A 57,671-nucleotide genomic window follows, 5' to 3' on the forward strand; every position below is an offset into this window, starting at 1 on the left:
GTTGTAAGTGACTTTAATGATCATGGTACCTTCACCATCAAGTGTTACCGAATCAGGTAAACTACTTGGGTTGCTTTCTTCAAGTGAAGATGTCCAGTTGTCGGTTTTTAAATGTTTAATATTTACAGCGCTGATATTAGCGGTATCGATACCAAAGGCGTTTAAGTTAACGTCAGCTTCATCAAACTCTAAGTTGTTTAAAATTATATAAGCATCATCACCGTCAACATAAGCATCGACTTGAATATCTAAATCAGAAGACCAAGTATCAACTCGAGTACCATTAACTTCTGCCCATAGGTTATAAAATAATTCTATATCAGAATAAACCCATTCAGTTTCAGTAGTAACGCCAGTACGTTCAAACTTTTGTACCATTAAACGAGGACCGTAAGGAATTGAAACACCATTTTGTGTTGTTCTACCCCATTCAGCTTTTACCACAATAAATGGAATAGTTTTCGCTATCACATCAGGGCGTTCTAAAAAGCTCATTAGCATTTTATTGGTGGCACGCATAACTAAGGTGTCTTTTTTCGGCGTCCAACCAAGGCTTCTTTCACAATGACTTGCTGCGCCATATTCTGAAATAACATAAGGTTTCATTTCACCAATGGCAATATGGCTATAGTTTTCCATCATATCCATAGTCGCTTCCATATTACTGCCAGAGCGATATTTTTCGGTATTGCCCAGACAAGGGAAGTCATATAAATGGATTGAATAAAAGTCCATTTCAGCGCCAGAGGTGTCGATGAATAATTTATCTCGGTCTTCCCAACGTTGGAAGTTGTCTTTATCAAAATCAGGGAAAGCGACTGTGTAACCACCTACTTGAATGTCATCATTTTCAGCAACTTTACGAACTTCAGCTTTGATGGTGTTATGAAATTTAAATGCTTCTAATGGTGTTACATAATTAGCATCACTTGGGTTGCGAACGGTTGTTAAGTCATAAAGTGGCTCATTCATAACCTCAAAATATTTAGGTTTGGTTTCCCAAGCATCAGTATCATTATTTTTGAAAAATTTTGATAAATATTGAGATATAAAGTGGCCTGTTGCTGTACCTAATGGCTCTGCTTCAGTATTTGTTTGAGAAAACGACCATGTGTTACCACTTAATGCATTAATTATAGTGCCTTCTGGCCAGTAAGGGTGTTGTTGAGCACCTTGGATCATATCAAGCGCACGTGCTTTAATTTGTGGAAGTCGTGCATCAGCATGTTTTTTAGCTGTAGAGTTGGCATAAGTCCAACGAAAGTTTCCGCCGGCTGTCGTTGCGCTTGCCTCATCAACAAATCCTGTTTTTGCAGGGTCTTCTTCAACATTACGTAATGCCCAGCTGATAGAGCCTGTTACACGCCCAAAATAAACATCATTATTGGTAACAAAGTTAACCATTAAATCGGGGTCTTCATTAGGTGCATTTCTTGTTTGTCCATCGTTTTCTCCCCAATCGTTTTCTGAGGGGGATGAATGTATGGTTATAAATTTTTGACGGTCAAAAGTTTCGATTCCACCCACGCTGTGCTTAGTGTCAAAATTAATATCAACTTGAATACCTGATGGAGGGATAACAACTACGGCTTCTGCAGTGGTTATAGAGAAAGTGTCAGACACGCCGCCAATCGTTAATACGGCATCTACTGTGGTAGCAGAGGTTGCTGAACTTAATGCCTTAACTTTTACTTTTTGGTTGTTACTAACTGTACCAGCAGCAGATGTATATGCTCCACCATTAATAGAATATTCACCGCCAGTAATAGAAATGGCAGTGTTGCTGTTAATACCAGAAACAGTTATTTCGTTTGAAATAACTTCAATGCTGTTTGCAAGGTTGGTTTGGTCGACAAAGCTATAATTGTTTGGCGTTGTATCTACTGCCGGAGGTGTTTCAACAGGTGGCTTTGTAGTTGTATCACCACTACCACCACCACAACTGGCTAGAGCCATTGTAAATAAAGCTGCTTGGGTACAATGTACCAGATGTTTTTTCTTTATGTTTAAAATCATAGTATCTTCTTACAGTTAGTTGTTCTTATTTTTAATACGTTATGTGGCGTAATTATTTTTAATTTAATTAATTTGAATATTGTTAACTATTTATTGTTTACGTTGTTTGCCTGCTTTAGATTAGCATAATTGTGTATTAAAGGTAGGTTAGAAGGGCAGAGAGAGCTGTAAATATTTATAATGTTTTGTTTTTCAATATAATTAAATGTTGACTACTTGGTATGCTTCTATAGTTTTGTTAGGTGTCGGTTAAATTAATATATTTTTCATACTAAGAAACCAATAGAAACAAGGATTTATCTTTGTTAAATAAAGGTGCTAAGTTGATTTAATTATGTGTAATGCTTGTTGTTCGCAAAAACATTTTTATTGATTAATGGCTGGATATTCGCTGTAAAAATACGTTTTTTTATTTCCGATAAAAACCAAGTGCATGCATCCATGCAGGCAACGAGGTTAGGTGATTAAATAGCAATATTAGGCATAATTGCTTATCCAGAATTCGGGTTAACCTACTAAAGGCTATGTTTAATAAGGTGATATTTCAGAGAGCTTTAAAGCCTGCTGGGTAAAAATATCTCCTTTAACATCTTTTAAACTGAGCGTGATAGTAGGATCTGTTTGTTGCCAATTAATGAGTAATTCGCCGTAATTGACTTTATGAGTGGAGTTTCCTACGCGATGTTTATTAGGGGCTACTTCTTTCCATTCTTCAGTTAAGCCTGAGCTTGTTACTTCCCATAGAGGATAATCAAGTTCATTTGTTACTTTTGAAACTTCTCCCCAATGTGTATCGCCACTGATAATAATAACGCCATTAATTTTGTGCTTTTTAATTAACGACATTAATCGATTACGATCATGAGGAAAGTTTGCCCACGATTCCCAACCAGTAAATTCAGGTAATAGCTGTAAGCTTGAAGCGATAACTTTAATTTTTGCAGGTTTTTGTAACTCTGCTTCTAACCATTGCCACTGTGTTTCTCCTAGCATTGAAGCCGTTGGATTTTCAGAAGGGGAATAAGGACCCATATTTTTAGGTTTGCGCTCAGTAAAGTATTTTTCTTTACCTACTGAATTCAGTTTATCTCTATTCCAGCGTAGGTCGGGCATGATGACTTGAACTTTTTGATCATTTTCACCATACATATACGAGGTATAAATACCGTCTTTACGTGTGTAACGGTCTGAATTTTTTGGTTCGTTCCAAAAGTCTAACATGAGTTTTCTTGAGGCTTCTTTTTGTGGATATTCCGCGCCAGCGTCGTTCTCACCATAATCATGATCGTCCCAAATAGCGATAGCGGGTGTGTTTTTTAATAGTGTCTTTATGCCGGCGTTATTACCTAATAAAGTATATTTATTGGCGAGATGTGACATATTTTCAGTGTCGCCATAAACGTTATCCCCTAAAAAAATAAATAGATCGGCTTGTTCTTTGTTGATGGCATTTAAAATAGGCATAGCCTTATCTTGATGGCTACATGAACCAAATAGAATTTTTTGTGTTGCTAGCGGTTGAGGAGGGGATGATTCTGCAAAGGCTTGTGAAGTTATTATTACAGCAGTGAATATGGAGGAATATATAAATTTGAACATGTGCTACTCGTGGATTTAATAGTAAATAACCTGAGTTCGGCTTAATAAATGTTCTTCTAGCAGCTATTTTTACTAACTTCTGCGTTAAATTCACTTGCAATAGGCCAGCTATTGACGCGTAAATTTGCCTTGAATTAAGTAAAACTATCAAGCTAGAAGCTAACCGAGTTTTTAGTTATTACTTTTCAAGGAGTTAACAATATCTTAAACCGAACTCAGGTTAAATAGGTTATTAGAAACAAAAATGTTACTAGGCAACGTCTTGCCTAGTAACATTTAAAGTCGTATTACTGTTGAATTAATCGTGTTGAACCTTATCGATTAAAAGCTAGTAGTAAACGTAATAGTTGCAGTACGTGGTGCACCTATAAAGAAGGTTGTACCATTGCCAGTACCTGTAGAAAGGTAATCTTCATCTGTTACGTTACTAACTACAAAAGCAATATCGATTGTTTTAAATGGGCTGTTTTGTATTTTTGCGCTGTAGCCTGCATTTAAATCGAATATAGTGTACGAGTCAGCTGCACCGCGGTCGCCAGTATATTTTACGGACGCACCCGCGTATAAATCGCCTTGTGTGTAGTCTGCAGCAACTACAAACATATCGTCTACAGAATCAACAACTTTTTGACCCGATTCAAACCCAACAGCATTACCTACATAAGTAGAATCGTTATTGGTGTAAGAAGAATACACAGATAAGTTATCGTTAATTCGATAGTTTAGACTTAATTCAAAACCGTTAGACTCAATACCACCTACGTTTAAGTATGAACCGTTTGTACCTATGGTGTAGTCAATACCACCCGTATCGCTACCCGGTGCAATAAAGGTAATTCTGTTTTCAAAGTCAATTTGGTAATACGTTGCTGAAAACTGAATGTCTTGTGTGTTGTAGCGTAAACCTAATTCCATATTTTCAGCAGTTTCAGGCTCAATTTGAGTAAGAGAAGATGCATCTCTTTCTAACACACCGTCTTTAATTGCTGAGAAGTTTTCGCTAAAACCAGCAAATAATTCAATCTCGTCATTAACTTGGTAAATACCACCAATGCTGAATAAAACATCTGAATCACTGTCTACTTTACCGGTAACTTGATTGGCAAATTTATCAAACTTCTCTACGTCAACCATGTACTTTTGAGCGCCAATGTTTAAAGTAAAATCATCAAACGATATAGTATCTTCAACATATAGTTTTAATGTGTCAGTAGTAAATTCGTTATCGTATTGGATCCAGTAAGGTGAACTATCAAAATGATGGTAAACGCGAGCGTCTATAACTTTATGCCAATCACGAGATTCGTCACGATCGCTCGTTTCCATCCATAAACCCATTGAAATATCATTATTAGCGATTGTTAGGTCGAAGTTGGCCGTTAAACCTGTACGGTTCTTTTCATAATGAGTGTGACGGTAAGACATAACCGGTACTGCATTTCGATCGTAACATGCTTCGTGTAAACCTGTGCCAGAATCCCAAGGCCATGAGTAGTTTTCAGTACAATCTGCTGCTGGTGTTAATGGGTTGCCTGCTTGATCAGTAAAACCGTATGAACCAGCGTTAGTACCTCCTTGATTGGTTGGATTGCCATTAGCGTCAACAGGTGAAGCTAAATAAGGTGGGATCCAATCGCCACGACCTTTATTTTTATGAAAATAAGGGGTTATTTGAAACGCCATTGTTGAATCAATATCATATTCAAATCTAAGGTAACCTAAAGTGTTTTCACGTAAAGTTGACCAGCCTTCAGCAAACATTTGGTCAAAGTGAGGAATACCTGTCCAGTTCCATGTTAGTTGGTCCCAATCAGGGGTAGCATCAAATTGTTCACGGGTTACTGAGTTGTAGTTGTCTTCGTCTGCATCGTCGTAAGATAAGCGACCTGTAATGTTTAGTTGCCCTAAATCGGTTACAAACTTAACTTCAGCATGCTGTCTTTCTGCACCACCGTTAGAGCCTTCGCCAACCCAGCGACTTGTTGATGTTTGTGAGTAACTTGCGTAAGCCGTAGTGTTACCAAAAATTTCACCTGTATCGTGTCTTACAAAGTAGCGAGATGCATTATGATCGCCTTGTGTGTAAGCTATTTTAGTTTCTTGAGACATTAATGGCTGTGAACTTACAAAGTTGAATGTTCCACCTAATGCTTCTAACGAAGCTGAAGAAATGTCTGAAGTCCCTTGAGAAACTTCTACGGTTTCCATGTTTTCAGTATCTAAATAACGGTTTGCTTTTGCACCACCACCGTAATTTGAACCACCATTTGGGATGCCGTCTATCGTCATACCTAGTTGTTGTTGGTTACCGTCAATACTAAAACCACGCATAGTAATTGAAGTAGACCAATCGTCACCACCAAAAGCATCACCTTCATTGATACTAATGCCTGGTAATTTGTTCATTACACCAATAACACTGGTAATGTTTGGCACTTGTTTGGTCATTGAACTATCAATTACATGATTAGCACGGGTTAATTTTTTTACCACAACAGACACTTCTTCCATTGATGAGTCGGTTTCGGCGGCTGCATTTACAGATAACGTAGATAAAACTGCAAGTGCGATAGCACTTTTTATTGGTTTAAGATTCATGACTTGCCCTTAGATAAAAAATTATAGTTTTTAATGCGGGCATTATGATGAGGATTTATGACAGTTCTGGTGAGAAAGTATGACTGTTTGGTTATAGTAAAGTTTCAGAATTATGAAAGATATATGGCTGTAGTACTTTGAGATGTAAATAAAAAAATGAGCCATAGAGGCTCATTTTTATTGGCTGTAATTTTTATTTAAAAACTAAATTGTTTTATTCGTAAATATTCTTATGAGTAAGGTTGTGGCTAAAATCGCGCTATATATGCCGAAAACAATGATCATCATTTGTGGCATAGTAAAGTTTAAAAACTGCCAATTAATGTCACCACAATCGCCATTAGCTTCAAACAACAAAGGTAGCCATTCGTGTAATGGAGCCCATTGTGGAAAATTAGGGACAATTTCACAAACATACATAAATGAAAATTCTGAGGTTTGTATATCAACATGTTCAATGGCAATCAGTAATCCCCAAACTGAACTGGTTCCCCAAAGTATGTAAGATAATAATCGGAGAATGGTTGATTTATTACCTAACATTCCAACGATACCAGCGGCAAATATTCCCCAAAGTGCTGTTCTTTGATAGATACACATAATACAAGGAGCTAAGCCGAGTACGTATTGAAAATACAATGCTGCAATCTCTAGTCCTAATGCACTTATTGTTAATAACAACCAAGCACGAGAATTGGTGACTAAATTACTTATAAATTCCACAGTAAAACCTTATAAATAGTGATAATGCTACATTATCTTAACTAAATAAAAAGCGCCATAATTGGCGCTTTGAAATGTGTAACATAATTTTATTATATCTTAATGTGCGGCAGGCACACTATGAGTTGATGTTGCAGAATGATGTTGAATTGTTCCTGCTTCATACATTTCAGCTGTTCTATCAGCTAAATAACCTGACGAAATAGCGATTAAACCTACCAGTGTTAATACGATGGTATAAGGTAGCGCCATAAGAACCATTCTACCGTAAGACAAGCGCACTAAAGGAGCAATTGCTGAGGTTAGTAGAAATAAGAAGGCTGCTTGACCATTAGGTGTCGCTACACTAGGTAAATTAGTACCTGTGTTAATAGCTACCGCTAATAAGTCAAATTGGTCACGAGTAATTTGTCCTGAGGCTAATGCTTTTTGAATTTCAGTAATGTAAACCGTACCAACAAACACATTGTCGCTTACCATTGAAAGTAAACCATTCGCTAGGTAGAACATAACAAGTTGCATGTTACCTTCGTATGTAAGTACCCAATTAATAACAGGGGTAAATAACTGTTGGTCAATAATTACGGCGACTACGGAAAAAAACACAGCAAGTAATGCGGTAAATGGCAATGCTTCTTCAAAAGCGTGACCAATTTGGTGTTCTTCAGTGATGCCGGTAAAGGTGGTTGCTAAAATAATTACCGTAAGACCAATTAAACCAACAGGTGCTAAATGAAGAGCTAAACCAATAATTAACCAAATGGCAATCACACCTTGCATAATAAGCTTTATTTTATCACTTTTAGTGCGTTTTTGGCTTTCAGCAACATCAAAATCATTTAAAATTGTACGTACGGTAACAGGTAGTTTTACACCATAACCAAACAATTTAAACTTCTCTAAAGAAATACAAGTTAACATTCCTGCAATGAAAACAGGGATTGTTACTGGAGACATACGAATAGCAAATTCTACAAATTCCCAGCCAGCTTGTTGCCCTATAATTAAGTTTTGTGGTTCACCAACAATAGTACAAACACCACCTAAAGCAGTACCAACACCAGCGTGCATTAGTAAGTTACGTAAGTATCCACGAAATTGTTCTAGGTCGCTTCTGCTAGGATCTGGCAGTTGATTATCTTCGTTATGGTCATGAGATTGACTTGAGTCTTTACCAGAAGCGACTTTGTGATAAACAGAATAGAAGCCAATGGCAACACTGATGATAACAGCAATCACGGTTAGAGCGTCTAAGAATGCTGATAAAAAAGCACCTGAAAAACAGAATAAAAAAGATACCATAATTTTTGAGGTAACTTTTGTGACTATTTTTGTGAATAAAAATAGTAATAAATTCTTCATAAAGTAGATGCCAGCTACCATGAAAATAAGTAAGAGAATAACCTCAAAGTTTACAATCATTTCATGCATTACCTGATTAGGTGATGTCATGCCAATAGCTACAGCTTCAATTGCTAGTAAGCCACCAGGTTGTAACGGATAACATTTTAATGCCATAGCTAGAGTAAATATAAACTCTACAACTAATGCCCAACCTGCAGTATATGGGTCGACAAGGAAAAATATAATAGGATTAATCACTAAAAAAGAAATTATCGCGAGCTTGTACCACTCGGGAGAGTTTCCTAAAAAGTTTTTATAAAATGCAGCCATAGATGATTGTTGCATAGTTGACCTTTTGAAGTTAAGTTAAGTTGATGTTTATTGATTTTCGATAATTGTAATTTTTTATATGTTATTGAGATAAATATTAATATTCGAAGTAGTTTAAGCGGTATAAGGGCGCTTGTAAATAATCAGTAAAGCGGTTTTATATCAGCTTGTACCTATACTTGTTCTGGTACAATCAGTACAATAAATAATAAAAATATAAGCTATTGGTGATTTATGGTTATTAAAGCACATAGTCCAGCAGGTTTTGCTGAGCAGTATATTGTTGAGTCGATATGGAATGGCGGTTTTCCTCCGGGGTCTATTTTACCTGCTGAGCGTGAACTATCTGAATTAATTGGGGTTACTCGAACTACGTTACGTGAGGTTCTACAACGCTTAGCGCGAGATGGTTGGTTAACTATCCAACATGGTAAACCCACTAAAGTTAATAATTTTTGGGAAACCTCTAGTTTAAATATTCTTGAAACATTAGCACAATTAGACCAAGAGGGGATTCCTGATTTAGTTGATAATTTATTATCGGCTAGAACGAATATCAGTGCGATATATATTCGTGGAGCTTTAAAAAATAGTCCGTCGCAAGTTATTGAAATATTAAGTGGTTATAAAAATATTGCTGATGACGGTATTTCTTTTGCGGAGTTTGATTATAGCATTCACAAAGAGCTGGTTGTTGCCTCTGGTAATTCTATCTATTTATTAATATTAAATGGGTTTAAAGGCTTATACTCTAGGTTAGGGAGTTTATATTTTTCTCATCCTAAAGGACGTGAAATTTCTCGTAAGTATTATGAAAGTTTAATTGAACTGGCAAATGAAGGTAAATTTGATCAGGCTGTTTTTGTAACGCGTGATTATGGTGTGGAATCAGGTAAGCTTTGGTTAGAATTGAAAGACGAAATGCTTAGAGAACTGGTAAAATAAGTTTACGATTTTGTTAAAAATGATTTACAAAAGGTAGCTATTATTAGCTACCTTTTTTGATCTGAAATAAATTTATAATGCTTCTTCTTCAGCTTTAATTGGGCAAATCGCTATTGTTTTTTCGTTACCTTGCTCATCTTCTTGTACTATTTTCACTTCAAATTGCCATAAATAAAATAAATGCTTTATTACTTCATCTTTTGAATCCCCCAAAGGGATTTTTTGATGTGGAGTGTATTTTAAGGTTAACGATCTATCGCCATTAACCTTCGCATCAATAATTTGAATATTAGTTTCTTTATTACTTAAGTTATATTGGTTAGATAATGCGGTTCGTATTTTTTGATATCCTTGTTCATTATGTATAGCGCCTACTTCTAAGAAGTTATCGGTTTCGTCATCGTGGATATGAAATAGCTTAAAATCGCGCATTAACTTAGGTGATAAGTATTGGCTAATAAAGCTTTCGTCTTTAAAGTTTTCCATGGCAAAATGTAAGGTGTCTAACCAATTACTGCCCGCAAATTCAGGAAACCACTGCTTATCTTCTTCTGTTGGGTGCTCGCATATTCTTTTTATATCAATAAACATATTAAAACCTAAAGCATACGGATTTATGCCTGAATAATAAGGGCTGTTATATTCAGGTTGAGCAACCACATTGGTATGGTTATGAAGAAATTCGAGCATAAATTTATCAGTGACTAATCCTTCATCGTATAAGTGATTCAAAATAGTGTAATGCCAGAAACACGCCCAACCTTCATTCATTACTTGAGTTTGTTTTTGAGGATAAAAATATTGCGATATTTTACGAACAATTCTTACTATTTCTCGTTGCCAAGGTTTTAGTAGGGGAGCATTTTTTTCGATAAAATATAAAATGTTTTCTTGCGGCTCTGACGGAAAACGTGGTTTAGGCTTATTTTTTACTTCATCACTTTCGGGTACAGTTCTCCATAAGTTATTGACCTGTGATTGTAAGTATTCTTCTCTCGATTTTTGGCGTTTTAGCTCTTCTTCTAACGATATTTTTTGTGGACGTTTGTATCTGTCTACACCATGATTCATTAGCGCATGACAAGCGTCTAATGTGGATTCTACTTCACTAATACCATATTTATTTTCACAGTCTGCAATATAGTTTTTAGCAAACAATAAGTAATCAATAATTGAGCTGGCGTCAGTCCAAGATTTAAAGAGGTAATTACCTTTAAAAAAAGAATTATGTCCGTAACAAGCATGCGCCATAACAAGGGCTTGCATGGTCATTGAGTTTTCTTCCATAAGGTAAGAAATACATGGATCTGAATTAATCACAATTTCGTAGGCTAATCCCATTCTGCCTCTTCGGTAGGTTTGTTCTGTTTGAATAAACTTTTTGCCGAAGGTCCAGTGATTATAGCCAATAGGCATACCAACACCCGCATAGGCGTCCATCATTTGTTCCGCGGTTATTACTTCTATCTGATTAGTGTAAGTATCTAATCGGTAATGCTTAGCCACACGTTCAATTTCTGTTTGGTATTCACCTAATAGGTCAAAAGTCCATTCAGGTGAGTCACTTAAGGGGGCTCTTTTTTTCATATCATGAACTCCTATTTACATAAATGAATTAACCCTAACTGGGGGTAATTACCATTGAAGCCTTTAGTGGCTTTGTCAATTTCACTCATGTTCATTCATCAATTAAGCGGCTTGCTCAGCACGTTTTTTAAATAACTCTCTAAACACTGGGTATATGTCGGTAACGTCTTTAATATGCTGCATAGCAAAGTGATTTTGAGTTGCTGCAACGGTTTCATAGTGTTGCCATAATGTTTGGTGAGCACGTTGAGTTATTTCTATGTAACTGAAATAGCGAGCTACAGGTAAAATATTTTTCTCTAAAATATTAGCGCATTTAGGTGAGTCGTCAGCCCAATTATCGCCATCAGATGCTTGCGCTCCGTATATGTTCCAGTCTTTTGAGTCGTATCTCTCTTTGATTATTTTGTCCATTAATTCTAAAGCGGTTGAGGCTATAGTGCCGCCTGTTTCTTTAGAATAGAAAAAGGTTTCTTCATCAACTTCTGACGCTTGTGTGTGGTGGCGAATATAAACCACATCTATGGTTTTATAGGTACGTGTTAAAAACAAATATAAAAGCACGTAAAAGCGTTTTGCGATGTCTTTAGTGGCTTGGTCCATAGAGCCTGATACATCCATTAAACAAAACATAACCGCTCTAGAGGTAGGTATGGCTTGCTTTGCGTAGTTTCTGTAATGTAAATCAAAGCTGTCAATAAACGGTACTTTGGCTATTTTGTCTTTAAGGTCTTGAATGCTTTTTTTGAGTTCTTTGGTTTTTTTTATATTGTCGTGGGGATCTTGTTCTAACTGAACAAGTGCAGCTTCAAGCTCTTTTAATTGTTTACGTTTGCTTGATGTCATGGCGATACGTCTAGCAATAGATCCTTGTAATGATTTAACAATATCTATGTTTGAAGGCACACCTTCAGCGCAATAACCGCTACGAACTGTTTTGTACTCAACAATTTTGCTCAGTTGAGATTTTTCTAAATTAGGTAACTCTAAATCTTCAAACAGTAGATCAAGATATTCGTCTTTAGAAATTGAAAACACAAAGTCGTCATCACCTTCGCCAGAGTCACTTGCTTCACCTTGTCCTGAACCTTGGCCCTGACCTTGTTGCGGGCGCTCTATGCGATCTCCTGTGGTAAATTGGTCATTACCTGGATGCACAACATCGTTAATGCCGCCTTTACCTTGATGGAATACAGGCTCGCCTAAGTCTTTTTTAGGAATGGTAATGCTTTCACCTGAGTTAACATCAGTAACGCCGCGTTGGGTTACTGCATCAGATACCGATTTTTTTATTTGAGTTTTATAGCGGCGTAAAAACCTCTGCCTGTTGACGGTGCTTTTGTTTTTACTGTTTAAACGTCTGTCAATAAAATTAGCCATAACGCCTCTTTATCATTGGTGTTCACTTTTCACCTAAGTGAAAAGTGAATTTTTGCTTCAATGGTCTAGTGAGTTAATTCCTTTAAATGCTGAGTAACTCCATTATTTAATGGAATCGTACTATGAAGATTTTCTTACACGTAAATACCATTCAGATAAGAGTCTTACTTGTTTTTGGGTATAGCCTTTACTCATCATTCGCTCAACGAAGTCGTCATGTTTTTGTTGATCGTCTGTTGATGTTTTAGTGTTAAAGGAAATAACAGGTAGTAAGTCTTCAGTATTCGAGAACATTTTTTTCTCGATTACTGTGCGGAGTTTTTCATAACTTGTCCATGCCGGATTTTTGCCATTGTTGTTGGCTTTGGCCCGTAGAACAAAATTAACTATTTCATTCCTGAAGTCTTTAGGATTACTAATACCTGCTGGTTTCTCTATTTTTTCTAGTTCATTATTCAACGCTTCTCTATCAAATAATTGACCCGTTTCAGCATCGCGGTATTCTTGATCTTGAATCCAAAAATCAGCGTAGGTTACGTAACGATCGAAAATGTTTTGCCCGTATTCAGAGTAAGATTCTAAATAGGCGGTCTGAATTTCTTTACCTATAAATTCAATATATTGTTGTGATAGATAACCTTTAATAAATTCTAAATAACGTTCGGAGGTTTCTTGCGGAAGTTGTTCACGTTCTATTTGTTGCTCTAATACATAAAATAAATGTACTGGGTTTGCGGCAACTTCCATATGATCAAAGTTAAATACGCGTGATAATATTTTGAAGGCGAACCGAGTCGATAATCCCGACATGCCTTCGTCCATACCCGCGTAGTCTTTATATTCTTGATAAGACTTAGCTTTAGGATCGGTATCTTTAAGACTTTCTCCATCGTAAACACGCATTTTTGAGTAAATACTAGAATTTTCTGGCTCTTTTAAACGTGATAATACTGAAAACTGGGCCAGTGTTTCTAATGTGTCTGGAGCACATTGAGCATCAGAAAGTTCGCTGTGTTCAAGTAGTTTTTTGTAAATTTTCACCTCTTCACTTACTCGCATACAGTAAGGTACTTTTACAATGTAAACACGATCGAGAAAGGCTTCGTTGTTTTTGTTGTTTCTGAAGGTCTGCCATTCAGACTCGTTTGAATGGGCAAGTAATATGCCGTTAAAGGGGAGGGCAGATAAGCCTTCGGTTGGATTGTAATTACCTTCTTGAGTGGCTGTAAGTAGAGGATGTAAAACCTTGATGGGGGCTTTAAACATTTCTACAAATTCCATTAAACCTTGGTTAGCTCTACATAAAGCACCTGAATAGCTATAAGCGTCTGGATCATTTTGTGCAAAATGCTCTAGTTGTCTTATGTCTACCTTGCCAACTAATGCTGAAATGTCTTGGTTGTTGTCATCACCAGGTTCTGTTTTAGCAATTGCTATTTGATCAAGAATTGATGGATAAAGCTTTAATACTTCAAACTTGGTTATATCGCCTTCAAATTCATGTAAACGTTTGGCTGCCCAAGGTGAAATTATAGTATTTAAGTATCTTTCGGGAATGTTGTATTCGTCTTTTAATATTTTTCCATCAGCGTTCGCATCAAATAAACAGAAAGGGTGATCATTCACTGGGCTACGCTCACCATTAACGCTAAGCACATAAATCGGTTTTTTTTGCATAAGTGCTTTTAGCTTTTCAGCAAGCGATGATTTACCGCCACCAACAGGGCCAAGTAAATATAAAATTTGTTTTTGTTCTTCTAAGCCTTGAGAGGCATGTTTAAGGTAGGAAACAATTTGTTCAATAGCTTCTTCCATGCCATAAAATTCTTTAAAGGCAGGGTAACGAGAAATAACTCTGTTTGAAAATATACGGCTTAATCTAGGCTCTTTTGAAGTGTCGATCATCTCTGGTTCGCCAATCGCATTTAACAGACGTTCTGATGCGCTGATATAGGCATTTTTGTCTGTACGACAGATTTCAAGAAATTCTTGAATGGTAAACTTTTCTTCCTTCGCTAAATCGTACCTTGATTGATAATGTTGAAAAATACTCATGCTAACCTCCAGAAACTTAAGTTATGCTTGAAAGGAGTTGTAATACTAATTTCACGAATGAAACCAGTTTAAAGATTAAAAACCCTTATCTTTAAGACTAGTAGAAAGTTATAAAGTTGCGTATAAAAATTAAATGAAAATTGAATTAATTCAAAGGAAAGCCTTAAAACAGGCTTATTAAATAGTTATATTAGACATAATGGCTTATCTCTAATTCTGGTTATTGAATAAATAGTGACTCTGAGAATGTTATTTTTTAAAGAGAGGAAAGGTTGGAACTGTTTTGTCGCAGGGGTTAAGATTTTATCTAAAATTATGGATTAGTGTTATTCAAACCGACTTAAAAGTGATGATTAAGTCGGTTTGAACACGTAAAGTATTACCAAATTTTTACGCGTTTTTCTGGTGCAATATACATTTTGTCACCTTCTTTAACATTAAAAGCCTTATAAAACTCAGGCATGTTTGATAACGAACCTAATGCTCTAAATTCTCCTGGTGAATGAGGATCTGTTGCTACTCTATTTCGCATTGACTTTTCTACCGTTTTTGAACGCCAAATTTGAGCGTACCCCATAAAGAATCGTTGATCACCCGTTAAGCCATCAATAACAGGAGCTTCTTTACCATTCAAAGAAGTTTTATATGCTTTATAGGCGATAGTTACACCTGATAGGTCTCCAATGTTTTCACCTAAGGTTAATTCACCGTTAACGTGTAAATCGTCAAAAACTGCGTAACTGTTGTACTGAGCAACAAGGTTGTCTGAACGCTCTTTAAAGGCCGCTAAATCTTTGTCTGTCCACCAGTTTCTTAAATTACCTTCGGCATCATATTTACTGCCTTGGTCATCAAAACCGTGTCCCATTTCATGGCCAATAACAGCGCCAATACCGCCATAGTTAACAGCATCGTCAGCTGCCATGTTGAAAAATGGTGGTTGTAGAATAGCTGCAGGGAAAACAATTTCATTTACCGTTGGGTTGTAATAAGCATTAACGGTTTGAGGTGTCATTCCCCATTCCCATTTACGGATTGGGCCGCCTAGTTTTTCTACTTCTTTTTTGTGAGTAATTTCTCCAGAACGAATGATATTACCAACGAGATCATTTGCTTTAATTGTTAGAGCTGAATAATCTTCCCATTTGTCTGGATATCCAATTTTAGGTGTAAATGCAGCAAGTTTTACATGGGCTGCTTTTTTAGTGTCTAAAGACATCCAATCTAATTCGTCAATGCTGCTACCGTATGCTGCTCTTAAGTTTTCTACCAGTTGGCTCATTCTTGATTTAGCTTGTGGAGTAAAGTGTTTAGCAACATAAACCTTACCGATAACTTCGCCTAAGTTGTTGTTAACTGTTGATACACCTCGTTTCCACATTGGGCGTTGCTCTTCGCGACCACTTAATTGTTTTGAAAAGAAATCAAAATCTTCGTTATCTAATTCAGCGGTTAAGTATGAAGAAAATTTACTCAAGGTGTGAAATGTTAAATAGGTTTGCCAATCAGCCACAGAGGTTGTATTGAACACTTGGCCAAAACCTGCGGCGTAATCGGGTTGATTAACAATAAGGTCGTTTTGTTGAGAAACACCAATTGCATCTAAGTAAGTTACCCAGTCAAATTCGCTAGTTACCGCTTTATCTAAGTCAGATACGTTAAACTTGTTATAACGTTTTTCGCTATCTCTTGTTTGCACGCGAGTCCAATGATATTCAGCTAACTTTGTCTCTATCGCCATAATTGACTGTGCTGCTGCTTTCCCATTTGGAAGCTTAGCTAAATCAAACATTTTTTCTATATGAGCTACATAACCTTGGCGAAGTTTTACGAAGCGTTCTTCTTCATTAAAATAATAATCTTTGTCAGGTAAACCTAAACCACTTTGCCAAACATGCGTGGCGTAGCGGCTAGAATCTTTAGCGTCTACACCAATATAAAATTCAAAGGGTGTTGTAATGCCTACCGCTTGATATTGACCAAAAAAACGCGCGATATCTTGTTTGCTTTTAAGGTTGTTAATGGACGTTAGAATTGATGATATAGGTTTAATGCCTAAAGCATTTCGTGTATCAATATCAGTAAACGACTTAAATAGATCAGCCACTTTTTGCTCATCACTACCGGCTTTAAGGTTTTGTTGTTTTGCTAACTCTTCAATAATAGCTTTAACGTTATCGTCAGCATCATCGCGCAGATCGTAAAAAGATCCTATTGCGGTTTTATCGCTAGGGATAGTTGATGTTTTTAACCAGCCTCCGTTAACATATTGATAAAAATTATCTTGTGGGCGAACTTCTGCATCAATATTGGCTTTTGTTACGCCTGATACTAATACTTTGTTTGGCGCTGTTTGGGCTTGAGTGTTTTTATTCGTGGGTTCAGATGTTTGATTACAGCCTGAAAGTAATATAGATGTGCAAATAGCACTCGCTATCAATGTTTTCATGTGGTTACTCTTAATAATTGTTAATTAGGGGCTGTTAAACTTTCGAGATTACTTATACCGCAACAGCTGTGCCCTTTTAGGGTATTTAACGCTTAACTCTAAAGATAAACAGCTCTAGTTATTTAAGCTATATATTTTTATAACAAAGCTAAATATTTTTATAAAACGCGATACGACCATTGGTGATAAAAACGAGCTGAGTTATTTATTCATTCATTAGAAAATAACTTACTCATTTTTTCTCAAAGAGAGTAAGTTATTCAGATGGATAAAAAGTTATTTTATATTATAGACTTTTAAATTAAAGAATTTTACGAGCAGGGAATGCCACGTTTGAGAATATTAGCCCAGCAACTAATGACATAAAAATAAGGAAGGTTTGTGATCCTAAATCATTTGAGTTCAACATGTTTTGTCCTGAAACTGCGGTATTTAAGCCAATATATACTTTACTTCCAGGTACTAAAAGAACAAGGCCGAGTAGTTTTACAACGCTTGAAGGTAGGTTGGTAATTCTTGAAAATAAATTACTGTATAAGCCTAAAGCAAAAGCTCCCACAAAAGCACTTAGCGGACCACCTAAATAGAGTGCAGCCCAAACACTAGCAGCATAAGCTATGTAACCAGATAGAATGCCCCAAGGCGCATCTTTTAAACGTGCTTTAAATAGCACAACTAAACTAGCTGATAGTGCGGTTACCGCTAACCAAGGAGTCCAAGACGGAATCAATGTCGATTGGATCATTTCTACTTCTCCCCACATTAATCGTCCTATCGCTAAACCTAAGAAACCACCAAAATACAGTTTGAATAGCGACATTAATGCATCCATTATTCTAGCAGTACCGGATATTAAATTTCTGGCGGCAAGCTCGGATAAGCCAAGAGTTAAAGCTAAACCAGGAATAAAGGCAATAATACTCGATAGAATAACTAAAGAAGTATTTAAGCTTGGATCTATCAAGGTTATAGCTGAAGCAAGTATTGCCACAGTAAGAGCTGAAATAGGTTCCAGCATGTCGGTTACTCGTCGAGAAAACTCTCCCCATAGTACGAATAAGTACACGACTAAGCCTAAAAGAGCCGACCAAAAAACATCATTCCAACTTGTATGCATTAGCATAGCAAATGCACCACTTGAGCCACCAAAGGCTAAAAATGTTAAAAAGCGTCCGTATGGTGTGGGTTTCTTTTCTATTTCGTCTAAACGTTCAATAGACTCTGACAAAGTTCGTTGTCCAGAGCTTAATTCATCAACTAATTCATCTGTTCTTGCTAACGAGCCTAAGTCTAGCTCACCAGGGCTTACACGTATTACATGAGCGTATTCTTGTTCGTCATCTGTTTCTGATAAAACAAAAGTAAGAGAAGTAGGTGTTATTAAAAAGCACGAATCTAAACCCAGAAAAATAGAAACATTATGTAAATGCGCTTCAAGACGATAAGCCGGAGTACCAAATTTATGAAGCGCTTTGCCTAACTTGATAATAAAGCGTCTTTTTTCTTCGAAGTCTAAACCGTGATCCATGAATGGTATTCCTAATATTTTAGTAAGGTATATTATACTAATTTGAATAATAAATTGTTCTGAATATTTTATTTAATATTCGTGTATTTCTGTAAAATGTATTGAATCTAAAACTTAGCTTGATAAGGATTAATTTATGGTGCTTCTGGTTATTTTGTTAATTATTTTTGCTGCGGTTGCTTTGATGGTGATTTTGGGGGAGCGTTTTGGTAAGCCAATGGAGCAGGAGCAACAATCTAAGTTGTCTAAAATTGCAGCTGTAGCGTGTTTTATATTGATTATTTCTTTAGTTATTAAAGAAATGTTTTAAAGCTGATGGGGATTTAGCATTAAGTAACCTCAACTTGGGGTAAACAATGTTTTTAATGAAAATTGTTGATAACTTGCTTTATCGCCAGAGGGTAGATAAGTGCATTCTGTGATTTCAACATTATTGTTGAGGTCTTTGGTAATTATAATCGTTGAGCGTGTGCCGTAGTCAGGTGAAGTAATAAAGATAGAACTTAGCAGGGCTTCTCGTTCTGTGGGTAATCCTGTTTTAGGTAAATCTTTAAGTGGTGCTTGAACCGTGTCGTTCATTAGGGCTAATAATAAATCACCATCAAGTTCATTTTCATGTTTTTCATTTGTAATTAATGCCTTTAGTTTTTGCTGTCCGCGAGTCATTTTTGGCCAACTGTCTGTAAGTGCGCCATTACAAATGCTGTATACACCATTATTCATTACGTGTTCTTTTTTATGTACGCTGTCAAAGCAGTAGAGTTTATCTAAATTTCCGTATATTAAATTAAAGCCATTGTAAATATGACTATGATTGACAAGGTGTGTTCGAATATTTTCATTTTTAGATGCGATGTTTTCTTCAGATAATGCTTTAAGTACTAAATTACCACGTGACGTTTTGGTGTTATCAATTAAATGAGGTTGTCTGAAATTAGTGAGTGCTGAAAAATGCTCAGACTGGGTTAACCCTAACCAAGTTCCGCCTGCTTGTAAGTCTTTCCCTGCTAATATCGAATTTTCAGGCCATACGTGTAAATTTTGTGTTGGTCTTTGGTGAAATTCATCTCTGTTTGCACAGATAATAACGGGATATTTAGGATGTTGCTTTAAAGCGATAAATAAAATGCACATGATTAATTTAATACTACGTTATGTGTGAAAAATATAACCTTAATCGGGATATTCAGGTTAGATAAGTTTAAAACCTTAGCGCTATGCTTTAAACTTCATAGTATTAAAGTGAACGAGATGAAACAAGGTGTTTATGTTTGAATTACCCAATATAAATTTAAAAAATAAAGTCTCTGAAAGTGAGTGGAATACTCGAGTTGATTTAGCTGCTTGTTATCGTTTAGTGACTTTGCATGGCTGGGACGATTTAATTTACACGCATATTTCAGCGCGTATTCCTGATACAGATTATTACTTAATTAATGCGTTTGGTGTGGCGTTTGACGAAGTAACGGCATCGAACCTTGTAAAAATTGATATAGACGGCAATATTGTTGATGCTGATTGTCCTTTCGAAATAAACCCTGCCGGCTTTACTATTCATAGTGCGATACATGCTGTTCGACATGACGATATGTGCGTTTTACATCTTCATACTAATGCAACTATTGCCGTTGCTAGTGTAGAGGAAGGCTTATTACCGTTAAGTCAGTATTCAATGTTTGCTCTTGCTTCAATGAGCTATCATGATTACGAAGGCTTAGCTGTTAACTCTGCTGAAAAAATTAAACTGCAAAACAATTTAGCAGATAAAAACTTTATGCTACTGAAAAATCATGGTGCATTAACACTAGGTAAAACTATAGGTGATGCCTTTATGCATATGTACGACTTAGCTCGCGCTTGCGAAATTCAAGTGCAAATAATGTCTATGGGCATGAAACCTAATTATGTAGATCAAAGCATTATTGATGGTATTAAGGCCCAAGCTAATATTGTGCATACGGGATTAACGGGTGGACAAAAAGCTTGGCCTGCTATGTTAAGACGGGTGTATAAACACGATCCCAGTTTTGCTCAATAAGCTTAACGTACCGATTAACAGATATTATAATTTTATTTATTCCCCTTTTTATATAGAGAAACAGATGAAAGTAACTCACGTAGAAATATTCGATATACATTGTCCTGAACGTCCACCTTGGAATCCTGTTTTTATTCGTATTCATACCGATGAGGGGATAACGGGTGTAGGTGAAGCGGGTTTAGCTTACGATTGGGGACACAGCGCAGCAGCGGCTATGATTAAAGAAATAGTTGAAGCCGTTTTGATTGGTTACGACCCATTTCAAACTGAAAAACTATGGTCGCGTATGTTACGTGAAAGTTTTTGGGGATTAGGTGGTGGCCCTGTTTTATATTCTGCTATGAGTGCTATAGATACAGCCCTTTGGGATATAAAAGGTAAAGCGTTAGGTGTGCCTGTTTATCAGTTGCTAGGGGGTAAAGTTAACGATGAATTACGTACCTATGCTAGCCAATTACAGTTTGATTGGGATACCACCATTACTAAATTAATAGAGCCGCAGCAGTACGCTGAAGCAGCTTTAAAAGCGGTAGCGGAAGGTTACGATGCCGTAAAAGTTGATCCTATTGTGTATGATGCAAATGGCGAGTCGTCATTCGATCGCACTAAACTGTTTACTAAACCGCAAATGCGTTTATTTGGTAATCGCTTACGTGCTATTCGCGATGCTGTTGGCCCAGATGTAGATATTATTTTTGAATCTCATTCACTCATGGGCGCAGCTTCAGCTATTCAAATGGGCGAAGTGATCGAAGAAGTTGGCTGTATGATGTACGAAGAGCCAGTCAATTACTTAAATTCAGCGGTACATAAAAAAGTGGCTGACAACGTAAAAGTGCCTATTGCGGGCGGTGAACGTTTATATCATCGTTGGGATGTACGTCCTTATTTTGAAGATCAAAGTATTGATGTGTTACAGCCTGATGTAGGTTTATGTGGCGGTTTTACTGAAGCGAAAAAAGTATGTGATTACGCCGATGTTTACGATATTCGTATTCAAGCACATGTGTGTGGTGGGCCAGTTGCTACGGCAGCGTCTTTACACTTAGAAACCGCAATTCCTAACTTTTTAATTCATGAGCATCATACGTATGCGACTAAGTCTTGGAACCGTGAATTATGTATTCAAGATCCTCAACCTAAAAATGGTATTTTTAAAGTATCTGAAACACCGGGTATTGGCATTGAATTAAATGACGAAATAGTAAAACGCTCGCCACATGTTGTGGTTAAGTAAACGTAAATTAAGTCGATGTTAATTAAAAGTCAGTCAGATTAAGTATATTCAACAGGTAAAGCTGTGGTGTACTTAATCTCTTCCATTGCGAAGCTTGAACTAATATCAGAAAAATTAGCACGTGTTATTAGCTTTCTGTAAAAGGTATCGTAAGCCTTCATATCTGGTACAACAACACGCAATAAATAGTCTACCTCACCACTCATTCGATAAAACTCTACAATTTCTTTAAAGTCGTTAGCGACTTTTCTAAAATCATTTAGCCATTGAGGATTATGTTGATTAGTTTTAATAGTAACAAAAACCGTTAACCCTACATTGAGCTTTTCTGGATCGGCTATGGCTACACGGCCCTTTATTACGCCTGATTTTTCTAATGCTTGAATACGTCTCCAACACGGTGTTGTTGACAGGCCAACTTGTTTGGCTATTTCGCTTACTGCGGGAGTACAATCTTGTTGTAGTAATTGAAGGATTTTCTTATCAAACTTATCCATGAGGAACTCTATGTTTTATATCTATAAGTATAAAGAATTTTGTTCTAATTTTTTAATTTTTACAAGAAAAAATAACTTAGCTTTATCAAGGCGGAATTAAAGCTTATACCAATGCTTGGTGTTTTCTAAACAGAGTTTGGCTAATTCTTGTGGATTATATTTTGAAAGCTGAGTTTGGTATTGCCACAGCGCTTGGTAGCTTTTACTGAATAAACAAAGAGGAAAGTTGCTGCTTAGCATCACACGGTTTATACCAAATGTAGCCACACATTGCTCAATCACTAAATCGCACCATTGCGTATTATAGTTTCTGTTTAACATTTCCCAGCCAGAGCACTTTATTGCGCACTGTTTAAATTGTGCCAACGTCTTTAATCCAGTTAGCCAGTTGTTATATTCCTCAGAGCTATTCAGTATTTTTGGTGTTTTAGTGAAGTAAGGTGGAAAGCCTGCATGGTTAATAATAATTGTTAGCTCAGGTAATTTTTTTAACAGCTGAGTTAACTTATCAATAGCGTTGAGAGCAGATAAGGGCATTTGTAGATCGAAGCTGAGTTGATGTTCCGCTAAAGTTTTTAAGTTAGTTGGTGTATTAGGATGATTTAAAATATCGACTGCCGTGTCATCTAAAATATGGCGGCAACCGACAACACTTTTGTAATTTAAGAGTGTTTGTAGTTGCTTTAAAAAACTGTTTGGCGATAACGTTAAATCGACACAGGCCACCGATTTAAATGCTCTTTTACAGTTTAACTCTAGCCACTGTATTTCTCGCCAAGGTGCTTGGTTATCAAACCCAGCTTCAATATGTACAAAACCAGAGAGTTCAGGGCCATTTAAATCGCCGAATAAATTCATGTCAGCTTCTGAAAAATTTTGGTTAATTATATGTTTATCTGGCCAAAAAGGTGGGTTTTCAGGTTTTAGCCACTGGTATTGACCAAGTGTTAAATCAAACAAATGAATATGAGGATCAATAAATTGCATGTTAAAGCCTGATGTAAAGTGTATTTAAAATAACGGTATTATTGTGCTGTATAGCCGCCGTCTATTACTTGTAAGCTACCAGTAATAAACCTTGATTTATCTGAGGCTAAAAATAACACGAGCTCAGCCACTTCTTCTGGTTGGCCTAATCGACCTAAAGGTTGCAAGCTAGCTTCTTCTTGATGGATTTTAGCTTTATCTTCGCCTGAGCGTTCGCAATATTTATCTATGGCTTGGTGGTAAAGAGGGGTTTCAATAGTGCCAGGACAAACTGCGTTTGAACGTATGTTGTAGCTTGCGTAATCTAAAGCGGTTGTTTTTGCTAGTGAGGCTAATGCCGCCTTACTTAAGTTGTAGGCAAAGGAATTACGTTTAGCGATTAATGCTTGATCAGACGCCATGATAATAATAGAGCCTTGGTTGTTTGATTTCATTGATGGCAATACGGCTTTTATCGCAGCATACGCACCCTTAACATTAATATTAAAAACACGTTCAAAGTCAGCTTCCGTTGTATCTTCAATGGTGCCTGAAAAATGTATTCCTGCATTTGATACCAGAACATCGATTGTATATTCATCGCTAATGCTTTTGATGACTTGTGCGACTTCTTGCACATTGGTGATATCGCATGATTTAAATGTGCCAAATGTTGAGGCTTTAATATCTAAGTTAAATACTTGGTAATTGTTAGCTAAAAAAAGCTGAATAATACTTAAGCCAATGCCTGAACTACCGCCAGTGACAATGCATGTTTTTTTCATGGGAGTATCTTTTTAAGAAAATAAAAACTTAAGGGGAATATTAACGTTATTAGCTTAGAACTTCTATTGTTTCAATGTGGATTGTTATTTTGTATTACGGAATAAAAAAGCCAAATATTTTTATATACCCGTTACCAATCAAGAGGCTATTTCAGAGTGCTTGAGCGATATCAATTCAAGGCAATGCTTTACAATAATGGTTGTTCCCTTATAAAAAGCGTTGTTGATGAAGTGATTTTGCTCAAGCGCTTCTTCGATGGGTCTAAAAACAATTTATGCTTCGTTATTAACTTTAGTCAGGTTCCTACACGGATGTAGGACATTAGGGTAACGCAGGAGCAGTTACCGAGAATAACCTTGACGTCAACTTAATACCTTGCATACATGGATGTAGACCTTAGATTTCGTCTGGAACATGAAATCTGTGCCTAAATTGTTTTTAGTTCCCCCTGAAACCTGCATCTTGAATGATAACGGGTTAAATACTTGGCTTGGTATGAGGTGTTTTTGAATTTATTTAGCGAGTTCAATAAATGCAGCGGTGTACATTTTTAAATTCAACATAAACTGATCCATAGTAATAAATTCACTTTCAGTATGTCCTGAGTATTCAGTATTCGGCATAGACGGACCAAAACTTATTGCTCTTGGGAACATTCTTGAATTAGTACCACCACCAATTGATATTGGCTTAGCGTTTTTAATGCCTGTGTAGTGTGAAAAAATTGTCAATAATGTTTCTAGCTGAGGCGCATCTTGCTGAACCCAAGGTTCTTTTACTGTGGTGCTTACATCGGTAAGTACATATTCATTACTGTTTGACCACTGAGTTATCGCTTGAGTAATTTGCTCTTTAAGCACTGTAGTTTCTTTTCCACGTGGGCGACGAATATTAATATTTAGCTGCATGCCATTGTCTAGCTGTTTTAATACCGTTGGAGATACGGTCAGTGGCCCCATAAATTCGTCGCTAAATGCGATGTCGCCAAATTTTTTACCGTATAAACCTGTGCCAATATTATCGTTAATAAAGTTAACCAATGCGCCGCTTGTATTGGTTGGCCAGCGTTTAAATGAAATTAAATCGGCAAGGTAAGTGATTGCATTTACACCGTCTTCAGGTTTTGAAGAATGTGCTGATTTACCTAAAGCACTTATCGTTAATGTTTGTTCCGTTAGATCAAAACTAAACCCTATGTTCTTATAGGCTTTTGCTTTATTCATTAATTTTTGCAGTAGTTTTACGTCAGCGTTTTCAATAACAACAACGGCGTCTTCAGGAATTTGGCTACCAAAAAAACCACCAGTAAACGACTTTAAGTAAGCTTGTTGAGTGTTAATGCTTTTATTAGGAAATGTTAGACTAATTGTTCCATAACCTTTTTCTGCTATAACGGCAGGGTATTCAGCATCAATAGTAATATTGGTTTCAGGTAAATCATGGGTTTTAATATATTCTTCTAATGGTGCCCAGTCAGATTCTTCAGCCATGTATATATAAAGCTCTATACGTTTGTTGAGTTGAATGTTTTTATCTTTAATCGCTTTCATGGCGTATAACGCGGTAGATATTGGACCTTTGTCGTCTTCCGTTCCACGACCAATGATAAGCCCTGGCTTGGATGTTAAGTCTATCGTGTAAGGAGACTGTTTCCACTTGCTTGGGTTTGCTGGTTGCACATCGCCATGAGTAATTATACCTAATCGTTCTTTTGCATCACCTAGGCCGATAATAACTACGAAACCGTCATCTTTAAAATCAAGCCCAAGTTCAGTAGCTTGCTTTTTTAGTTCTTGTTTAAAGGCTATGTGAACAGGGTTTTCAGGTGAGGGGACGCCTTCAACTACAACAGTATTATGTTTTACCAGCTGAGCTAGGCTCTTTACCATCTCTGTTTTATAGGTATTTACAGCATATGTTGCCGTTTTATCTGCTAACGAACTTACTTCATTTGCGTAAGCTGAAGCGGTAAGTATGAATGGAGTTAGCAGTGTTAATAAACTCAGTTTTTTAATCACGGGGTGTCCTTTATATTTTAATTGCTGATAGCTGGATTCATTATCTATTTTCAGAGAAATAATGAATAGATGCTTCTATAGTATTTAATTTTGTAAATTAAGCCACTAAAAAACCGACCAGCGTAGCTTTTTAATCGTTTAATACCTTTTGATTTATTTTTTTAATGGAAATAATGAATAGTAATTTACATAAAATGTGTGATATTAGTTGTTTGTTTTTTTCTTAATATTATGTTTACAAAGAGTAAAATCATATTTAGGTAATTGTTATAAATTAATGCTAAATTTAAAAGAACCGCATCTTAATTATTTAAACGTCTCTGCACTTTAGATTTAATCTTTAAGTTGTTTTTTATTGTTTTAAGTGGAATCAAAGGGAAGGTAATATGGTACTTACACCACAAGAATATGCTCGGCAGGCTGAAGATTTATTTGTTTTACCTGATATTTATTTAAAGTTAAAAGAAATAATGGATGATGAAAAGTCGTCGTTAAGTGATATTGCTGAAGTTATTGTTTTGGATCCTTCTTTATCTTCTACTTTATTGAAATTAGCCAACAGTGCTTTATTTAGTTTTCCACGGGAAATAGATTCTATTGCTCGCGCCATAATGGTTTTAGGTATAAAGGAAGTTCATAATTTAGTAAATTTATATGGTGTGACTAACGCATGTAGCAACATTGAAGCTACTGTTGTTGATATGGATAGATTTTGGGAGGTTAGTGTTGACTGCGCGTTACTTTGTAAATTTTTAGCTCAAAAATTAAGATTAAAAGATGTTGATGGACTTTTTTTGTCTGGTTTAATGCATAACATAGGTGAGTTAGTTGTTGTTCAGAATTCACCAAAGCAAGTTGAATTCTGTCAAAAATATAATAAAGAAGAAACACCATGGCAATTACAAATGGACGTTTTTGGTTTTACTTACTCAGATTGCTCGGTTGAATTGCTTAACCTATGGCAGTTACCTGAATCATTGATCGAACCTATTAAGCATTATCACAATATGAAGACACAAAGCGATGCAACATCGGCTGCTAAGTTATTGCATATTTGTAGTCGGTTAGCGTTAATTAATTCCCATCCTGGCATGTATTCTAAACAAAATTTTGTTATGCCTTCATTGCTTGAAGAATTTGAGTTATCTATGGCAGATGTCGACGAAGCTTTGAATTTTTGTAATGCGGAAGGCTTAGCTATCATGTCAGCCCTCGCATTAAAAAAATAGTTAATCTGAACGCTTTTTAAGTCGTTTTTAAGGTAAAATGTTTTTATTTTATAAACGACTGATTAGGTAGACTATGACATTATCAACATTATTAACTCAATTGTCTGAAGCACCAGAACAAGTTTCTTTTGATGAGGTTATCAATACAATTGCAGAAAATTACCAATATACTCCAAGTACTTTCTCTAATGGGAGTGTAGTAAATGACGCTGGAACAAATGAAGGTTCATGTAAAATATTTGCTTTTGCTAAATTACATAAGCTTTCTAAAGAGCAAACATTAGCGTGTTTTGGTAAATATTATCGTGAAGATGTTTTAAAACACCCTGAAGGTAATGATCATGGAAATATTCGTAACTTTATGATTTCAGGTTGGGAAGGTGTTGTATTTTCTGGAGAAGCTTTACTTAAAGTCTGATTGATGTGGTATTAAACTGTTTTTAGGTTCAATAATTAACTCTTTACCTATAAGATCAAGTAGATGCAAGCTTGGTATATTTGATCTTAGTTCTTCTTCTAGTAAGTCTAATTGCCTTAAGTTACTACAAAACACTCTTGCTTTCTGATCTAAAGCATGCGTTTGTGTACTTAATTCAGACATTAACTCTTTTTCTAAACTTGTCATTTCATTATTAATAATAATATTTTTATTATCTTTTTTTCTGTCTTGTTCTTTTCCTGTGCGCTCTACTATAGCATCACCAACCGCCATTAAAATACTACCTAATGATTGGGTAACTACGTGTTCTATTTCCTTTTCAAATTGACCTGAAAAAATTTCATCAAAATCGTTAAAGCTTTGAGGTGCAACATAATAGCTTTCATCACTATGATTAAATCTATTTCTTAAATTCCATTGCATATCATTAAAACGTTTTTGGAATAACCTGTGTGATTCACTATCTTTACTAGATAATCCACCTATTGCTTTATTAACGGCTTCTAACCCTACATCTACTCCTTCAATCGCTATAGATATAATTTGTGGGATCTGTTCGCGTAAACTTCTTGAATATCTTTTTAGTAACTCTTTTTGCTTATTTGTTAGTATTGTTTCTCGACCTGAAACAAATAACTGTTGATCACGTGTTATTTGAATATAGGTTTGGTTTTCTTGTCGTAAACGAACATGAATAGGATCTATGACTACGCCATATTTAAAGCTTACATTACACTCTGCATATACTGATTGTGATATAAGTCCTGTAAGTAATACGGGTAATGCATAGCGTTTCAAAATGAAATTCCTATATTTAAATCTGAGGAGATAATACTAAATAACCTAATGTCGTTATTTTTATGAGCTTATAGACAGTATTCGCTTATAAAAACGTAAATAATTTCAACATTAGGAAACAGTTAACCTGTTATTTGGATAGTATCTATTTATTATCTTTTATCTATAAATCAGTAAATTAAAAAGAATTATTCATAGTTCAGGTTAATTAACTATGAACGATAGGCTCTATATGGACTTTTCTTTCAAAATAAACCATTTTACTTGGACCATATTCGCGTTTAGTTTTATCGTTAAAGTCACCAACATTCATTTGAACACCATGATAAATACGTTCGGTAGCTTCTATATAAACTGCAGTCATGTAAGTTTGCATTTCTGCTTCTACATTCTCTTTTTCAATTAAAATTTCACCCATTATTCCAGCATGAAATTGATAAGTTGAAACGACTTTCTTAAGCATTTCGGGGTTGGCTTTATCTTTAGGTAGAGCTTTGAGTTTATTTGTTGCTACTTTTAGCCCTTGAGTTTTATCTGTTTCAATCTTTAAGCGTTCGTCAATCTCATTTAATTTATTTTTAAAGTCTCTTATTTTTCGATCAAACGTGATTGTTGTTGAGCTGCCGGCGGTAGCGCCTACTGTACCAGCATGTACTGAATTTATAGCGTTAATATAACCTGCAATGAGTTTTCCGTTAGCTTTGTCTTCTGAACCCACCCATAGTTTGTCGTTAACATGAATGATACTATGCATTAATTGGTTTTCTATTCTAAGAATGTTACAAGTAATGTCTGAGTATTGGCAGTATTTAGCATAAACATTGCCTTCCGCTTTAATATTAACGCTCATGGTAATATCAGTAGTAGAAAGATCTTCAACTTCTTGTTTTTTGCCTATAATGCCACCGACAATGGTAATATCGCCACCGGCTTCCAATTGAGCTGATTCTACAAAACCGCCTATGGTAATATCACCTTTGGCGAACACTTTCATGCCTTCGCAAACATCCCCATCAATAATAACACTGCCTTCAAATTTTATATGCCCCGTAGTTACATCAACATTTTTAAGCTTGTATACTTCATCTATTTCCATGCCATTTTCTATAGAACGAGGTAAGCCAATTAAAGTTGAAACGAGAACATTTTTATTTTTAGGGCTTATAACCGTACCTTCACCCGCTTTCATTTTAATATCTTCACCGGGGTTAGGTTCTAGGATGATGCCTGTAACGGTATAACCTTTTATACCAGTAGTAAGGGGGATTACTTGGGCGAGTGGTTCACCAATGCGAACACAAATAATATCACCTAAATCTCTCATATCAACGCTACCGTCATCACGCTCTTTGGGGCGCAATATGCGATCTTGAGCGCATTGTACAAGCTGTTTTATGCGTGCGTTTTTTCCATTGATAGGAGGTTTACCTAAAGCGATGATCCCTTTAATTAGCATACCTTCTTTTTCATTAAGTGACTGCTGGGCTAAATTTACGAGACCTTCTTTAACAAAACCTTTTTTTATTCCAGCCGCTTGTGCAGCTGTCAGAATATCTGTAGGAGAGAGGTTTTTTCCGCCCAATGCAGTAGTGATCTCTGCAAATGCCGTCATATCATCATCATCTATTTTGATTTCAATTGAAGCGTCTTTTCGTTCCAAAACCTGATAGCGTATTTCTCTTCCCGTTTTATCTTGCTGAAGAGGTTTTAATATACTATTAAGTTCAGCAATAGCATTTTTTATGTTACTGCTATTTACTTGCAAGGCTTTGTATTCAGACTTTTCAATTAATTCAAAAATAGTTTGCTCATTAATAATGGTACTATTTTTAATCGGCTGTAAAACCAAGTCGATATTGTTCTTTTTATTTTCAACAAAGTTTACCTGAGTCACGTACTACAATCTCCATGTTCAGTAGTTAGCTATTTTTCTAACTTCTTTATATATAGTTTTCTTGATGGATTTTAATAAATGCTGGTGTTTTAATTTTTGAGTAATCAATTTTGTATTCTTTATTATCTAAAGCTTGAATAAATAGTAGTGTTTTTTCTTCACCAAAACATTCGGATGAACTTATATCTATAACTTCTTGATAGACTTTTTTAGCTTCAGATCTTTTACGAGGAACTTCCCCGTTGTATTCACCTATCCCTCTATTACTAATAATAACAACAGGATGATCTCCATTTATTATCAATAGATCAAATTTTCTGTTTTTGTGGATAATGGTATTTCTTCCACTGGTAATAAAGTTTTTCTCAATCAAAATAAGCCCCTAATTTTATTAACTGGTTTCAGTTTTAAGTCACATTTTATTGCTGATTAGTATATAAAAGTATAAGAAAATATTTTTACCAACAATACCTTAAGTGCGGCCATAAAGTAATAAATAAACTGTTCTAACTCTAAATATATAAAGTTTTAATTTACTAAGCAATTAAATAACAAGAATAACCTGAACATTAAGCCTCTTTAAGTTATAAAGCTATTTTAAATATAAAGGTACAGAGGTACTTTTTAATATAAAACGACGCACTAAATCTAAGGATCTTGCTGCAACCACTTTTTGGAAGTAATTTCGATTACCTTTTATAATAAAATGTTGGGTATTCATTTTGGTTGCATCTCCCCATGCAATCCATACCGTGCCTGTAGGTTTTTCTGTTGTTCCTCCTGTTGGGCCTGCTATACCTGATACGGCTATAGCTATATCAGCATTACTATGTTTAAGTGCTCCTTGTGCCATGGCAATAACTGTTTCTTTACTCACGGCACCATAACTTTCTAATGTTGTTGGTGGAACCGACAGCATTTTAGTTTTCATTTTATTTGAGTAAGTCACATAACCGGCTTCAAATATTTGAGAAGAGCCTGCCAACGCTGTTATTTGGCTTGCAATTAACCCCCCTGTACAAGATTCTGCTGTAGTTATTGTTAATTTGTTATCTAATAATTGCTGAAACACACACATAGGCAAGCTTAAGTCATCGTCTTTTATTTCACCTAATATATGATCATTTAATACCTGATAAACTTTTGTTAGCCATGTTTCTTTTAAAGTGTAAGCTGTTTTTGTATGAGTAGTTAATTTCAGCTCTAAAGTAGGGGAGTTAGCTCTATAGCCTACTTCTATATTTGAAGGTAAATCGGGTAGATGTTCTTCCATTAACATTTGAAGTTTTGATTCACCAATGCCAAAGGTTTGCAATCGCGTGGTATGAAGAAATTCTTGTTTCGGTAATTGACTTTTTAGTTGAGGAAGTATTTCTTCGTTAAGCATTATTTTTAATTCGCTTGGTACTCCGGGCGTGCAAAAAATATCACAATTATTTAGCTTGAGGTGAATACCCACAGCACTACCTGTTCTGTTATTAATAATATTGCAAGTTTCAGGTAATAACGCTTGTTTTAAATTAGCTTTATCAAGGGTTAACTCTCGCTTTTCTGCCCATTGTTGCAGGTGTTTTATAGCTTGTGAATTTTCTTCTAAAGATAAGTTGGCAGCAATTGATAATGCTTCAGAGGTTAGGTCGTCGCTTGTAGGACCTAGCCCGCCATTTATAATAAGTATGTTCGCAATTTCACTCATTACTTTTATTTCATTAACAAGTGCAGGTAAGCTATCAGCTATGGTTACGCGTCGGGTAACATCAATACCCAATTCTTTCAATTGTTTAGCAATATAGGCAGAGTTTGTATCAATAACATCACCGTTTATAAGTTCATTACCCGTAAGTAGTAATTGTAAATTGATGTTAGACATGTGTTGACCTTAAAAAATAATAATAGGGATTATCATAAATACTATCTTGGTGTATTTATACTTTTATCATTGATTTTGTTCTATTAATGTTTATTCAAACGTATCTAATAAACAAGTTTAACGTTAGAATAAATGCAAGGCTTTAGGATAAGGAGTACTTATTATTTTGGCTAAGGTATTTGATCGGAATATGCTTTTAGGGTACTGGTATCGTGGAGATTCGGATCTTCATGGAAACCAAATGACAGAATTTGCCCGTATAGAGCCAGACGGTAGTTTTGAATTTTCATTTATTCAATACAATAAACAAGGAGAAGTCGTTGAAGAAGTTACTGAGTTAGGGGATTGGGGATTAGTAGGTGATATTCACTTTACCATAACAAAAGGTGAACTCATCGATGAAGAACATTACGGTGCTGATATGGCTGATGAAGAAAATTATCAAGCCTATAAAGTGCTGGAATTAGACAGTAGCATTGTAAAATACCAACACATAATTACTGAAGAAGTGTTTATCCTAAGACGTGTTGTTGATAAAATAGCACACTGCTAGTGACAGTTGGTTGAGCTAATAGCGCTGTTACCTATTGTAAGTTAGATTTATGTAAATGTTTTCGTTTGATTTAATGAAAATTATTTACCGCATTTTTTTAAATTTTGAGAGAGCAATGAAAAGAATTAAAGACGCAAGTTTAATCACCGCAATAAAAACTCCTTATAATGCGAAAGGTGAAATAGACCTTGCAACCTATGACTTACTTGTGGCTAAACAACTAGAAGCTGGCGTAGACGGAATTATTGTTGGAGGCACTACTGGCGAAGGTCATTTACTTAGCTGGGAAGAGCATTTAATGCTTATCGCCCATAGTGTTAATCAATACGGTGATCAGTTAATTATTGTTGGCAATACTGGAAGTAATAATACCCGTGAAGCAATAAAAGCAACTAAAAATGGTTTTGCTATGGGGATGCATGCTGCTTTACAAATTAACCCATATTATGGACGTACTTCAGAGAAAGGAGTTTTAGAGCATTTTAAAACGGTTTTAGAAATTGGTCCTGCCTTTATTTACAATGTACCGGGTAGAACAGGACAAGATGTTACTCCTGATATTATTGAACCCTTATCAACGCATAAAAACTTTATTGGTGTAAAAGAATGTACAGGCAATGATCGTATTGCTTATTACGAAAAACAAGGCATTGCTTGTTGGTCGGGTAACGATGATGAAAGTTTTGCGGGTAGACATGAGTTCGGTTCGCATGGTGTAATTTCTGTTACGTCTAATATTATTCCTAAAATTATGCGTACATTAATGGATAAACCTGATCATGCGTTAAACGATAGTGTTAAAAACTTAATGAGCTGGATGTTCTGCGAGCCTAATCCTATTGCATTAAATACGGCTCTTATGATGACCAAAGCGGTTAATCCTGTGTTTAGACTGCCATATCAAGCATTAAACCTTCAGCAAAGAGAAGAAGGCTTAGCGCTTTTAAAAGAGATCGATAGTAGTGATCTTGTTGGCGATGGTTTATCGCTAATGTCTGACGACGACTTTACTTACAGAGCTTAACTTTTATTTAATGCTAAATTGTTAGAGCAGCTAAGGAAGGCCTTAGGTGCTCTGGTAAGCTAAAAGTTTTATGCTCAGGTGTTGTGTTTATTTCACCGAAAGGGCAATCAAACGATAACGAAAATGCACACAGTTGCAGATCAATATTTTTTTTAATCTTCTCTTCAAGCACATCATCTTTTTCTTTAATACCATGTAACCTATCGCCGACAACAGGCATATCGATACTTGCTGAGTGAATACGTATTTGGTGTTTTCTACCCGACTCTATTTTTACGTTAACTAAAGACACATCAATATTTCTATTGTAATCAATACAAGTAAAAGTACTGAGTGCTTTCTTCCCATCCACGTCAATACTAATATTGTCAGGTTGTGAGCGTTGGTTATGATCACCATGAACTAAAATTAGATAATGTTTTTCTAATTGATGATGTTCAAATTTTTGACTAAAAGCTTGTGCCATTTTTTTTGTATGAGCAATAACAATAAGACCCGTTGCCGCTCGGTCTAATCGATGCACAATAAATACAGGACGCTCTGGCTGTAAATGAGTTTGAGCCCAACGTGCTATTGTACAATGGTCGCTCCATTTAGAGCCTTGCGAGAGCATACCGTAAGGTTTGTACCACACACTATAATCGCCCATATCTTCGATTAAGATTGCTTCATTAGGCTCTTGTTTAAGTACACCTTCGTTATAATAAAAATGTAATTCATCACCTTTTTTTAAGGTTTTTTTTAATCGACGAAAACGCTGAGTTGATTTACCTCTGGTTAACCACAAAGCACCTTTAGCTATCGCTTTTTTTATATCTGCAATACTTATGTTACAAACCGCGTCTAATTCAATTAATGCATTGCTCGCCTCAGTAGTAACAATAAGGTGTTTTTCAAAAATAATATTATCAGAAGTGTTCATTGAGTTTTTCAAATAAGTAGAACGAAAATAGTTCAAGCTAAAGTTATAAGGTGTAGTTTATCAAACAAGACAATGACCTGTCGGACTTTTGATAGTAATATACAAAATTAATGAGATGATACTTTTAATTAAATAGCAGGGGTTGTAATGGAACGTGATTTAACACTTTTTCCTCAAGATGATATTGGTGAATACTTATGGGATGCCGTTAATACGGGAAATGATATTACCCAAGAAAGAGAAATTGAATTTACTGTTATTTTTAAGTCGCAAGAGCAAGCACTAAAATTTGGTCATTTATTATTAGAAAACAATCAAAAATTGTCTTTATGTCCGTTTGATGAAAATGCTGATTATCCCTGGGAAGTTACCGCTTATCCGTTTATTGGTGCTTCGTATGAAAATATTACGGCTTACCGCCATTTGTTAACTGAAAGCTCAGCGCCTTTTGAAGGTGTGTTTGATGGTTTTTATTTTCCAGTAAATTAGTTCCTTTCTATAAGCTAAAGAGCACTATGATTGATATTAAAAAATTTGATGGCATCAAAAAAACGAGTGCTAAATCATTTAATAACCAAAAAGCGTTAATAAAAAAAGTTATGGCGGGAAGTGTTATTACTTGCGAAACCTGCGGTACGCCAATAAAGCTTGTATTACCTGAGCAATCTAAAACACCAGGGCTATATTGTACTAAAGGCTGTACCGATATTGCTTTAGATTTTGAGCTTTAGTTATACCCGTAACCTTCAAGATTCTGAAATACGCACCTTGATTGATAATGGGGATATTATATCAGTCAAACATCTTCAAATTATATTTTGACGTGCCAACTAAATTATAATAAATAACCTGAACTTGGGCTAAAATAAGCATGTCAATGCTATAATTTTTGAGTGAATCAAGGCTTATAGCATTGATAATAAAATATGTGTTTATCTCGAGTTCAGGTTAAATATTTTATTCTTCTACCAATGTAACCATTATATCATCAACATAAAAGTCAACAGCTATATCATTTGCTTCAACATAAATTGCAGCAGAATTTTCTGTAGTTGTTATTGTATGCGTGTAAGTACCTGATAGTTTCACCCAATTACCTGCACTTACTGTTGTAAGAGTAGTAAGTTCAAGGTAGTCAGTCTTTTCAGTTATAGTCCCATCGGTATCTACATCGTGTTTTATTTCTAGAGTTAGCTTCATTCCAGGTGTATGAGTACTCGTATCATCAGATAACTTTACCCATGCAGAAACGCTATAAGTTTCATTAGCCGTGAATAAGCCCTTAACATCTTTTTGTATACCTTGCCAAGTAGCCGTACGTCCTACAACTAAAGCGCTATTATTACCAGCGTGTACTTCGGTAGTTTCTAAACTTACTGTTGCATCACCACGGGCTAACCATGAACCAAGTCCAGCTTCAAAGTTACCATTTGTTAACAATTCGTTTGAAGCATCCGGAGTTTCAACTTCTCCAAAGTACTCTACTAATGCATCAGCGAAACCTTGTAATGCTGGTTTTGGTGTATAGTCATTGAAGAATAATAATGGCCATTCGGTAGTAGGTTCAGGCCAGGTTTGTAACCAGCTATCTCCATCAATTACTCCCCAAATAGTGATGCCACCACGTTGATCTTCAGGAACTACATCTAGGTATGCTTCAACAATATCATGATAATACTGCTTTTGTTCATCAGCTCTTTCACTTGTAAGGTAAGTTAATTTTGCTCCACCTTCATTGTTCATACGAACATCCAGCTCAGTTATTTTTACTTTTAGACCAAGATCTACGACTTTCTGTAGCTGTGCTCTTATTGTTGTAATATTAGGACTGTTAACTGAAATATGAGACTGGAAACCTATGCCATCAATCGGTACGCCATCAGCTTGAAAATCAGTAACCATATCAATAACAGCATCTAATTTAGTAGCATTCCAGATCAGGTTGTAATCGTTGTAGTATAAGTCAGCATCTGGATCTGCTGCTCTTGCTGCTGTAAATGCTCTTGGTATAAATTCAGTACCAATGTTTTCGTACCAAACAGATGCATCGGCGCCATCAGTAGTCGTTTTTGCACCACGGTATTCACCATTTTCCATAAAGGCTTCATTAACAACATCCCAGCTAGTCACTGTATCGTTATCACCTTCTTCTTCAAAATGAGTGGCTATTTGTGTTACATGATTTTCCATCATGGTTATCCAGTCAGCTTTCTCACCTTCGAAACTTTGCATCCAACCCGCTATTTGTGAATGCCATACAAAAACATGACCGTGTACAGTGAGTGAATTGTCTTTAGCATAGTTAACAAGTTCATCGGCATCATCATAGAAAAACTCGCCTTGAGTTGGTTGTAAATAGGTAGGCTTCATAATGTTTTCAGCAGATAACTGATTAAAGTGTAGTTCAATAACCGTTTGCACTTCAGGTCTGTCGATTATGCTGTTAGCAAAACCACCCGCTGGAACCGCTACACCAATGTTAAAATCAGGCGATATTACTTTTAAACTGTGTGCTGTAACTGCGCTGTATTCTACATCCGGAATTTCTTCAACCGGTGCATCAGGTAGTAGAATGCCTGAAAATTCATCTAGGTATATAGACTTGCCAATATTCTCTTCTTTTGAAAAATGAATAGCTAATCTAATCAAGGAGTCTGCTTCAGCAGTAGCCGCTGTTAGCGTGATTTTTTGCCACTCACCTGTTAGCGTTTCTTTTATTAGAGCGAGTTGACCATAGGCAGGAGCTGGTGTTTGAACCCAAAAGTCAGCACTTGCTCCTTCTTCACCTTTAACCCAAACACTAAATTCGTATACTTTACCCCCAACAACAGGAATATCTTCATAAGCTGCTTCAATTGCCCATGGGTTTGCCCCTAAAGCCTCGACAACAACTTCAATTGCCTTTGTTCCTTTATAACTATTAACACCTTCTGTTGACTCGATTACTTCAATGGTAGAAATAGCACCGTCTTCTTGAGAAGGTCTTAACACCCAGTTGCCTAATGGTGACATTTGGCCGGCAGAATCTTCTTCAAATCCACCATTAGTTATGTCAGCCATTTCTGGTTCTTCTGGTACTTCAGGTGTTTCTGGCACTTCAGGTGTTTCAGGAGTCTCTGGAACCTCCGGAGTTTCTGGCACTTTAGGATCTGTATCACTCCCCATACATGCAGTTAATAGAGACATAATGGTCACTATTCCTGCCACTTTAACTAAGGTTTTATTCATTTTTATATTTTCCTATGTTTAAAAGAAGAAAAAATGAGTCTGCGTACTAAAAGCCATCGAGACTTTATTCTAAGGCTTACTTTTATTTATATTGTGTTAAGCCTAGAAATACTTTTATAAAACCAAGTAAATCGGTATTAAAAAAAGTTAGCGTTATCATTTGTTCTTGAGCACTATTACATGTGTATTTTGTTTATGTCAATATGGTTTTTATTTAATGTAGATCAATGTTATTGGTGTTTTATTGTTTATCTCTTTGTGTGGTAAAGGTTTATGGTCATTTTTACATTATCTGAGGTATGCAAGATATTTTGATTTGTTTGTTAGCGTTATCATTTAAAAAGGGGGCTGGGACGTTGCAGGCATAAATAGATTGATGAAAATTTTGATGATTGTTTAAGCGGGATTTGTCTTTCTATCTCGAAGAGATTTTTGTATTAACATTGTTGAAATTAGAGTGGGTAATAAAAAAGGGCACAAAATGCACCCTTTACTTTATATAAGAATTTGTATTACAACGTACCGGTATTTAACCAATAAATTTACGAGCGTTACGGAACATTCTTACCCATGGCGAATCTTCTTGCCATTCGTCAGGGTGCCATGAGTTGGCTACGGTTCTAAATACACGTTCAGGATGTGGCATCATAATCGTTACACGACCATCAGTTGTTGTAAGAGATGTAATACCATCTGGTGAGCCGTTAGGGTTTGCAGGGTATGTTTCAGTTACTTGACCGTAGTTGTCTACATAACGAATAGATACAGTGCCTGATTGGTTAGCTGCATCGATTGCTTCGTCTGAACTAAACTCTGTTCTACCTTCACCGTGAGAAACAGCGATCGGCATTCTTGAACCTTCCATGCCTTTAAAGAAGATTGAAGGGCTTTCTTGAATCTCAACTAGGCTGAAACGTGCTTCGAAACGCTCTGATTTGTTTTGCACAAAACGTGGCCATGCTTCAGAGCCTGGGATAATTTCTTTAAGGTTAGATAACATCTGACAACCATTACACACACCTAAACTGAATGTGTCTTCACGGTGGAAGAATGTTTTAAACATTTCACGTGCGTTAGCGTTGAATAAAATTGATTTTGCCCAACCTTCACCAGCACCTAAAACATCACCGTAAGAGAAACCACCACAAGCGACTAAACCGTTAAAGTCAGCTAAGTCAGTTCTACCTGCTAAAATGTCAGACATATGAACATCAATAGCTACAAAACCAGCACGGTCAAATGAAGCAGCCATCTCAACATGAGAGTTAACACCTTGCTCACGTAAAATAGCAATCTTAGGGTTGGTGTTATTAATAGCATCTTTCGCGATTAAGTCTGCAACAATATCTTCATTAATATCAAACGTTAGCTCAGCGTTTAAGCCTGGATCTTCAGTATCAAATTTAACGTCATGTTCTTGCTGAGCACATTCAGGGTTATCACGTAGTGACTGCATCTTGAATGTGGTTTGTGCCCAAAGTGTACGGTAGTAAGTACGAGTGTTAGCTAATACTTCTTCACCATTACGAGTAAAGCGAATGGTATCTTCATTGTTCAAAGTACCAATAGCGTTACAACAATCGGCAATATTATGCTCTGCAAATACAGCGTAAACTGCGTCTAAATCACTTTCGCGTACTTGAATGACTGCACCTAACTCTTCGTTAAATAGTATTTCTAAGTCACTACCTTTCAGTGTAGATAAGTCGATATCTACACCGGTGTGACCAGCAAATGCCATTTCAGCAACAGTGGTAAATAAACCGCCGTCAGATCTATCGTGATAAGCGATTAATTTTTGTTGAGCTACTAATGCTTGAATAGCATTAAAAAAGCCTTTTAATGCTTCTGGGTTATCTACATCTGGTGTTTCAGTACCAAGTTGTTTATAAACTTGTGCTAAACATGAACCACCTAAACGATTTTTACCTTGCGATAAATCAATTGCGATAAGGGCTGTTTCACCTAAATCAGTACGTAATTGTGGGGTTACTGTTTTACGAATATCTTCAACAACACCAAAGGCTGTAATAATTAGAGATAAAGGTGAAGTAACCGACATTTGTTCGCCGTTCTCTTCCCCTTCTTTTGTCCAAGTGGTTTTCATCGACATTGAGTCTTTCCCCACTGGAATTGTTAATCCTAATGCCGGACATAACTCTTCACCAATGGCTTTAACTGCTTCGTATAAACCAGCATCTTCACCAGGGTGACCCGCTGGTGACATCCAGTTTGCAGAAAGTTTAATACGGTTTAAATCGCCTATATCAGCACAAGCAATGTTAGTTAACGATTCAGCTACAGCTAAACGAGCAGACGCTCCAAAGTTTAATAAAGCAACGGGTGTACGTTCACCTAACGACATAGCTTCACCGTGGTAAGAATCAAGAGCAGATGCAGTTACACCACAGTCAGCTACTGGTACTTGCCAAGGACCAACCATTTGATCTCTGTTAACCATACCGGTTACCGATCTATCACCAATGGTAATAAGGAAAGTTTTTTCAGCAACCGTTGGTAACGTTAAAATACGCTGTGCTGCATCTTCAAGAGTAATATTATCTAATGCGAGTTCGTCACCAGCAGCAGTGGCTGATTTAACATCTCTAATAATTTTAGGGGTTTTACCTAAAAGTACGTCTAGTGGTAAATCGATAGGAGTTTTTAAGTTATCAACATCAGCAAAGTGTGAGTCAGTAACCGTTAAATGTTCTTCTTCTGTTGCTCTACCTACTACGGCAAATGGCGCACGTTCACGTTCACAAATTTTTGTAAATTGCTCTAACTGCTCATCAGAAACGGCTAATACATAACGTTCTTGTGATTCATTACACCAAATTTCATGAGGTGCCATACTGCGTTCGTCGTTTGGTACATTACGTAATTCAAATACACCGCCACGACCACCATCAGAAACTAATTCAGGAAATGCGTTAGATAAACCACCCGCGCCAACATCATGAATAAATAAAATTGGGTTTGCATCACCTAACTGCCAACATTTATCGATGACTTCTTGGCAGCGACGTTCCATTTCTGGGTTTTCACGTTGAACTGAAGCAAAGTCTAAGTTTTCAGCTGACTGACCTGAAGCCATTGAAGAAGCAGCACCACCACCTAAACCAATGTTCATTGCTGGACCACCTAACGCGATTAAGTTAGCACCAACAACAATGTCACCTTTTTGTACATGTTCATCACGAATATTACCTAAACCACCGGCAAGCATAATAGGTTTGTGATAACCACGAACTTCTTTACCGTTAAAAGAATTAACTTCTTCTTCGTAAGTACGGAAGTAACCTAAAATAGCAGGGCGACCAAATTCGTTGTTAAATGCAGCACCACCTAATGGTCCTTCAAGCATAATGTCTAATGCAGAAACGATACGCGATGGTTTACCAAAATCTGTTTCCCAAGGCTGTTCAAAGTTAGGAATACGTAAGTTTGAAACTGAAAAACCCACTAAACCCGCTTTCGGTTTTGAACCAACACCGGTAGCACCTTCATCACGAATTTCACCACCACTACCCGTAGCTGCACCTGGGTATGGAGAAATAGCGGTAGGGTGGTTGTGCGTTTCAACCTTCATTAAAATTTGAATGTCTTCATGGTTATAACCATATTCATTCGTTACTGGGTTAGGGAAGAAGCGTCCGCCTTTATTACCCACCATAACCGCAGCGTTATCTTTATAAGCGCTTAGTACGTAATCAGCATTAAGTTCGTGAGTATTACGGATCATTTTGAACAATGATTTTGGCTGTTTTACGCCATCGATTGTCCAATCTGCATTGAATATTTTATGACGACAATGTTCAGAGTTTGCTTGAGCAAACATGTAAAGTTCGATGTCGTTAGGATTACGACCTAATTTAGTAAAGTTTTCAAATAAGTAATTAACTTCATCTTCAGCAAGCGCTAAACCTAAGTTAATGTTTGCAGCAACTAATGCACCTTTACCGCCGTTCATTATATCGATTGATGTTAACTCACCTGGCTCAGCTGATGCGAAAAGTGAAGTTGCTTGACTCATTTCTGAAAATACAGCTTCCATCATACGATCATGAATTAAGTTATTTAACTGAGCTTGTTGTTCGTTTGATAATTCTTCAGTTTGAATGTAGTAAGCAATACCACGTTCTAAGCGAATAACTTTGTTTAAACCACAGTTATGTGCGATATCTGTTGATTTAGATGACCACGGTGAAATAGTGCCCGGACGAGGTGTAATTAATACAAAATCACCTGCGGGTTCATGTGTTTCAATAGTTGGCCCGTATTTAAGCAGCTGTTGTAAAACGTGCGACTCTTCGCTAGTAAGTTCTTCAGATATATGAGCAAAGTGAGTGTATTCTGCATAAATATCAGTAACAGGAAGTGATAGCTCAGCACATTGGATAAGTAATTTTTTTACTTTAAATTCAGAGAGTGCAGGAGCCCCGCGAAGGGTTTTCATCAACATCGACATAGTCTATTTCACCGGGTTAGATTAATAAGGAAAAAAGCGCGCGTAGTATATACCTAATTCATTTTAAGATACAGCAATCAGTGTGACTTTAACGGTGAAAATCTTCTACTTATTCATGCTTAACTTGTTTGAAAATAAATATAGAAAATACATGCTTATTTTTTAATATAATCAAAAGGTAAAGTTAATTATATAGGGATTAAATTAAAAAGTTCTTTGCGAAATAGAGTAAATAACGACACAATAAGCGTTATGAACAACATACTACGAAAACTTTCAGATAATATATTATATACAATAAAGTTTATTTTATTGTTAGGTGTTTTTATATCTGGATGCCAACCTGTTAATCAAGTTTCTGGTCTGCAAAGAATTATAGATCGTGGCTACGTGACGGTAGGTACTTTATACGGACCTACTAGTTATTACATTGAAGCTGAAGGGCCAACAGGTTTTGAATACGAACTTGCTAAAACTTATGCTGATTATTTAGGCGTGAAGCTTGTTGTGGTACCTGCCTATCATATAGATGACTTATTCCCTAAATTAGACTCTGGCGACGTTGATTTTTTAGCAGCAGGGTTAGCAGTAACGTCTAAACGTTTAGAGCAATATAGTGTCGCACCAACTTACGATAAAGTTAGCCAAAAACTTGTTTTTAAACAAGGGAAAGAAAGACCTAGAAGATTAGATGCCCTTAACGGAAAATTGGTTGTAACTGCTAGAACCAGCCATGCAGAAAATTTAGCTAAATTAAAACGCAGTAATAATGACTTAGTATGGGAAGAAAGCTCTGAGCTTGATGCTGAAGAACTTTTATTAAAAGTATTAGAAGAAGAAATCGATTATACGGTTATAGACAGTAATGCGCTTGCAATCAGTCGTCGATATTATCCAGAAATAAGTATTGGATTTACTATAAAAGAAGAAGAGCAATTAGCTTGGCTAGTAAATAAACAAAATGATACCTCTATATTATCTAGCTTAGTTGAATTTTTTGGACAAGTTCATCATGACGGTTCTTTGTTGGCTTTAGATGATAAATATTATGGTCATATTGAACAGTTCAATTATGTTGATACGCGTATGTTTATCAAAGCGATTGAAGAAAAATTACCAAAATATCAACCTATATTTGAAAAATATGGTCAAGAGGTTGATTGGAAGTTGTTAGCAGCAATAAGCTATCAAGAGTCTCATTGGAATCCTAACGCTCGTTCGCATACCGGCGTTAGGGGGATGATGATGTTAACTTTACCCACCGCCAAGCAAATGGGGATTAAAAGTCGACTTGACGTAGAACAAAGTATTAGTGGCGGTGCCAAGTACATTAAGCGTATGATTGAAAAAATGCCTGAACGTATTCCATATCCTGATCGTTTATGGTTTGCTCTAGCTTCATATAATGTTGGTTTTGGTCATTTAAATGATGCGCGCATTATTACTCAACGACAAGGTGGAGACCCCGATCGTTGGGTAGAAGTAAAATCCCGCTTACCTTTATTAAAACAAAAGAAATATTATAAAAAAACCAAGTATGGGTACGCGCGTGGCGATGAGCCTGTAAATTACGTTGAGAACATTCGACGTTATTACGATACGTTAGAATGGATGGATCAACAAAGTATTGATGAAGAAGATGTTATTGTTGAAGATGCACCTATTGAAGCTTTATCTGTAGAGCCTAAAGAAGCAACATCTCTTGAAAATGATGAAAAAACTGAATATTCCCCTTTAGCTGAACCTGTTAGCTCTTAAATTTACCTCCGAATATAAATAAATTGTTTGTTGTCATATTTTATTCATATTATATAAGCATAATGATATTTAAAAAGGAGATACGTAATGTCATTTAATACAAGAAAACGTTTAGTTAGCTGCCAAAGAAGAAGACAGTTAAATCGTCAAAAAAGTAAAACAATGGGTCGACGTCAGTCACAATTTATACAAGAAACTATTTTGTTAGAAGAAAAGAGTAATTAATTACAACAACTAATTGAATATTTTTAAGGATAAAAATAGATCTATTTATTCATGCAATGGCTATAATTTTTTAGTCTATTATTAAGAATATTGTTTTTTGTGGTAAAAGTAGTGGATAATGCGCCTCCTTAAATGTGGAGATTATCATGCGGTATGCACTAGGTATTGAATACGACGGCAGTAAATACTGTGGTTGGCAACGCCAAAATAATGGTATTGGTGTTCAGCAAAGGGTTGAAGAAGCTTTATCTAAAATAGCTAACGAACCTATCGAAGTTATTTGTGCTGGGCGAACCGATACAGGCGTTAATGCAACGAATCAAGTTGTTCATTTTGATACTGATCAAATTCGTAAAGACGTTGCGTGGACGCTTGGCGTTAATACACACCTTCCTTCCGATATAGCGATTTCTTGGGTTAAACCTGTAAGTGATGAATTTCATGCTAGGTTTAGTGCAACAGCCAGACGTTATCGCTATGTTATTTATAATTCAAGATTACGTTCCGCTATTCTTAGTCATGGCATTAGTTTTTGTCATCAGCCATTAGATGAAAATTTGATGCATCAAGCTGCCCAGTTATTATTAGGGCGTCATGATTTTACTTCTTATAGAACGGTTCATTGTCAATCTCACTCTGCTATAAGAACTTTATATCACTGTAATGTAAGTCGTTTTAATAATTATCTCGTTATAGATGTAAAAGGTAATGCTTTTTTACATCATATGGTGAGAAACATTGCTGGTTCATTAATGGAAGTAGGACAAGGTGATCGTCCAGTTTCATGGATCAAGGAAGTACTAGAGGCCAAAAATAGATGTGTTGCTGGAATGACAGCAGCTTCTGCTGGACTCTATTTTGTTGATGTTGATTATCCTGAAGAGTTTGATATTCCGAAGCGAGATTTAGGACCACTGTTTTTAACTTAAAGAAAAAACTACGCGAATAGCGTAACTTTTAGTATTAAAAATAGTGTAAAATATGTTTTAATTATGGGTTATATTAGATTATTACTATGTGTTTGATTGTTTTGATGGTTTTTTAATCGTTTCAATCATCTTCCCTTATGCAATAGGCAAAATTTAAATTATGAGCTGGATAGAAAAAATTCTCCCAAAAGCCAAATCTAAGGCTACACAAAAACGCGGTGTTCCAGAAGGTGTTTGGAGCAAATGTACTGAATGTAATGCGGTACTATACAAAGTTGAACTAGATCGCCAAATGTCGGTTTGTCCTAAATGTGACCACCATATGCGTATCAGTGCGAGAAAACGTATTGATGGATTTTTAGATCCGGATGGTAGAATTGAGCTAGGCGAAGAGTTTGAAGCACAAGATATTTTAAAGTTTAAAGACTCTAAAAAATACAAAGATCGTATCAGTGCAGCACAAAAAGCTACAGGCGAAAAAGATGCTTTAGTTGTGATGAAAGGTGAGCTAATGGGCGCCCCAATTGTTGTAGCTGCATTTGAGTTTGCCTTTTTAGGTGGTTCAATGGCGTCAGTTGTTGGAGCTCGTTTTGTTAAAGGCGTTGAATATTGTTTAGAGCATAACTTACCGTTTGTTTGTTTTTCAGCAAGTGGCGGAGCACGTATGCAAGAAGCCTTATTCTCATTGATGCAAATGGCAAAAACAAGTGCTGCCTTAGCTAAAATGAGCGAAAAAGGTTTACCATATGTGTCAGTACTTACTGACCCTACAATGGGTGGAGTATCAGCTAGTTTAGCTATGTTAGGTGATATTAACGTTGCTGAACCTAAAGCATTAATTGGTTTTGCTGGTCCGCGTGTTATTGAACAAACTGTACGTGAAAAACTACCTGAAGGCTTTCAACGCAGCGAGTTTTTGAAAGAAAAAGGTGCTATTGATTTAATTGTAGATCGCAGAGAAATGCGCTCTACATTAGCGCGTATGTTAGCTAAGTTTATGGGGTATGATAGCCCTAAAGCTTCTTAGGTAAGACTTTTACTAAGTTTTTTAGCAAGGTTTAGTATTTTTACATGACAAAAAATTTATCAAGCCACTCATTAGGGTCATCCCTTGATGAGTGGCTTTCTTATATTGAAAGTATTCATTTTACCGAAATTGATATGGGATTAACCCGTATTAAACAAGTAGCTGAACGCTTATCTATTGATTTAACTTCTTCCAAAGTTATTACCGTGGCAGGAACCAACGGTAAAGGTACTACGTGCGCCTTTATAGAAAACTATTTATCAAGCGAGGAATACTCTGTCGCAGTATATTCTTCACCTCATATTGAAAAATTTAATGAAAGATTGCGTCTAAATAAAATAGATGTAGAAGATCAGCTGTTAATCAACGCATTTTATAAAATTGAGCAAGCACGCTTAGATATTTCATTAAGCTATTATGAGTATACAACTTTAGCCGCTCTTATCGTTGTTAGTGAACTAAAGCCTAATTACCTTATTTTAGAAGTGGGGTTAGGGGGGCGATTAGATGCAACAAATATTGTTGATTGTGATGTAGCTGTTGTAACAACTGTTGATCTTGATCATCAAGCCTTTTTAGGAGATACCAGAGAAAAAATTGGTTTTGAAAAAGCGGGTATCATGCGTGAAAACACATATGCCGTTGTTGGCGATCTTGCTCCCCCTCAATCAGTGTTAAAATATGCAGAAACTATAAATGCAAAATTATTATGTAGAGAACAGCACTTTTCTTTAATCCAGCACGAAAAAAATTGGTCTTTTTCATTAAATCATAAAATTTATGAAAAGCTCAATGTACCTTATATTCCAATTGACAACGTAGCAACAGCGCTTACTGTACTCTCTTTGTTAGAAGTACCTATTAGTAGTGCTAAAATTAATACGGTGATTAACTTAACTAAAGTGGCTGGACGTACTGAACTTTTTGTTAAAAATTGTGATGTATTACTTGATGTGGGCCATAATCCACAAGCAGCAAGGTATTTAGCTAACTACCTAAAAAATATGAATTATAATAAAATATTTGCTGTAGTTGGAATGTTAGCAGACAAAGATATTACTAACGCATTGTCACCTTTAATTGAATATGTAGACGCTTGGTATTTAGGTAGTTTACATGTCAACAGAGGTGCTAAGGCGCAACAGTTATCAGAAAAATTAAACGTTTTGAATGAGTCGGTTAATTGCTTTGACAATGTGACTCAAGCCTTTAAAATGGCTAGTTCTGTAGCGGGAGCAAAAGATCTTATCCTAGTATATGGATCATTCTACACTGTAGCAGAAATAAGGCGACTACTTGTTTAGCGGTAAGTTATTTAGTGGTAAAGTTGTTTAGTAGTAAAGCTTAAATTATAAGCTAATATTAGGAGTTTAGTTTGTCTACACCTTTTCAAAACCGAATAGTTGGAACTGTTATTGTTGCGGCTGTAGCGATTATATTTTTACCTGATTTCCTTGATGGAAACAAAAAGAAATACAATGCTGAGTTTGAAAATATCCCTCAAGCACCTAAAATTGAACTTAATACTGAAATTAAGTCTTTCCCTAGTGATAAATTAAAAAGTATTGAACCTAAAGAAGAAGAGGTAGTTGAAGTAGAGCAAGATAATATACTTCAACTCGCTTCAGATGAAAGTAACACGAGTGCCTCTAAAGAAAAGGTTACTGAACAATCGTCTGTTGCATCTTCTGATACTGTTAAAATTAATTCATTAGAAAAACCCGCATCATTAGGCGCAGATACAACTCAAAAAGCTGAACCCGATAGTAAAAATACCACTAGGGTAAGCCTACCTGAAAAAATTAACGTGAAAGAAACTTGGGTCATTCAATTAGGAAGTTTTAGACATAAAAAGAATGTATCAGAGCTTATAGAAAAATTAAAATATCATGGCTACACAACATTCACACGGCCAATAAAAACTAAAAATGGTACGTTAACTAAAGTGTTTGTAGGGCCTGATATCAATAAAGCTTCTTTGGAAAGTAAAATAAAACCACTTAAAACATTAACCCATGTAGAAGGTAAAGTTACACGCTTTTATCCTACTAAATAATAAAAATAATAGCTTTAATTGGTTAGCATCTGGTAGAATGCGCGCCTCTAATCAATGAGAACATTCAAATGATGATTTGGGTAGATTATGCCATATTGGCAATAATAGGCATTTCAACACTAGTAAGTTTAGTACGTGGCTTTGTTAAAGAAGCGATTTCAGTTGTAATTTGGATCGGCGCCTTTTTTATCGCGAGTACTTTTTATAGTGACTTAGCGGTCTTCTTTACAAATATCTCAGATCAATTCCTTCGAAATGCAGCGGCAATTACCGTACTGTTTGTTTCTACTCTTATTATAGGTGCGTTAGTTAATTATATTATTGGGCAACTTGTTAATAAAACAGGTCTTTCTGGTACGGATCGCGTATTAGGTTTAGCTTTTGGTGCACTACGAGGTGTATTAATTGTTAGTGCTATATTATTTCTATTAGATGCATTTACACCTGCGCCATCAACCGTATGGTGGCAGAACTCATTGCTTATCCCCGAATTTAAATTGATTGTTGTTTGGTTTTTTGAATACCTTAAACAGTCATCTAGTTTTTTAATACAATCTTAGGTCTGCGGAGAATAATTTCATGTGTGGTATTGTTGGCATAGTTGGTAAAAGTAACGTAAGTCAATTAATCTATGACGGATTAACAGTGCTTCAACACCGAGGTCAAGATGCGGCAGGTATCGTCACCATTAGTGATAATACCTTTAGAATGCGTAAAGCTAATGGCTTAGTGAAAGATGTATTTCACACTCGTCATATGTTGAGGCTCCAGGGTACTATTGGTATTGGGCATATTAGATACCCAACTGCAGGTTCATCTAGCTCTTCTGAAGCACAACCTTTTTATGCTAATTCACCTTTTGGTATTTCGCTAGCGCATAACGGTAATTTAACTAACGCTGATGAGTTAAAGAAATGGCTGAATCTTAATGCTCGACGTCATGTAAATACAACGTCGGACTCTGAATTATTATTGAATATTTTGGCTCATGAGCTTCAATGTACAAGTAATTTAGAACTGACACCGGATGATTTTTTTAATGCGATTAGTAATGTACATAAACGCGTTAGAGGTGCATATGCAACGGTGGCGCTAATTATAGGGCATGGAATGATAGCGTTTCGTGACCCAAACGGTATTCGTCCACTTGTTTTTGGTAAAAGAGAAACAGAAACAGGTTTAGAGTATATGGTAGCGTCAGAATCTGTTGCATTAGATGCTTGTGGTTATGAGTTTGTAAGAGATGTTGCTCCAGGTGAAGCGATTTATTTTACAGAGTCAGGTGAATTATATAGCCAGCAATGTGCTGAAGCTCCGCAATATTGTCCATGTATATTTGAATACGTTTATTTTGCTCGTCCAGATTCGACTATCGATAAGATATCAGTTTATGCGTCACGAATTGAAATGGGTAAAAAATTAGGCGAGAAAATAGCCAAAGAATGGGAGGATTTAGACATAGATGTTGTTATTCCTATTCCTGAAACTTCATGTGATACTGCGCTAGAAATAGCTCATCAGTTAAATGTTCCATATCGCCAAGGCTTTGTAAAGAATAGATATATTGGCCGTACTTTTATTATGCCTGGACAAGAGCAACGGAAAAAATCTGTTCGTCAAAAACTGAATGCCATTGGCGCAGAGTTTAAAAATAAAAATGTTCTATTAGTTGATGACTCAATTGTTCGAGGCACAACATCTGGTCAAATAATTGAAATGGCTAGAGCTTCAGGAGCTAAGAAGGTTTACTTTGCCTCAGCGGCACCAGAAGTGCGTTTTCCTAATGTTTATGGTATTGATATGCCAAGTGCTAATGAGCTAATTGCACATGGCCGTGAATTAGATGATATTTGTGATTTAATTGGTGCCGATAAACTTATATTCCAATCAATTGAAGACTTAGTTTCTGCAGTAAATGTAGCGAACCCTGAAATCAAAATGTTTGATACATCAGTGTTCAATGGTCAGTATATTACTAAAGATATCAACCAATCTTATTTAGATAAGCTAGATGCATTACGAAACAATGAATCAAAAGAAAACTCAGATAGAAATGCAGAATCTATTATTGATATGTACAACGAAGGTGCTGAATAATTTGTAATTACATTCGTTCTATTTGATTGGATAAATATTTAAAGCATAGAAAAAAGGCACCTTAGGTGCCTTTTTTCTGTTTGGTTTTCATTTTTAATTAAATATATGTAAAAACTCAGGCCCTAAACCTACACCAAAAAGAATGATCATTGCGGCTAATAAACCTACCAGTAATACTAAGCCACAAGTTACAACAGAGCTTGCATATATAAAGCCTTCTTCTTCAGGAATATTCATCATAATAGGGACACCTGAATATAAAAGATAAACTGAATAAGACATTGCGGCAATACAAGCGAGTACCACAAACCAAAGAACAGGGTAAAGCGCTACAATACCGACCATAAGCAAAGGTGTTGCTGTATACGCAGCAAGCTCTAAAGATTGCGTAAAATCGGGTGACGAATCAAAAGTTCTAGCCATCCAGTGAATTAAATAAGCCAATGCCGCTACACCAATTATTAACGTTAAATAAAAAATTACGGTCATAACAATAGCGTTGGTGTTTGTTAGCTTTATTGGTTCCCCTACTCCAATTGTCCAGCCAATATGAGCCGCTGCAAAGTAACCGCAGATTGCAGGAATTAAAGCGATGGTACAAATGTGAACTAAGCTATAAAGTAAGCTTTCGTGGCGTTTCTCGATTACTTGCCATTCTTCTTTAGGGTGGGTATACAAGCCCCATATATGATTTAATATCATTGTAATCTCCTTCCACGTTTCCGAACAAAGGACAACATAACGCAATGTCGGTTAGTTTTGTTTAAATTATTATCTAGTTATTATTATTAAGTCTTACATATCTATTTATGTAAGATAGTCGTTCAAAGGTCAAGAAATGTTAATAAAATAATCAAAAAAGAGTGGTTTTATCGTCAATTAATCTAAAAATGATAGAGGTTATTACTTTTTAACTGATTTTTATTCGAACAATATTCATGACTTCTATTTCAAATCCTGCAACTTTTTCGTTAGATACGTAATAGGTAACATTAACTCTATTATTCACTAAAGATTTATAGAGTTTCTTACGTTTATATTTAAAAGGAACGTCTATATTTTCAAACATAACCGTATTAATAAACCATTCGTTTTCTTCACGTTGTACATGTGAAGTTACCTTGAGGTTATCTGTATGAATGAGTTCTTGATGTTTTTTTATTAATTTGTCACTGTCAGATTTCATTGTTAATAAGTTTGTTATACATAAATTGATATTTTCCTAGTATCTCAATAAATAGGCTTTTAAAATAGAGCAATTCATCAATATTGTTATTCACTATGACCTACTCTCATTTGTTATCACCTATTAATAATTTTTTAAACATTGAAACGCCACAAGTGTGGATTGATGAAGCAATAAAAGTTGAAAACTTAGAAGTCATATTAATAGATCATTTGATTTGTGAGTTAAAAGCCGCTCAATCAGCTATGTTTTTAATTCGTAAATATGCAGTAGATAAAAAAAGTGGTGATGCGCTACTTGAGTGGTTACAGCCATTTGAGCAGTTTATTTATAAAAGAGAGGGTAATTGGCGCGACCTTGCTGTTAAAAATAAACTTACAAAATCGGTTATTCCTAAATCTGATTCACCTTATGGACAAGATTTAATTGATAAAATGGTGTTATTGATAAAAGAAGAGCTTCACCATTTTTATCAAGTATTAGAAATGATGGATCATTACGGTATTGAATATAAAAGCATAACACCATCTCGTTACGCTAAAGGTATGTTGAAACACGTTAAAACACATGAGCCAGATACGCTAATTGATAAGTTGATTTGTGGGGCATATATTGAAGCTAGATCGTGTGAGCGCTTTGCTAAACTAGCTCCTTACGTAGATAAACGATTAGGAGATTTTTATATTTCTCTTTTAAGATCTGAAGCACGCCACTATCAAGATTATTTAGAATTGGCCCAGTCAATATCTCCGGTAGATATCACTGCAAAGGTTGAGTATTTTGGAAAAGTTGAAGCTGATTTGATATCTAGCCCTGATACTGATTTTAAGTTTCATAGTGGAATATCTAGTATAAAAACTACGTAATTATTTAAAAATAGTATTCAATAGTGTTTTTGTTGTAGGGGTAACTTTTAACCAAGCACCTTGTTCATACCAATCACCTAACACTATTCTTTGAGCTGGGTTATTATTCGCTATTAATTCATGTATGTTGGGTCGATGGGTGTGACCATGGATCATTAATTGGCAGTTGTATTCTTCTAAATCTTTAATAACTTCAGATTCAGTTACATCCATAATATCAAGTGACTTTGTTTGTTGTGCTTGTTTACTTTTTTCTCTGTAATTATCAGCAATTTTCTTTCTTAACCATAACGGTAGGCTTTTCATAAAACCTTGCCACCACCAACTACGCGATTTTTTTCTAAATTTTTGATAATCAACATCACGCGTACAAAGTGTATCGCCATGCATAAGTAAAACTTTTTCGTTATAGAGATCGATTAGTTGTTTTTCAGGTAATAGGATCATATTAGCTTGTTTGGCGTAATGTTTACCTAATAAGAAATCTCTATTGCCGTGAATAAAATAAACTTCTGTGCCTGTTGCTGTTAAGGTTTGTATGGCTTTTATAACTGCATCGGTTAGTTCTGTTTTGTAGTCGTCACCAAACCAAACTTCGAATAAATCACCTAAAATATAGAGCTTTTCGGCTTTTATCGCGTCATTCTTCATAAACGACAAAAAACAGGCCGTAATATCAGGCCTGTTTTCCGCTAAATGTAAGTCAGCTATAAAGTAGATGATTTGTTCTTTATTGTTTATCACTAAAAATTTGAATCCAAATATTTAATTTAAGCTGCTTTCTTAAGCTTCAATAACTGTTTCAGTAATAATGATTTCTTCTTTTGGTACATCGTCGTGATGGCCTAAACGACCTGTATCAACTAACGTCATTTTGTCTACAATGTCCATACCTTCAACTACTTCACCAAATACACAGTAACCCCAGCCTTGAACTGTTTCACTTTTAAAATCTAAAAATGTGTTATCAACCAAGTTAATAAAAAACTGAGCAGAAGCTGAATGAGGATCTTGTGTACGTGCCATAGCAAGTGTGCCACGCGTGTTACTTACGCCATTGTTTGCTTCATTTTTAATGCTTTCACTTGTGTTTTTTTCTTCTAAACCAGACGAAAAACCACCGCCTTGTGCCATAAAGCCTTTAATTACACGGTGAAAAATAGTGCCGTTGTAAAAGCCATCTTCAGCATATTGTTGGAAGTTTTTAGCTGTAACAGGTGCTTTATCAAAGTCTAATTTAATTTTGATATCACCTAATGTTGTTTTAAAAGTAATCACTATATGTTCTCTCTATTTAATACGATATTTATAATGTGGAGATTGTAACGTAAGAATTCAAACATTTCTTCTCTAAAATCTAACCATCTGATGATTCAAAAGAAATGTTGATGTACACTTACGCTTCGATTTTTTGTTAAAATACAATAAACCTAATTTAATTAGCGCCCCTAAAGTTTTTCAGGGCAATACAGGAAACTAGAAAAGTTATGCTGCAAATTTTTAATACTCTTAGCCGAAAAAAAGAAATATTTAAACCTATTACTGAAGGTAAGGTTGGCTTGTATGTTTGTGGTATTACCATTTATGATCGTTGCCATATTGGCCATGCGAGAACGTATGTAGCCTTTGATATTATTGCGCGTTATTTAAAATATTCAGGTTATGAACTTACTCATGTGCGTAATATTACTGACGTTGACGATAAAATTATTAAACGTGCGCTAGAGAATAACGAAAGTTGTGAGTCGTTAACTCAACGTATGACAGCTCAAATGTATCAAGACTTTGATGATTTAAATATTATGAGACCTGATATTGCACCAACCGTAACAGGACACATGCCTGAAATTATTGATCTTGTTGCTACATTAATAGAAAAAGATCACGCGTATGTTGCTTCAAATGGCGATGTAATGTTTGAAGTAAGCACATACAACGATTACGGCAAGCTGAGTATGCAAAACCTTGATATGCTGCAAGCGGGTTCTCGGGTTGATATTGATGAAGCTAAAAGAAGCCCATTAGATTTTGTTTTATGGAAAATGGCAAAACCAGATGAACCAAGCTGGGATTCACCTTGGGGTAAAGGTCGTCCTGGTTGGCATATTGAATGTTCTGCGATGAACCAAAAGCATTTAGGTAAGCATTTTGACATTCATGGTGGTGGCTCTGATTTACAATTCCCCCATCATGAAAATGAAATAGCTCAGTCGTGTTGTGCGAATAATACACCTTATGTTAATTACTGGATGCATGGTGGTATGGTGCAAATTAACAAAGAGAAAATGTCTAAATCGTTAAATAACTTTTTCACATTACGTAGTGTTTTAGATGAATATGATGCAGAAACAGTAAGATTCTTTTTAACGTCGAGTCATTACCGTAGCCAGTTAAATTATTCTCAAGATAACCTAACACAAGCAAGAGCTAGCTTAGAACGACTGTATACTGCGTTACGTGATGTAACTCCTGTACCGGTTGAACTAACTGGCAACGAGTATGTAAATCGTTTTGAGAAAGCCATGAACGATGACTTTAATTGCCCTGAAGCTATGCCGGTTATCTTTGAATTATCTAAAGAGATTAACCGCATAAAAGATCAAGATGCAAACAAAGCAGGGGAGCTAGCTTATATTCTTATTGAACTAGGTAAAGTGTTAGGTATTGCACAAAGCTCACCAGAAGAGTTCTTTAAAGGTAGTGTTGCAAATGATTCTGAAGCTGAAGAAATTGAAGCGTTAATTAAACAACGTAATGAAGCGCGTGCTAATAAAGATTGGGCGATGGCTGATGATGCCAGAGATAAACTGAAAGCGATGAATGTTATTCTTGAAGATTCAGCTGGAAAAACTACATGGCGTAAAGCTTAGTTTTTAATGCTTTAATCTTTATATTTATAGAATTAAATCCAATAAAAAAGTCAGCTAACTAGCTGACTTTTCGGTTTTAAATACTTAATACTTAATACTTGAAATTAATTATTAGCTTCGCAAGCTAACAAAGTGTTTTCAATTAAGCTTGCTACCGTCATTGGTCCAACACCACCAGGCACAGGAGTAATGAATGATGCTTTATTTTTCGCAACTTCAAATCCTACATCACCGACTAGTGAGCCATTTTCTAAACGGTTAATGCCCACATCGATCACTATAGCGTCTTCTTTAATCCATTCACCCGGAATAAATTCAGGTTTACCCACAGCCACCACTAACAAATCAGCCCCTCTTACTTTAGATTCTAAATCTTTTGTAAAGCGGTGTGTTGTTGTAACTGTACAACCAGCAAGTAGTAGCTCTAAACTCATAGGTCTACCAACGATATTGGAAGCACCTACAACAACAGCATCTAAACCATGAGTTTTGATCTTGGTGGTTGATATCAATTCCATAATACCTTTAGGAGTACAAGGACGAAGACCTGGCTGGCGCAATACTAATTTACCTACGTTAGAAGGATGAAAACCATCAACATCTTTATTAGGGTTAATATGTTCAATAACTAAATTCGAATCTAAATGTGCAGGAAGTGGTAGCTGAACTAAAATACCATCGATTGTATTATCTAAATTTAGCTCATCAATTAATGCAAGGAGCTCACTTTCAGATGTTGATGATTCTAAATCGTAAGATTTAGATATAAAGCCTACTTCTTCACATGCTCTGCGTTTACTTCCAACATAAACTTCAGAAGCAGGATCTGATCCAACTAATATAACGGCAAGGCCGGGAACTCGTAATCCATTTTGTATACGCTGATCAACTTTACGTTTTACAGATGTTCTAATTTGCTGGGCAATTTCTTTGCCATTGATTAATGATGCTGTCATTTTACTTCTATATATTTATGATGGATGAAAAACGCTAGCATTTTCTCATAATTTTAAGTGTAATTGTATAAGGATTTTATATAAATAAAATTATGGGGATTAAATAATGAAATTAAGACTATTAACTGATATTTCAACATTATTGAGTTGATAATTATACAAGATGATGTAAAAGTAACCGAACGCGTTTTTTTTTATAAAAAATGTTTGACGCGACCCAGTCAACTAGGTAATATCCGCCCCCGTTGAAAGCAAGTAATGTTTTTAGCAATGTCGGTGATTAGCGCAGCTTGGTAGCGCACTTGGTTTGGGTCCAAGGGGTCGCAAGTTCGAATCTTGCATCACCGACCACTTTTAATTTTTAATTAAAAGTTTAGTTCTGTAGGCCATGTGCGCCCTTAGCTCAGCTGGATAGAGCAACGCCCTTCTAAGGCGTGGGTCGTAGGTTCGAATCCTACAGGGCGCGCCATACAGTGGTGGCTGTAGCTCAGTTGGTAGAGCCCCGGATTGTGATTCCGGTTGTCGAGGGTTCAAGTCCCTTCAGCCACCCCATTCAGGCTAGTAGAAATAAAGTATATCGGTGATTAGCGCAGCTTGGTAGCGCACTTGGTTTGGGTCCAAGGGGTCGCAAGTTCGAATCTTGCATCACCGACCACTTTACTCCTTTCATATGATTTCAATTTCTTAATCCATTAAAATTTCTATTATTAATTTTAGTGAATAAAATATCTTCTCTCATTTCTATCTTCGTACATTACATGTAAATCAATACGATTTTATCAATTGTGCTTATGATGTTATTGTTTTTTTCTGTAATTTAATAATAAATACAATTATTTATTATTAAATTAAAAATAAATTGTTTATACGCTCGACTATTGCTATAAGCATCGCTATAATTTCGCGTCATAATTTTTAATCTGAACATCTTTATTTGTAATTTTAAGCTTCGCTATTAATTTTAGGGAGATTAAAAGCAAACTCTACTTGTTATTGTTTGTTTACTGTATTTAGGTGAGTTATTGATAGCGTACTAAACGCTAAGTTTTGAGGTAATTAAATGCAAGTTTCAGTTGAGACTACACAAGGTTTGGAACGTCGTTTAACGATTTCTGTTCCTGCAGAATCAGTAGATGTTGAAGTTAAAAATCGTCTTCGTCATATAGCTAAAACA

At 35.9% G+C, this 57,671-nt stretch carries 48 protein-coding genes and 4 tRNA genes (2 of these 52 cut by a window edge); 25 read left to right on the forward strand and 27 right to left on the reverse strand.

Annotated elements, in window-relative coordinates; genetic code table 11:
• The 5 genes from ACM9HF_RS19070 to nhaB all read right to left on the reverse strand — a co-directional run.
• A protein-coding gene (locus ACM9HF_RS19070) for a hypothetical protein (protein ID WP_473613130.1) crosses the window boundary here: on the reverse strand, window positions 1-2,016 show its 5' portion. 423 nt of this gene lie to the left of the window's left edge; only the first 2,016 of its 2,439 coding nucleotides appear in the window; the start codon lies at window positions 2,014-2,016; its stop codon lies beyond the left edge, outside the window.
• Between the two features lie 528 nt (window positions 2,017-2,544).
• Entirely contained in the window at window positions 2,545-3,615 is a 1,071-nt protein-coding gene (locus ACM9HF_RS19075; RefSeq protein ID WP_473613131.1) for an alkaline phosphatase D family protein, read from the reverse strand.
• Between the two features lie 321 nt (window positions 3,616-3,936).
• The gene (locus tag ACM9HF_RS19080) at window positions 3,937-6,213 is read right to left on the reverse strand and encodes a TonB-dependent receptor domain-containing protein (protein WP_473613132.1); all 2,277 of its coding nucleotides are present in this window, start codon (window positions 6,211-6,213) and stop codon (window positions 3,937-3,939) included.
• Between the two features lie 204 nt (window positions 6,214-6,417).
• The gene (dsbB, locus tag ACM9HF_RS19085; protein ID WP_473613133.1) at window positions 6,418-6,936 is read right to left on the reverse strand and encodes a disulfide bond formation protein DsbB; all 519 of its coding nucleotides are present in this window, start codon (window positions 6,934-6,936) and stop codon (window positions 6,418-6,420) included.
• A 99-nt stretch (window positions 6,937-7,035) separates the two neighbouring features.
• Window positions 7,036-8,625, reverse strand: a complete 1,590-nt coding sequence (gene nhaB, locus ACM9HF_RS19090) for a sodium/proton antiporter NhaB (RefSeq protein WP_473613134.1) — start codon at window positions 8,623-8,625, stop codon at window positions 7,036-7,038.
• A gap of 219 nt (window positions 8,626-8,844) precedes the next feature.
• On the opposite strand from nhaB, the gene fadR reads away from it, so the two are divergent.
• Window positions 8,845-9,555, forward strand: a complete 711-nt coding sequence (fadR, locus tag ACM9HF_RS19095) for a fatty acid metabolism transcriptional regulator FadR (RefSeq protein WP_473613135.1) — start codon at window positions 8,845-8,847, stop codon at window positions 9,553-9,555.
• Between the two features lie 72 nt (window positions 9,556-9,627).
• Here fadR and ACM9HF_RS19100 read toward each other — a convergent pair whose 3' ends face one another.
• From ACM9HF_RS19100 to ACM9HF_RS19120, 5 genes are all read right to left on the reverse strand, one after another.
• Entirely contained in the window at window positions 9,628-11,142 is a 1,515-nt protein-coding gene (locus ACM9HF_RS19100) for a SpoVR family protein (protein WP_473613136.1), read from the reverse strand.
• A 102-nt stretch (window positions 11,143-11,244) separates the two neighbouring features.
• Window positions 11,245-12,522, reverse strand: coding sequence for a YeaH/YhbH family protein (locus tag ACM9HF_RS19105; RefSeq protein WP_473613137.1), 1,278 nt, complete (start codon window positions 12,520-12,522; stop codon window positions 11,245-11,247).
• A gap of 120 nt (window positions 12,523-12,642) precedes the next feature.
• On the reverse strand, window positions 12,643-14,577 hold the full coding sequence (locus ACM9HF_RS19110) for a PrkA family serine protein kinase (RefSeq protein WP_473613138.1): 1,935 nt from the start codon (window positions 14,575-14,577) through the stop codon (window positions 12,643-12,645).
• Between the two features lie 379 nt (window positions 14,578-14,956).
• Window positions 14,957-17,026 (reverse strand): M13 family metallopeptidase, encoded by a 2,070-nt coding sequence (locus tag ACM9HF_RS19115; protein WP_473613139.1) that lies wholly within the window; start codon window positions 17,024-17,026, stop codon window positions 14,957-14,959.
• A gap of 301 nt (window positions 17,027-17,327) precedes the next feature.
• The gene (locus tag ACM9HF_RS19120) at window positions 17,328-18,554 is read right to left on the reverse strand and encodes a threonine/serine exporter family protein (RefSeq protein ID WP_473613140.1); all 1,227 of its coding nucleotides are present in this window, start codon (window positions 18,552-18,554) and stop codon (window positions 17,328-17,330) included.
• A 136-nt stretch (window positions 18,555-18,690) separates the two neighbouring features.
• On the opposite strand from ACM9HF_RS19120, the gene ACM9HF_RS19125 reads away from it, so the two are divergent.
• Entirely contained in the window at window positions 18,691-18,864 is a 174-nt protein-coding gene (locus ACM9HF_RS19125) for a hypothetical protein (RefSeq protein ID WP_473613141.1), read from the forward strand.
• 29 nt (window positions 18,865-18,893) lie between these two features.
• On the opposite strand, the gene ACM9HF_RS19130 is transcribed toward ACM9HF_RS19125, so the two are convergent.
• Window positions 18,894-19,688: an NRDE family protein gene (locus tag ACM9HF_RS19130; RefSeq protein ID WP_473613142.1), complete on the reverse strand. Its 795-nt coding sequence runs from the start codon at window positions 19,686-19,688 to the stop codon at window positions 18,894-18,896.
• Between the two features lie 133 nt (window positions 19,689-19,821).
• On the opposite strand from ACM9HF_RS19130, the gene ACM9HF_RS19135 reads away from it, so the two are divergent.
• The gene (locus ACM9HF_RS19135) at window positions 19,822-20,592 is read left to right on the forward strand and encodes a class II aldolase/adducin family protein (protein ID WP_473613143.1); all 771 of its coding nucleotides are present in this window, start codon (window positions 19,822-19,824) and stop codon (window positions 20,590-20,592) included.
• Window positions 20,593-20,656: 64 nt separating this feature from the next.
• Complete coding sequence (locus tag ACM9HF_RS19140) at window positions 20,657-21,832, forward strand: mandelate racemase/muconate lactonizing enzyme family protein (protein ID WP_076418223.1); 1,176 nt, start codon at window positions 20,657-20,659, stop codon at window positions 21,830-21,832.
• 38 nt (window positions 21,833-21,870) lie between these two features.
• Here the strand turns inward: ACM9HF_RS19140 and ACM9HF_RS19145 are convergent, their stop codons facing one another.
• From ACM9HF_RS19145 to ACM9HF_RS19160, 4 genes are all read right to left on the reverse strand, one after another.
• Window positions 21,871-22,329, reverse strand: a complete 459-nt coding sequence (locus tag ACM9HF_RS19145) for an Lrp/AsnC family transcriptional regulator (RefSeq protein ID WP_076418222.1) — start codon at window positions 22,327-22,329, stop codon at window positions 21,871-21,873.
• A gap of 96 nt (window positions 22,330-22,425) precedes the next feature.
• On the reverse strand, window positions 22,426-23,316 hold the full coding sequence (locus ACM9HF_RS19150; RefSeq protein ID WP_473613144.1) for an amidohydrolase family protein: 891 nt from the start codon (window positions 23,314-23,316) through the stop codon (window positions 22,426-22,428).
• 38 nt (window positions 23,317-23,354) lie between these two features.
• Window positions 23,355-24,080 carry an SDR family NAD(P)-dependent oxidoreductase gene (locus ACM9HF_RS19155; RefSeq protein WP_473613145.1) on the reverse strand — a complete coding sequence of 242 codons (726 nt, stop codon included), beginning with the start codon at window positions 24,078-24,080 and terminating at the stop codon, window positions 23,355-23,357.
• A 513-nt stretch (window positions 24,081-24,593) separates the two neighbouring features.
• On the reverse strand, window positions 24,594-26,099 hold the full coding sequence (locus tag ACM9HF_RS19160; protein WP_473613146.1) for a dipeptidase: 1,506 nt from the start codon (window positions 26,097-26,099) through the stop codon (window positions 24,594-24,596).
• Window positions 26,100-26,485: 386 nt separating this feature from the next.
• Here ACM9HF_RS19160 and ACM9HF_RS19165 point away from each other — a divergent pair, with 386 nt between their 5' ends.
• Together ACM9HF_RS19165 and ACM9HF_RS19170 are read left to right on the forward strand one after the other, a co-directional pair.
• Window positions 26,486-27,328 (forward strand): HDOD domain-containing protein, encoded by an 843-nt coding sequence (locus ACM9HF_RS19165; protein WP_473613147.1) that lies wholly within the window; start codon window positions 26,486-26,488, stop codon window positions 27,326-27,328.
• 73 nt (window positions 27,329-27,401) lie between these two features.
• Window positions 27,402-27,746 carry a HopJ type III effector protein gene (locus ACM9HF_RS19170; RefSeq protein WP_473613148.1) on the forward strand — a complete coding sequence of 115 codons (345 nt, stop codon included), beginning with the start codon at window positions 27,402-27,404 and terminating at the stop codon, window positions 27,744-27,746.
• Here ACM9HF_RS19170 and ACM9HF_RS19175 read toward each other — a convergent pair.
• The 4 genes from ACM9HF_RS19175 to ACM9HF_RS19190 all read right to left on the reverse strand — a co-directional run bounded on the left by ACM9HF_RS19175 (window position 27,732) and on the right by ACM9HF_RS19190 (window position 32,329).
• Complete coding sequence (locus tag ACM9HF_RS19175) at window positions 27,732-28,565, reverse strand: DUF2884 family protein (RefSeq protein ID WP_473613149.1); 834 nt, start codon at window positions 28,563-28,565, stop codon at window positions 27,732-27,734. The genes ACM9HF_RS19170 and ACM9HF_RS19175 overlap by 15 nt on opposite strands.
• Window positions 28,566-28,773: 208 nt before the next feature.
• A complete protein-coding gene (locus ACM9HF_RS19180; RefSeq protein ID WP_473613150.1) occupies window positions 28,774-30,459 on the reverse strand; it encodes a flagellar assembly protein A in 1,686 nt (561 codons plus the stop codon).
• 46 nt (window positions 30,460-30,505) lie between these two features.
• Window positions 30,506-30,832 carry a hypothetical protein gene (locus ACM9HF_RS19185; protein WP_473613151.1) on the reverse strand — a complete coding sequence of 109 codons (327 nt, stop codon included), beginning with the start codon at window positions 30,830-30,832 and terminating at the stop codon, window positions 30,506-30,508.
• 219 nt (window positions 30,833-31,051) lie between these two features.
• Window positions 31,052-32,329 carry a CinA family nicotinamide mononucleotide deamidase-related protein gene (locus ACM9HF_RS19190; RefSeq protein ID WP_473613152.1) on the reverse strand — a complete coding sequence of 426 codons (1,278 nt, stop codon included), beginning with the start codon at window positions 32,327-32,329 and terminating at the stop codon, window positions 31,052-31,054.
• Window positions 32,330-32,570: 241 nt separating this feature from the next.
• On the opposite strand from ACM9HF_RS19190, the gene ACM9HF_RS19195 reads away from it, so the two are divergent.
• Both ACM9HF_RS19195 and dapA read left to right on the forward strand, forming a co-directional pair.
• Entirely contained in the window at window positions 32,571-32,882 is a 312-nt protein-coding gene (locus tag ACM9HF_RS19195; protein WP_473613153.1) for a hypothetical protein, read from the forward strand.
• 115 nt (window positions 32,883-32,997) lie between these two features.
• Window positions 32,998-33,906, forward strand: a complete 909-nt coding sequence (gene dapA, locus ACM9HF_RS19200) for a 4-hydroxy-tetrahydrodipicolinate synthase (protein WP_473613154.1) — start codon at window positions 32,998-33,000, stop codon at window positions 33,904-33,906.
• A 13-nt stretch (window positions 33,907-33,919) separates the two neighbouring features.
• Here the strand turns inward: dapA and ACM9HF_RS19205 are convergent, their stop codons facing one another.
• Window positions 33,920-34,828, reverse strand: a complete 909-nt coding sequence (locus ACM9HF_RS19205; protein WP_473613155.1) for an RluA family pseudouridine synthase — start codon at window positions 34,826-34,828, stop codon at window positions 33,920-33,922.
• Between the two features lie 147 nt (window positions 34,829-34,975).
• On the opposite strand from ACM9HF_RS19205, the gene ACM9HF_RS19210 reads away from it, so the two are divergent.
• Both ACM9HF_RS19210 and ACM9HF_RS19215 read left to right on the forward strand, forming a co-directional pair.
• Window positions 34,976-35,317, forward strand: a complete 342-nt coding sequence (locus ACM9HF_RS19210) for a ribonuclease E inhibitor RraB (protein ID WP_473613156.1) — start codon at window positions 34,976-34,978, stop codon at window positions 35,315-35,317.
• 26 nt (window positions 35,318-35,343) lie between these two features.
• Window positions 35,344-35,559, forward strand: a complete 216-nt coding sequence (locus ACM9HF_RS19215; protein ID WP_473613157.1) for a hypothetical protein — start codon at window positions 35,344-35,346, stop codon at window positions 35,557-35,559.
• Window positions 35,560-35,785: 226 nt separating this feature from the next.
• Here ACM9HF_RS19215 and ACM9HF_RS19220 read toward each other — a convergent pair whose 3' ends face one another.
• Both ACM9HF_RS19220 and purL read right to left on the reverse strand, forming a co-directional pair.
• Window positions 35,786-38,056: an endo-1,4-beta-xylanase gene (locus tag ACM9HF_RS19220; RefSeq protein ID WP_473613158.1), complete on the reverse strand. Its 2,271-nt coding sequence runs from the start codon at window positions 38,054-38,056 to the stop codon at window positions 35,786-35,788.
• Window positions 38,057-38,585: 529 nt separating this feature from the next.
• Window positions 38,586-42,515, reverse strand: a complete 3,930-nt coding sequence (purL, locus tag ACM9HF_RS19225; protein WP_473618336.1) for a phosphoribosylformylglycinamidine synthase — start codon at window positions 42,513-42,515, stop codon at window positions 38,586-38,588.
• A gap of 264 nt (window positions 42,516-42,779) precedes the next feature.
• Between purL and mltF the strand changes: the two genes are divergently transcribed.
• The 8 genes from mltF to purF all read left to right on the forward strand — a co-directional run bounded on the left by mltF (window position 42,780) and on the right by purF (window position 50,619).
• Window positions 42,780-44,285, forward strand: a complete 1,506-nt coding sequence (gene mltF, locus ACM9HF_RS19230) for a membrane-bound lytic murein transglycosylase MltF (RefSeq protein ID WP_473613159.1) — start codon at window positions 42,780-42,782, stop codon at window positions 44,283-44,285.
• An 87-nt stretch (window positions 44,286-44,372) separates the two neighbouring features.
• Window positions 44,373-44,510 carry a hypothetical protein gene (locus ACM9HF_RS19235; RefSeq protein WP_473613160.1) on the forward strand — a complete coding sequence of 46 codons (138 nt, stop codon included), beginning with the start codon at window positions 44,373-44,375 and terminating at the stop codon, window positions 44,508-44,510.
• Between the two features lie 146 nt (window positions 44,511-44,656).
• Entirely contained in the window at window positions 44,657-45,439 is a 783-nt protein-coding gene (truA, locus tag ACM9HF_RS19240; protein ID WP_473613161.1) for a tRNA pseudouridine(38-40) synthase TruA, read from the forward strand.
• Between the two features lie 160 nt (window positions 45,440-45,599).
• Window positions 45,600-46,466, forward strand: coding sequence for an acetyl-CoA carboxylase, carboxyltransferase subunit beta (gene accD / locus ACM9HF_RS19245; protein ID WP_473613162.1), 867 nt, complete (start codon window positions 45,600-45,602; stop codon window positions 46,464-46,466).
• A gap of 44 nt (window positions 46,467-46,510) precedes the next feature.
• The gene (gene folC / locus ACM9HF_RS19250) at window positions 46,511-47,770 is read left to right on the forward strand and encodes a bifunctional tetrahydrofolate synthase/dihydrofolate synthase (RefSeq protein ID WP_473613163.1); all 1,260 of its coding nucleotides are present in this window, start codon (window positions 46,511-46,513) and stop codon (window positions 47,768-47,770) included.
• A 71-nt stretch (window positions 47,771-47,841) separates the two neighbouring features.
• The gene (locus tag ACM9HF_RS19255; protein WP_473613164.1) at window positions 47,842-48,522 is read left to right on the forward strand and encodes an SPOR domain-containing protein; all 681 of its coding nucleotides are present in this window, start codon (window positions 47,842-47,844) and stop codon (window positions 48,520-48,522) included.
• A 71-nt stretch (window positions 48,523-48,593) separates the two neighbouring features.
• A complete protein-coding gene (locus ACM9HF_RS19260; protein ID WP_473618337.1) occupies window positions 48,594-49,082 on the forward strand; it encodes a CvpA family protein in 489 nt (162 codons plus the stop codon).
• A 19-nt stretch (window positions 49,083-49,101) separates the two neighbouring features.
• Entirely contained in the window at window positions 49,102-50,619 is a 1,518-nt protein-coding gene (gene purF, locus ACM9HF_RS19265; RefSeq protein ID WP_473613165.1) for an amidophosphoribosyltransferase, read from the forward strand.
• A gap of 93 nt (window positions 50,620-50,712) precedes the next feature.
• On the opposite strand, the gene ACM9HF_RS19270 is transcribed toward purF, so the two are convergent.
• Both ACM9HF_RS19270 and ACM9HF_RS19275 read right to left on the reverse strand, forming a co-directional pair.
• Window positions 50,713-51,321 (reverse strand): Yip1 family protein, encoded by a 609-nt coding sequence (locus ACM9HF_RS19270; protein WP_473613166.1) that lies wholly within the window; start codon window positions 51,319-51,321, stop codon window positions 50,713-50,715.
• 208 nt (window positions 51,322-51,529) lie between these two features.
• Window positions 51,530-51,805 carry a hypothetical protein gene (locus tag ACM9HF_RS19275; protein WP_473613167.1) on the reverse strand — a complete coding sequence of 92 codons (276 nt, stop codon included), beginning with the start codon at window positions 51,803-51,805 and terminating at the stop codon, window positions 51,530-51,532.
• Between the two features lie 95 nt (window positions 51,806-51,900).
• Here ACM9HF_RS19275 and miaE point away from each other — a divergent pair, with 95 nt between their 5' ends.
• The gene (gene miaE, locus ACM9HF_RS19280; RefSeq protein ID WP_473613168.1) at window positions 51,901-52,671 is read left to right on the forward strand and encodes a tRNA isopentenyl-2-thiomethyl-A-37 hydroxylase MiaE; all 771 of its coding nucleotides are present in this window, start codon (window positions 51,901-51,903) and stop codon (window positions 52,669-52,671) included.
• On the opposite strand, the gene lpxH is transcribed toward miaE, so the two are convergent.
• Window positions 52,672-53,415: a UDP-2,3-diacylglucosamine diphosphatase gene (gene lpxH, locus ACM9HF_RS19285; protein WP_473613169.1), complete on the reverse strand. Its 744-nt coding sequence runs from the start codon at window positions 53,413-53,415 to the stop codon at window positions 52,672-52,674.
• A gap of 39 nt (window positions 53,416-53,454) precedes the next feature.
• Window positions 53,455-53,949 (reverse strand): peptidylprolyl isomerase, encoded by a 495-nt coding sequence (locus ACM9HF_RS19290; protein WP_473613170.1) that lies wholly within the window; start codon window positions 53,947-53,949, stop codon window positions 53,455-53,457.
• A gap of 209 nt (window positions 53,950-54,158) precedes the next feature.
• On the opposite strand from ACM9HF_RS19290, the gene cysS reads away from it, so the two are divergent.
• Window positions 54,159-55,541, forward strand: a complete 1,383-nt coding sequence (gene cysS, locus ACM9HF_RS19295; RefSeq protein ID WP_473613171.1) for a cysteine--tRNA ligase — start codon at window positions 54,159-54,161, stop codon at window positions 55,539-55,541.
• Between the two features lie 104 nt (window positions 55,542-55,645).
• Here the strand turns inward: cysS and folD are convergent, their stop codons facing one another.
• Complete coding sequence (gene folD, locus ACM9HF_RS19300; protein ID WP_473613172.1) at window positions 55,646-56,497, reverse strand: bifunctional methylenetetrahydrofolate dehydrogenase/methenyltetrahydrofolate cyclohydrolase FolD; 852 nt, start codon at window positions 56,495-56,497, stop codon at window positions 55,646-55,648.
• Between the two features lie 274 nt (window positions 56,498-56,771).
• On the opposite strand from folD, the gene ACM9HF_RS19305 reads away from it, so the two are divergent.
• The 5 genes from ACM9HF_RS19305 to tig all read left to right on the forward strand — a co-directional run.
• Window positions 56,772-56,848: transfer RNA gene (locus tag ACM9HF_RS19305), tRNA-Pro, on the forward strand.
• Between the two features lie 41 nt (window positions 56,849-56,889).
• Window positions 56,890-56,966, forward strand: a tRNA-Arg gene (locus ACM9HF_RS19310).
• 7 nt (window positions 56,967-56,973) lie between these two features.
• Window positions 56,974-57,049, forward strand: a tRNA-His gene (locus ACM9HF_RS19315).
• 26 nt (window positions 57,050-57,075) lie between these two features.
• Window positions 57,076-57,152 (forward strand) — tRNA-Pro (locus ACM9HF_RS19320).
• 405 nt (window positions 57,153-57,557) lie between these two features.
• Window positions 57,558-57,671 carry the 5' portion of a trigger factor gene (tig, locus tag ACM9HF_RS19325; RefSeq protein WP_473613173.1) on the forward strand. The gene runs 1,194 nt beyond the window's last position, so only the first 114 of its 1,308 coding nucleotides appear in the window; it begins with the start codon at window positions 57,558-57,560; its stop codon lies off the right edge, out of view.

Source organism: Colwellia sp. RE-S-Sl-9 (assembly GCF_048296855.1).
Taxonomy (GTDB): domain Bacteria; phylum Pseudomonadota; class Gammaproteobacteria; order Enterobacterales; family Alteromonadaceae; genus Pseudocolwellia.

Excerpts from the sequence above, each read along its gene's own strand:
- ACM9HF_RS19075 (WP_473613131.1), bottom strand. The coding sequence starts at position 3,615 with ATGTTCAAATTTATATATTCCTCCATATTCACTGCTGTAATAATAACT.
- ACM9HF_RS19080 (WP_473613132.1), bottom strand. The coding sequence starts at position 6,213 with ATGAATCTTAAACCAATAAAAAGTGCTATCGCACTTGCAGTTTTATCT.
- nhaB (WP_473613134.1), bottom strand. The coding sequence starts at position 8,625 with ATGCAACAATCATCTATGGCTGCATTTTATAAAAACTTTTTAGGAAAC.
- fadR (WP_473613135.1), top strand. The coding sequence starts at position 8,845 with ATGGTTATTAAAGCACATAGTCCAGCAGGTTTTGCTGAGCAGTATATT.
- ACM9HF_RS19100 (WP_473613136.1), bottom strand. The coding sequence starts at position 11,142 with ATGAAAAAAAGAGCCCCCTTAAGTGACTCACCTGAATGGACTTTTGAC.
- ACM9HF_RS19105 (WP_473613137.1), bottom strand. The coding sequence starts at position 12,522 with ATGGCTAATTTTATTGACAGACGTTTAAACAGTAAAAACAAAAGCACC.
- ACM9HF_RS19110 (WP_473613138.1), bottom strand. The coding sequence starts at position 14,577 with ATGAGTATTTTTCAACATTATCAATCAAGGTACGATTTAGCGAAGGAA.
- ACM9HF_RS19115 (WP_473613139.1), bottom strand. The coding sequence starts at position 17,026 with ATGAAAACATTGATAGCGAGTGCTATTTGCACATCTATATTACTTTCA.
- ACM9HF_RS19120 (WP_473613140.1), bottom strand. The coding sequence starts at position 18,554 with ATGGATCACGGTTTAGACTTCGAAGAAAAAAGACGCTTTATTATCAAG.
- ACM9HF_RS19125 (WP_473613141.1), top strand. The coding sequence starts at position 18,691 with ATGGTGCTTCTGGTTATTTTGTTAATTATTTTTGCTGCGGTTGCTTTG.
- ACM9HF_RS19130 (WP_473613142.1), bottom strand. The coding sequence starts at position 19,688 with ATGTGCATTTTATTTATCGCTTTAAAGCAACATCCTAAATATCCCGTT.
- ACM9HF_RS19135 (WP_473613143.1), top strand. The coding sequence starts at position 19,822 with ATGTTTGAATTACCCAATATAAATTTAAAAAATAAAGTCTCTGAAAGT.
- ACM9HF_RS19140 (WP_076418223.1), top strand. The coding sequence starts at position 20,657 with ATGAAAGTAACTCACGTAGAAATATTCGATATACATTGTCCTGAACGT.
- ACM9HF_RS19145 (WP_076418222.1), bottom strand. The coding sequence starts at position 22,329 with ATGGATAAGTTTGATAAGAAAATCCTTCAATTACTACAACAAGATTGT.
- ACM9HF_RS19150 (WP_473613144.1), bottom strand. The coding sequence starts at position 23,316 with ATGCAATTTATTGATCCTCATATTCATTTGTTTGATTTAACACTTGGT.
- ACM9HF_RS19155 (WP_473613145.1), bottom strand. The coding sequence starts at position 24,080 with ATGAAAAAAACATGCATTGTCACTGGCGGTAGTTCAGGCATTGGCTTA.
- ACM9HF_RS19165 (WP_473613147.1), top strand. The coding sequence starts at position 26,486 with ATGGTACTTACACCACAAGAATATGCTCGGCAGGCTGAAGATTTATTT.
- ACM9HF_RS19170 (WP_473613148.1), top strand. The coding sequence starts at position 27,402 with ATGACATTATCAACATTATTAACTCAATTGTCTGAAGCACCAGAACAA.
- ACM9HF_RS19190 (WP_473613152.1), bottom strand. The coding sequence starts at position 32,329 with ATGTCTAACATCAATTTACAATTACTACTTACGGGTAATGAACTTATA.
- ACM9HF_RS19195 (WP_473613153.1), top strand. The coding sequence starts at position 32,571 with ATGACAGAATTTGCCCGTATAGAGCCAGACGGTAGTTTTGAATTTTCA.
- dapA (WP_473613154.1), top strand. The coding sequence starts at position 32,998 with ATGAAAAGAATTAAAGACGCAAGTTTAATCACCGCAATAAAAACTCCT.
- ACM9HF_RS19205 (WP_473613155.1), bottom strand. The coding sequence starts at position 34,828 with ATGAACACTTCTGATAATATTATTTTTGAAAAACACCTTATTGTTACT.
- ACM9HF_RS19210 (WP_473613156.1), top strand. The coding sequence starts at position 34,976 with ATGGAACGTGATTTAACACTTTTTCCTCAAGATGATATTGGTGAATAC.
- ACM9HF_RS19215 (WP_473613157.1), top strand. The coding sequence starts at position 35,344 with ATGATTGATATTAAAAAATTTGATGGCATCAAAAAAACGAGTGCTAAA.
- ACM9HF_RS19220 (WP_473613158.1), bottom strand. The coding sequence starts at position 38,056 with ATGAATAAAACCTTAGTTAAAGTGGCAGGAATAGTGACCATTATGTCT.
- purL (WP_473618336.1), bottom strand. The coding sequence starts at position 42,515 with ATGAAAACCCTTCGCGGGGCTCCTGCACTCTCTGAATTTAAAGTAAAA.
- mltF (WP_473613159.1), top strand. The coding sequence starts at position 42,780 with ATGAACAACATACTACGAAAACTTTCAGATAATATATTATATACAATA.
- ACM9HF_RS19235 (WP_473613160.1), top strand. The coding sequence starts at position 44,373 with ATGTCATTTAATACAAGAAAACGTTTAGTTAGCTGCCAAAGAAGAAGA.
- truA (WP_473613161.1), top strand. The coding sequence starts at position 44,657 with ATGCGGTATGCACTAGGTATTGAATACGACGGCAGTAAATACTGTGGT.
- accD (WP_473613162.1), top strand. The coding sequence starts at position 45,600 with ATGAGCTGGATAGAAAAAATTCTCCCAAAAGCCAAATCTAAGGCTACA.
- folC (WP_473613163.1), top strand. The coding sequence starts at position 46,511 with ATGACAAAAAATTTATCAAGCCACTCATTAGGGTCATCCCTTGATGAG.
- ACM9HF_RS19260 (WP_473618337.1), top strand. The coding sequence starts at position 48,594 with ATGATTTGGGTAGATTATGCCATATTGGCAATAATAGGCATTTCAACA.
- purF (WP_473613165.1), top strand. The coding sequence starts at position 49,102 with ATGTGTGGTATTGTTGGCATAGTTGGTAAAAGTAACGTAAGTCAATTA.
- ACM9HF_RS19270 (WP_473613166.1), bottom strand. The coding sequence starts at position 51,321 with ATGATATTAAATCATATATGGGGCTTGTATACCCACCCTAAAGAAGAA.
- ACM9HF_RS19275 (WP_473613167.1), bottom strand. The coding sequence starts at position 51,805 with ATGAAATCTGACAGTGACAAATTAATAAAAAAACATCAAGAACTCATT.
- miaE (WP_473613168.1), top strand. The coding sequence starts at position 51,901 with ATGACCTACTCTCATTTGTTATCACCTATTAATAATTTTTTAAACATT.
- cysS (WP_473613171.1), top strand. The coding sequence starts at position 54,159 with ATGCTGCAAATTTTTAATACTCTTAGCCGAAAAAAAGAAATATTTAAA.
- folD (WP_473613172.1), bottom strand. The coding sequence starts at position 56,497 with ATGACAGCATCATTAATCAATGGCAAAGAAATTGCCCAGCAAATTAGA.